Origin of the sequence: Embleya sp. NPDC050493 (genome assembly GCF_044458105.1) — a bacterium.
Lineage (GTDB): Bacteria > Actinomycetota > Actinomycetes > Streptomycetales > Streptomycetaceae > Embleya.
Map to the genome: position 1 here is coordinate 1 of NZ_JBITHP010000029.1, position 57,671 is coordinate 57,671.

The 57,671-nt window shown below is 72.3% G+C and carries 43 protein-coding genes and 1 pseudogene; 21 read left to right on the top strand and 23 right to left on the bottom strand.

Annotated elements, in window-relative coordinates; all coding sequences use genetic code 11:
* The 3 genes from ACIBM5_RS37820 to ACIBM5_RS37830 form a co-directional block, all read right to left on the bottom strand.
* Positions 1-1,067 (bottom strand): M4 family metallopeptidase (locus ACIBM5_RS37820; protein WP_396011259.1); only part of this gene is annotated, 1,067 nt, incomplete at its 3' end.
* A 318-nt stretch (positions 1,068-1,385) separates the two neighbouring features.
* Positions 1,386-3,023, bottom strand: a complete 1,638-nt coding sequence (locus ACIBM5_RS37825; RefSeq protein ID WP_396011260.1) for a CocE/NonD family hydrolase — start codon at positions 3,021-3,023, stop codon at positions 1,386-1,388.
* A gap of 216 nt (positions 3,024-3,239) precedes the next feature.
* Complete coding sequence (locus ACIBM5_RS37830; protein ID WP_396011261.1) at positions 3,240-4,280, bottom strand: P1 family peptidase; 1,041 nt, start codon at positions 4,278-4,280, stop codon at positions 3,240-3,242.
* Positions 4,281-4,640: 360 nt separating this feature from the next.
* Here ACIBM5_RS37830 and ACIBM5_RS37835 point away from each other — a divergent pair, with 360 nt between their 5' ends.
* Complete coding sequence (locus tag ACIBM5_RS37835; protein ID WP_396011262.1) at positions 4,641-5,372, top strand: spermidine synthase; 732 nt, start codon at positions 4,641-4,643, stop codon at positions 5,370-5,372.
* Positions 5,373-5,495: 123 nt separating this feature from the next.
* Here ACIBM5_RS37835 and ACIBM5_RS37840 read toward each other — a convergent pair whose 3' ends face one another.
* Together ACIBM5_RS37840 and ACIBM5_RS37845 are read right to left on the bottom strand one after the other, a co-directional pair.
* Positions 5,496-6,398, bottom strand: a complete 903-nt coding sequence (locus ACIBM5_RS37840) for a serine hydrolase (RefSeq protein ID WP_396011263.1) — start codon at positions 6,396-6,398, stop codon at positions 5,496-5,498.
* A 49-nt stretch (positions 6,399-6,447) separates the two neighbouring features.
* Positions 6,448-7,293, bottom strand: coding sequence for a M55 family metallopeptidase (locus tag ACIBM5_RS37845; protein WP_396011264.1), 846 nt, complete (start codon positions 7,291-7,293; stop codon positions 6,448-6,450).
* Positions 7,294-7,549: 256 nt separating this feature from the next.
* Between ACIBM5_RS37845 and ACIBM5_RS37850 the strand changes: the two genes are divergently transcribed.
* The 8 genes from ACIBM5_RS37850 to ACIBM5_RS37885 all read left to right on the top strand — a co-directional run bounded on the left by ACIBM5_RS37850 (position 7,550) and on the right by ACIBM5_RS37885 (position 17,320).
* A complete protein-coding gene (locus tag ACIBM5_RS37850; RefSeq protein WP_396011265.1) occupies positions 7,550-9,025 on the top strand; it encodes a serine hydrolase domain-containing protein in 1,476 nt (491 codons plus the stop codon).
* Entirely contained in the window at positions 9,022-10,593 is a 1,572-nt protein-coding gene (locus ACIBM5_RS37855; protein WP_396011266.1) for an ABC transporter substrate-binding protein, read from the top strand. Before ACIBM5_RS37850 ends, ACIBM5_RS37855 begins: the two co-directional genes overlap by 4 nt.
* A complete protein-coding gene (locus tag ACIBM5_RS37860; RefSeq protein ID WP_396011267.1) occupies positions 10,590-11,591 on the top strand; it encodes an ABC transporter permease in 1,002 nt (333 codons plus the stop codon). Before ACIBM5_RS37855 ends, ACIBM5_RS37860 begins: the two co-directional genes overlap by 4 nt.
* A gap of 2 nt (positions 11,592-11,593) precedes the next feature.
* The gene (locus ACIBM5_RS37865) at positions 11,594-13,450 is read left to right on the top strand and encodes a dipeptide/oligopeptide/nickel ABC transporter permease/ATP-binding protein (protein ID WP_396011268.1); all 1,857 of its coding nucleotides are present in this window, start codon (positions 11,594-11,596) and stop codon (positions 13,448-13,450) included.
* Positions 13,447-14,319, top strand: a complete 873-nt coding sequence (locus ACIBM5_RS37870; protein WP_396011269.1) for an ABC transporter ATP-binding protein — start codon at positions 13,447-13,449, stop codon at positions 14,317-14,319. The genes ACIBM5_RS37865 and ACIBM5_RS37870 overlap by 4 nt, the downstream gene beginning before the upstream one ends.
* Positions 14,316-15,245 (top strand): GNAT family N-acetyltransferase, encoded by a 930-nt coding sequence (locus tag ACIBM5_RS37875; RefSeq protein ID WP_396011270.1) that lies wholly within the window; start codon positions 14,316-14,318, stop codon positions 15,243-15,245. The genes ACIBM5_RS37870 and ACIBM5_RS37875 overlap by 4 nt, the downstream gene beginning before the upstream one ends.
* 156 nt (positions 15,246-15,401) lie before the next feature.
* Positions 15,402-15,656, top strand: coding sequence for a hypothetical protein (locus ACIBM5_RS37880; protein WP_396011271.1), 255 nt, complete (start codon positions 15,402-15,404; stop codon positions 15,654-15,656).
* Positions 15,653-17,320 carry a PucR family transcriptional regulator gene (locus tag ACIBM5_RS37885; protein WP_396011272.1) on the top strand — a complete coding sequence of 556 codons (1,668 nt, stop codon included), beginning with the start codon at positions 15,653-15,655 and terminating at the stop codon, positions 17,318-17,320. The genes ACIBM5_RS37880 and ACIBM5_RS37885 overlap by 4 nt, the downstream gene beginning before the upstream one ends.
* Positions 17,321-17,447: 127 nt before the next feature.
* On the opposite strand, the gene ACIBM5_RS37890 is transcribed toward ACIBM5_RS37885, so the two are convergent.
* Both ACIBM5_RS37890 and ACIBM5_RS37895 read right to left on the bottom strand, forming a co-directional pair.
* Positions 17,448-17,690: a LapA family protein gene (locus tag ACIBM5_RS37890; RefSeq protein ID WP_396011273.1), complete on the bottom strand. Its 243-nt coding sequence runs from the start codon at positions 17,688-17,690 to the stop codon at positions 17,448-17,450.
* Positions 17,691-17,765: 75 nt separating this feature from the next.
* The gene (locus ACIBM5_RS37895) at positions 17,766-18,578 is read right to left on the bottom strand and encodes a SpoIIE family protein phosphatase (RefSeq protein WP_396011274.1); all 813 of its coding nucleotides are present in this window, start codon (positions 18,576-18,578) and stop codon (positions 17,766-17,768) included.
* Between the two features lie 270 nt (positions 18,579-18,848).
* Between ACIBM5_RS37895 and ACIBM5_RS37900 the strand changes: the two genes are divergently transcribed.
* Positions 18,849-19,751: a hypothetical protein gene (locus ACIBM5_RS37900; protein ID WP_396011275.1), complete on the top strand. Its 903-nt coding sequence runs from the start codon at positions 18,849-18,851 to the stop codon at positions 19,749-19,751.
* Positions 19,752-19,796: 45 nt separating this feature from the next.
* On the opposite strand, the gene ACIBM5_RS37905 is transcribed toward ACIBM5_RS37900, so the two are convergent.
* From ACIBM5_RS37905 to ACIBM5_RS37925, 5 genes are all read right to left on the bottom strand, one after another.
* On the bottom strand, positions 19,797-20,429 hold the full coding sequence (locus ACIBM5_RS37905) for an AAA family ATPase (RefSeq protein ID WP_396011276.1): 633 nt from the start codon (positions 20,427-20,429) through the stop codon (positions 19,797-19,799).
* A gap of 107 nt (positions 20,430-20,536) precedes the next feature.
* Positions 20,537-21,733 (bottom strand): type III PLP-dependent enzyme, encoded by a 1,197-nt coding sequence (locus ACIBM5_RS37910; protein WP_396011277.1) that lies wholly within the window; start codon positions 21,731-21,733, stop codon positions 20,537-20,539.
* Positions 21,730-23,481, bottom strand: coding sequence for an IucA/IucC family protein (locus tag ACIBM5_RS37915; protein WP_396011278.1), 1,752 nt, complete (start codon positions 23,479-23,481; stop codon positions 21,730-21,732). Before ACIBM5_RS37915 ends, ACIBM5_RS37910 begins: the two co-directional genes overlap by 4 nt.
* A gap of 78 nt (positions 23,482-23,559) precedes the next feature.
* Positions 23,560-25,272 carry an IucA/IucC family protein gene (locus tag ACIBM5_RS37920; RefSeq protein ID WP_396011279.1) on the bottom strand — a complete coding sequence of 571 codons (1,713 nt, stop codon included), beginning with the start codon at positions 25,270-25,272 and terminating at the stop codon, positions 23,560-23,562.
* Positions 25,269-26,477, bottom strand: coding sequence for an acetyl-CoA carboxylase biotin carboxylase subunit family protein (locus ACIBM5_RS37925; RefSeq protein ID WP_396011280.1), 1,209 nt, complete (start codon positions 26,475-26,477; stop codon positions 25,269-25,271). The genes ACIBM5_RS37920 and ACIBM5_RS37925 overlap by 4 nt, the downstream gene beginning before the upstream one ends.
* Positions 26,478-26,867: 390 nt before the next feature.
* Between ACIBM5_RS37925 and ACIBM5_RS37930 the strand changes: the two genes are divergently transcribed.
* Positions 26,868-27,686 (top strand): siderophore-interacting protein, encoded by an 819-nt coding sequence (locus ACIBM5_RS37930; RefSeq protein ID WP_396011281.1) that lies wholly within the window; start codon positions 26,868-26,870, stop codon positions 27,684-27,686.
* 84 nt (positions 27,687-27,770) lie between these two features.
* Here the strand turns inward: ACIBM5_RS37930 and ACIBM5_RS37935 are convergent, their stop codons facing one another.
* Entirely contained in the window at positions 27,771-28,064 is a 294-nt protein-coding gene (locus ACIBM5_RS37935) for a hypothetical protein (RefSeq protein ID WP_396011282.1), read from the bottom strand.
* A 316-nt stretch (positions 28,065-28,380) separates the two neighbouring features.
* Here ACIBM5_RS37935 and ACIBM5_RS37940 point away from each other — a divergent pair, with 316 nt between their 5' ends.
* From ACIBM5_RS37940 to ACIBM5_RS37950, 3 genes are all read left to right on the top strand, one after another.
* Positions 28,381-28,668: a hypothetical protein gene (locus ACIBM5_RS37940; RefSeq protein ID WP_391589863.1), complete on the top strand. Its 288-nt coding sequence runs from the start codon at positions 28,381-28,383 to the stop codon at positions 28,666-28,668.
* Positions 28,669-28,743: 75 nt separating this feature from the next.
* Positions 28,744-29,694 carry a D-2-hydroxyacid dehydrogenase family protein gene (locus tag ACIBM5_RS37945; RefSeq protein ID WP_396011283.1) on the top strand — a complete coding sequence of 317 codons (951 nt, stop codon included), beginning with the start codon at positions 28,744-28,746 and terminating at the stop codon, positions 29,692-29,694.
* A 286-nt stretch (positions 29,695-29,980) separates the two neighbouring features.
* Complete coding sequence (locus ACIBM5_RS37950; RefSeq protein WP_396011284.1) at positions 29,981-32,545, top strand: hypothetical protein; 2,565 nt, start codon at positions 29,981-29,983, stop codon at positions 32,543-32,545.
* Between the two features lie 192 nt (positions 32,546-32,737).
* Here the strand turns inward: ACIBM5_RS37950 and ACIBM5_RS37955 are convergent, their stop codons facing one another.
* The 4 genes from ACIBM5_RS37955 to ACIBM5_RS37970 all read right to left on the bottom strand — a co-directional run bounded on the left by ACIBM5_RS37955 (position 32,738) and on the right by ACIBM5_RS37970 (position 37,978).
* Positions 32,738-33,529, bottom strand: coding sequence for a class I SAM-dependent methyltransferase (locus ACIBM5_RS37955; protein ID WP_396011285.1), 792 nt, complete (start codon positions 33,527-33,529; stop codon positions 32,738-32,740).
* A gap of 43 nt (positions 33,530-33,572) precedes the next feature.
* The gene (locus ACIBM5_RS37960; RefSeq protein WP_396011286.1) at positions 33,573-34,805 is read right to left on the bottom strand and encodes an ABC transporter substrate-binding protein; all 1,233 of its coding nucleotides are present in this window, start codon (positions 34,803-34,805) and stop codon (positions 33,573-33,575) included.
* A 243-nt stretch (positions 34,806-35,048) separates the two neighbouring features.
* On the bottom strand, positions 35,049-35,561 hold the full coding sequence (locus ACIBM5_RS37965) for a hypothetical protein (protein ID WP_391589867.1): 513 nt from the start codon (positions 35,559-35,561) through the stop codon (positions 35,049-35,051).
* A complete protein-coding gene (locus tag ACIBM5_RS37970) occupies positions 35,558-37,978 on the bottom strand; it encodes a nitrate- and nitrite sensing domain-containing protein (RefSeq protein ID WP_396011287.1) in 2,421 nt (806 codons plus the stop codon). Before ACIBM5_RS37970 ends, ACIBM5_RS37965 begins: the two co-directional genes overlap by 4 nt.
* 1,428 nt (positions 37,979-39,406) lie before the next feature.
* Here ACIBM5_RS37970 and ACIBM5_RS37975 point away from each other — a divergent pair.
* Positions 39,407-39,901, top strand: a complete 495-nt coding sequence (locus ACIBM5_RS37975; protein ID WP_396011288.1) for a DoxX family protein — start codon at positions 39,407-39,409, stop codon at positions 39,899-39,901.
* 31 nt (positions 39,902-39,932) lie between these two features.
* Here the strand turns inward: ACIBM5_RS37975 and ACIBM5_RS37980 are convergent, their stop codons facing one another.
* A complete protein-coding gene (locus tag ACIBM5_RS37980; protein WP_396011289.1) occupies positions 39,933-41,522 on the bottom strand; it encodes a PucR family transcriptional regulator in 1,590 nt (529 codons plus the stop codon).
* A 338-nt stretch (positions 41,523-41,860) separates the two neighbouring features.
* On the opposite strand from ACIBM5_RS37980, the gene ACIBM5_RS37985 reads away from it, so the two are divergent.
* The 4 genes from ACIBM5_RS37985 to ACIBM5_RS38000 all read left to right on the top strand — a co-directional run bounded on the left by ACIBM5_RS37985 (position 41,861) and on the right by ACIBM5_RS38000 (position 47,004).
* Positions 41,861-43,474 carry a purine-cytosine permease family protein gene (locus ACIBM5_RS37985; protein WP_396011290.1) on the top strand — a complete coding sequence of 538 codons (1,614 nt, stop codon included), beginning with the start codon at positions 41,861-41,863 and terminating at the stop codon, positions 43,472-43,474.
* 1 nt (position 43,475) lies between these two features.
* On the top strand, positions 43,476-44,780 hold the full coding sequence (locus ACIBM5_RS37990; RefSeq protein ID WP_396011291.1) for a nitrilase-related carbon-nitrogen hydrolase: 1,305 nt from the start codon (positions 43,476-43,478) through the stop codon (positions 44,778-44,780).
* The gene (gene speB, locus ACIBM5_RS37995; protein WP_391589873.1) at positions 44,777-45,739 is read left to right on the top strand and encodes an agmatinase; all 963 of its coding nucleotides are present in this window, start codon (positions 44,777-44,779) and stop codon (positions 45,737-45,739) included. Before ACIBM5_RS37990 ends, speB begins: the two co-directional genes overlap by 4 nt.
* A gap of 293 nt (positions 45,740-46,032) precedes the next feature.
* On the top strand, positions 46,033-47,004 hold the full coding sequence (locus ACIBM5_RS38000) for an aldo/keto reductase (RefSeq protein ID WP_396011292.1): 972 nt from the start codon (positions 46,033-46,035) through the stop codon (positions 47,002-47,004).
* A gap of 916 nt (positions 47,005-47,920) precedes the next feature.
* On the opposite strand, the pseudogene ACIBM5_RS38005 reads toward ACIBM5_RS38000, so the two are convergent.
* Both ACIBM5_RS38005 and ACIBM5_RS38010 read right to left on the bottom strand, forming a co-directional pair.
* Positions 47,921-48,946: pseudogene (locus tag ACIBM5_RS38005) on the bottom strand (IS630 family transposase).
* A gap of 160 nt (positions 48,947-49,106) precedes the next feature.
* On the bottom strand, positions 49,107-49,373 hold the full coding sequence (locus ACIBM5_RS38010) for a hypothetical protein (RefSeq protein ID WP_396011293.1): 267 nt from the start codon (positions 49,371-49,373) through the stop codon (positions 49,107-49,109).
* A gap of 960 nt (positions 49,374-50,333) precedes the next feature.
* On the opposite strand from ACIBM5_RS38010, the gene ACIBM5_RS38015 reads away from it, so the two are divergent.
* A complete protein-coding gene (locus ACIBM5_RS38015; RefSeq protein ID WP_396011294.1) occupies positions 50,334-51,173 on the top strand; it encodes an SAM-dependent methyltransferase in 840 nt (279 codons plus the stop codon).
* Between the two features lie 123 nt (positions 51,174-51,296).
* Here the strand turns inward: ACIBM5_RS38015 and ACIBM5_RS38020 are convergent, their stop codons facing one another.
* Together ACIBM5_RS38020 and ACIBM5_RS38025 are read right to left on the bottom strand one after the other, a co-directional pair.
* Entirely contained in the window at positions 51,297-53,615 is a 2,319-nt protein-coding gene (locus ACIBM5_RS38020; RefSeq protein WP_396011295.1) for a glycosyl hydrolase family 18 protein, read from the bottom strand.
* Between the two features lie 364 nt (positions 53,616-53,979).
* Entirely contained in the window at positions 53,980-54,771 is a 792-nt protein-coding gene (locus tag ACIBM5_RS38025) for a dienelactone hydrolase family protein (RefSeq protein WP_396011296.1), read from the bottom strand.
* Between the two features lie 861 nt (positions 54,772-55,632).
* Here ACIBM5_RS38025 and ACIBM5_RS38030 point away from each other — a divergent pair.
* Positions 55,633-56,193, top strand: coding sequence for a hypothetical protein (locus tag ACIBM5_RS38030; RefSeq protein ID WP_396011297.1), 561 nt, complete (start codon positions 55,633-55,635; stop codon positions 56,191-56,193).
* A 142-nt stretch (positions 56,194-56,335) separates the two neighbouring features.
* Here ACIBM5_RS38030 and ACIBM5_RS38035 read toward each other — a convergent pair whose 3' ends face one another.
* The gene (locus ACIBM5_RS38035; protein ID WP_396011298.1) at positions 56,336-57,508 is read right to left on the bottom strand and encodes a MalY/PatB family protein; all 1,173 of its coding nucleotides are present in this window, start codon (positions 57,506-57,508) and stop codon (positions 56,336-56,338) included.
* Positions 57,509-57,671: the final 163 nt, after the last annotated feature.

Genomic DNA, 57,671 nt, shown 5'->3' on the forward strand with positions numbered 1-57,671 from the left:
CCCATGATGTCGCCGGTGGACTCGCCCAGGCCCGGTTCGGTGCCTGCGCCGCCGGGGGTGAACTGGTCGATGCCGTGGCCGAATTCGTGGCCGACGACGTCCATGGACGCGATCCACTGGTTGGACTGGTTGTGCCCGATGGAGACGGAGGAGCCGTCCCAGTAGGCGTTGACGTCGTTGAGGCCGACCTTGACCGGCCAGCTCCCGCCGGTGCCGTTGTGCCCGTTGCGACCGAGCCAGTCGCGGAGCATGTTCCATTCCTTCTGCGCCGCCCACATGACGTCGGCGCAGCCGGTCTCCTTGCTGGACGCCTGGCCGTTGCCCCACGAGTCGCTGGACTTGGAGAACACCTGGCCGGTGCTGTAGTCCGCGCAGGTCAGACCGGGACGGTTCGGGTCGCGCAGCGAGTAGGTGCCGTTGTTGTTGGTGGTGTCGATGGCCAGCGGACTCGGGCCGTTCCATTGGCTGTTCGCGCTGCCGGCCTTGACGTCGTCGACGGTGTCGAGCACCGTGCCCGTGCTCGCATCGACGAAGACGTGCAAATGGCTGGGCGCGGACGTGGTACGACCGGCCAGGACGGTTTCCCAGGCCAGGGTGCTTCGTCCGTCCTTGACCCGGACGACCAGGCGGTGCGATTCGACCTTGTCGACCGCGGCGAGCCTGGTCCTGGAGGTGGCCTCGGCCGCGGCGGCGTCGATCCGCGCCGTGGTGTTCGCCGAGATCCGGGTGCTGGTGGCGGATTGGGTCGCGCGGACGCGGCCCTGGCCGTCGGCGAGTACGACGGCGTCGCCGCCGACCACCGGGATGCCCCGGTAGGTGCGCTCGTAGGCGACGGAGTAGAGGCCGTTGACCCAGGGGGTCACCGCTTGGCGCTGGTACTCCTCGTCGGGACCCTTGGCGAGGGTGTCCAGACCACTGGCAGCGGCCCGGTCGGCGGCGGAGACCGCCAGGGCCTGCGAGCCGGAAGGGGAAGGCGGATCGGCGGAAGCCGACTGCGCGGTCGTGGAGACCGCCAACCCGGCGAGCACGGCCAGGACAGTCCCGGCCGTCACCGTTTTGCGATTCATCGAGGCTCCTTGAGTGGAAGGTAGACCTCGACCACGAATCCGGCTTCGCCATGCGTGTCCGCAAGGAGAGCGAACCGCCGACGAGCGTGGCCGCCGGGTTCGTGCCCGATCGGCAAACGCTCACACGGTCGGCCTGCCCCGTTCAATGCGCGTTCGAGCGGTCGGCAAAATCTGTCAAACTCCGTGTTGTGCACGAGAGTTGCCCAGGACGGAGAATACCGGGACAGGGAACCGCGCGACGGGGCTGCCCGGCGCGGGGCGCGACGACCGGAGAGTCGCACCGGCGCCGGGCAGCAGGCACGATCGACTACCGCATCGTCAACTCACCGGCAGTTCCAGGTAGGACGGGTCCTCCTCGGAGGGGGAGACGGTGATCGTGCTGCCCTCGACCGGCGCCGACCCGTAGAAGGGGTCGAACGTGTCCAACACCAGCATCACCCGGTGGCCGGCTGCGACGTCGTAACCGGTGGCCTGAAGTGCGATGTCCAGGGCGACCGGCTGTCCGGCCGTGCCCTCGACGTCGGTGAACGGCGCGTGCGTGACGATGTGGGCCTTGCCGTCGGCGTCCACGTCGAAGAGGTGCGCGATCAGCGAGGGCGTCGGCCCCTGCGCCGTGTAGGTCAGATGCAGTCGGGGGACGCCGCGCAGCTTCAACGCGACGGGCAATGGTGCCGTGCTCCAGACGCCCGCGTGCGCACGGTCGATCTCGTCGGTCGGGTAGACCTTGGGCAGGCCGGCCATCTCCGCGTAGCCGGAGAAGATGATCTTGTTCGCGACGGTGGCCGGCGTGTCCGCGCCGGACCGGAAGATCACGTCCGTGTCGAGTCCGGGCTTGTCGGCGAGCGTGCCGTCGCCGCCGTTCGAGGGGCCGGACAGGTAGAGCCGTTCGGTCCGTCCGGTGACCGCGCCCCACGTGGGCTGCTCCTCGATCGGGCCCTTCCACATGATCTGCGTGACCACCTGGCCCTCGGTGTCGATGCCGTTGGGAACGTCCTTGAGGTGGTGGTCGAACCACCGGTGCGCGTCCGCCCAGATCCGGTTCGGCAGTCCGATGATGCCCGGCGACTCCGGCCCGGAGTGGTCGCCGATGGACAACAGGAGGCGTTTGGGGCCGGTCAGCGCGTTGAACATCTTCAGCGTCTGGTTGGTGGGGAACAGCGTCTCGTGCCACGCGTTCGCGTACAGGATGGGCACGCCGCGGCGGTTGATCTTGCCGACGTGGTGGTGCGGCGACCGCGGCAGCGCCCACTCCAGGGACGGGCGCACATCCGGGTTGGACAGGACGTCCTCGAACGCCTGCCGCGTGCGTTCGCTCAACCGGGCCTCGGCCGCGGCGCCCAACAGCGTGGAAACCGCGGCGAGATGCCGGGTGCCGTTCTCGTAGAACGCCTCGCCCAGGTCGCCCCACGTGCTCAGCGCCACCACCGCGTCCACCCGGATGTCCTCGGCGGCGACCAGTTGGCTGATGCCGGAGCCGTAGGAGTCGCCCAGGAAGCCGACGGCGCTGATCTCGCCCCGGGCCCGGTCCGTCACGAAGTCGATCGCCGCGCTGCCGTCCGCGACGTCCTCGGTGCCGGCCACCTCGACCTCGCCCTCGGACGCGCCGAACCCCCGTGCGGTGTAAGCCAGTACGTGGTAGCCCTTGAGGGCGAACAGGGTCGCCTGGACCACGTAGACGACCCAGCCCAGATTCACCCACGGCGACGGCATCACGATCAACGGCCTGGACCGGTCGTCCCGGTGCAGCCAGAGTCCGCCGTCCAGTCCGACACCTCGGTCGCCGGGCACGGTGACCCTGCTGAAGTCGGCCCGGGCCCGGGCCTCCTCGATTTCGGCCGCCCTGGCCGGGGCGAGGCGCCCGACCTGCCCGGTCTCCAATGCCTCGACGACCTGCGTCAAGGTCGCCTCGTCCAGTTCGGGGTACAGGCTGATCGGCTGCGGTTGCTGTGAACTCACGTCGGTCCCTTCCCACTTCATCGGATCGCGCGAACGACGCCGACACCCGCCGGTGATAGCGGTAGGTATCGACTCGTGAACACAGTGTCATTACGCGGTACGTTCCGGTGGGGAAATGGCAGGAAAATCCGAAGTGGGAAACACTCGTTCCGGTGCGCCGGCCCTTTCGCTACCCTCGGCCGACCTCGGCGCACCGGGCCGGGCGCGCCGCGTCGCTCATCGGAGGGCGCGGCGGACGGCCGCGTGCGGCAGCGCGTACGCCCGGTGCCCGGCCGGGTCGTGGACCGTGTCCGCGGCCAACAGGGCGTCCAGGACCGCCTCTTCGACGGCGTCCATGGTCGCCGTGAACACCGTGTCGAGCAGTGCCGAGGGCAGCGGCGCGGCCGCGCCCGGCGGTGCGGTGGAAAAGGCCATCCCGTAGTCGCCGCTGCCGTGCGCGAACGCCGCGCCGACCCGGGCCAGGGCGAACACACCGCGGCCGGCGATCCGGGTCAGCTCGCGCGTGGAGCAGGGCAGGTCGGTGCAGACCACGACCACGCACGAACGCTCCTCGCGGGTGGGCCCGGCAGTCGGCAGGCCCAGCGAGGCGGGCCGCATCACCTGGCCGCCCAGGCGCAGTTCACCGGACATATCGGCCCGGACCAGGACGCCCACGGTCGCCTCGCCGCCATCCGTCGGCACCCGGCGCGACGCGGTGCCGATGCCCGCCTGGTAGCCCAGTGCGCAGGCACCGGTGCCGGCACCCACGTTGCCCTGCGGCACCGGGCCGGTCGAGGCGCCGGCGAGCGCGGCGTGCACGTGCGCCGCGGTCAACGGTCGCGGTCCGGCCTGGGACGGCCACATGTCGTCGATCCCGCCGAACACCGGATCGACCCGGATCGGCGCCGGTTCGGCCCGCCCCGGCAGCCGGGTCGCCGGGGGGTCGACCCGGAAGGCGGACGGCGTGGACGTGAGCAACAACGGAGTCTCCAGTTCGCCGGGTTCGACCGGTCGGGTGGCTCCGACGAACCTTCCGTGGCCGCCGCCGGCGAACCGCCCGGCGCGCAGCGGGCCGTGCGTGTGCAGCGCGTCCGGCACGATCGCGGTCACCCCCGAGTACGGCCCCGCCTCGGCGTCGCACAGCGTGGTGTGGCCCACGCGGACGCCCGGCACGTCGGTGATCGCGTTCCACGTCCCGGGATCCAGTGGCCCCAGTGCGTGGCCGAAGTCGCGGATCCGCGGGCGCCCTCCGGGGCGGTCGGTCGCGAGTGCGGTCATCGTCGGGCTCCAGAGGTCGGTTCCGCCGGCATTCGCATGGCGTCACTCTCCGCCGGCCCACACCGGGCCGCACCGTCGCCGCCGACGAAAGATCGGCCTCGACTCCGTGGCCGCCACCAACCCGGTCACGGCGCGCGCCGGACTCCGCCGGGCCGCCCGAACGCCGCCCCCACGCGCCGGACCTCCGGGATCCGCGCGGGTGTCCGGTCGCGAGCCCGGCCGCCCCGCCCGCCGGGAGTCGCGAGCACGACCGCTGCCGGGTCCCACCCCTCGCGCCCGGCGGCGGCGGTGCCGTGCGCTCTATAGGCTGACCACCCACTGGCGCCGGAGAGCGGCACCGACACGGTTGAGGGTGCACGGATGAGCGCGCGTTTCGAGGAACTCGACTGGCGGCCGACGCCGATGGGCGAGATCAGCCTGCGCCGCAGGCGGGACCCGGCCACGGGCGAGGACGTGTACGAGGTCAAGCTCGGCGACGAGTTCCTGATGTCCAGCCTGTTCACCGCGGGCGAGATCGCCCTCACCCGACTCGGCCTGGCCGCGCTGCCCGATGCCGAACTCGACGTCGTGGTGGGCGGGCTCGGGCTCGGGTACACCGCGAAGGCGGCGCTGGACGACCCCCGCCTGCGCAGCCTGATCGTGATCGACGCGCTCGGCGAGGTGATCGACTGGCATCGGCGCGGCCTGGTGCCGCTGGGCGCCGCACTGGCGGGCGATCCCCGCTGTCGGCTGGCCCGGGGCGACTTCTTCGCGTTGGCGGGTGATCCCCGGGGGTTGGATCCACAGGCACCGGGTCGGCGCTTCCACGCGATCCTGCTGGACGTGGACCACTCGCCGCGGCACGTGCTGCACCCCAGCCACGCCGCGCTCTACCGGCCCGCCGGACTGCGCGCGCTGGCCGATCGGCTGCACCCGGACGGCGTCTTCGCGCTCTGGTCGAACGACCCGCCGGACGCCGAGTTCGGCGCGGTGCTCGCCGAGGTGTTCGCGGACTCGGCCGCGCACGTGGTCGACTTCGACAATCCGCTCCAGGGCGGTACGGCGACCAACACCGTGTACGTGGCCCGCAGGGCGGGAGACCCCGCGTCCTGACCCGGCGGGACGGCAAGCCGGGTCGAGGACGCGGGGTCCCGGGCGTGTTCCCGAGCCCCCTCCGGAACACGCGCTGATGCCGTACCCGGCGACAGGGCACGGGTCGCCGGGTACGGCATCGGATCAGGCGCGCAGGTGGTCGATCGCGGCCCGCGCGGCCAGGCCGATCGCGGCGTCGGCGCGCGGGAGGCGGAAGCCCATCGACTCCGAGCGCAGGAACACGCCGACGGCGTAGCGCTTGCCGTCCGGGTATTCCACGACGCCGGCCTCGTTGCGCACACCCCACAGGGTGCCGGTCTTGCCGGAGACCCGGATCTCGTCCCCGAACGTGCAGGACAGTCGGTGCGGCCAGATCTGCCGGCCCATGATCTCGCGCACCTCGGCACACGCCTCGGCGGGGCCGGCCTCGTCGCGCCAGATGGCGGCGAGCAGCTTGGTGATCTCGCGCGGGGTGGTCGAGGCGGTGTGCTCGGGGTCGCGCACCGCCAGCGTGCGGAGCCGGTCGGGGGTGACCTGTGCGAGCTGCTCGTCGGCGTCCGCGGCGTCGCGGTCGATACCCAGGTCGCTCATCACGCTCGCGAACAGTTCCTTGCAGCCGGTCACCGAGGTGGCGTGGCAGCCCAACTCGTCCAGCGTCGCCCGCACGTTCTTGCGGCCGACCAGGCCGAGCACCACGTCGGTGGCCGCGTTGTCGCTCATCGTCATCATCATGTAGGCGAGGTCGCGCGCGCTCATCTCGACGTCGTGCATGCAGCCGTCGGTGCCGATGCCGTCGCCTTCCTTGTCGGCGTCGGTGACCAGGTGCCGCCCGGCCCGATCCAGCCGGCCCGAGGCGGCCTGGCGGGCGTACTCCAGGGCGATCGGGATCTTGAAGACCGAGGCCAGGACGACCGGGGCGTCGGCCCGATAGTCGACCTCGTCGTCGCCGTCGAGGTCGCGTACGTGCAGGTAGCCGTCGACCTCGGCAGCGTCGAAGATGTCCCGGATGGTCTTGGCGGGCTCGATCGGCTCTCGGCCGGTGCTCATGTGCGCTCCGTGAATCGTCGGGTGGGCCCGCAGGGCCCGATGGGGGTGCTCAGCGCTTGCCCGTGTTCGGCAGGTGGTTGGCGGAGGCGTGCGCGGCCACCGAGTACCAGAGGTTGATCACGTCCATCAGCGTGTCCGGGTCCGCCACCGTGCACTGCACCGTCAGCAGATCCAGGCGTTCCGCGCCGGGTACCGAGGTGGCGAACTCGGCGGCCAGGGGGAGTTGGAAGCCCACCTCCAGCACCAGTTCCTCGGGCATCGGCAACGCGTGCAGCGAGGACGCGTTCGCGACCGCCAGTGCGGCCTTCTCCCGGATCAGGTCCCGGGCCAGGGAGGGGTGCATGGTGTCCGCCGCCGCCCACCCCTCGGCGGACTTGACCTGCGCGGTGACCACGCCGGGGAACGCCTCCTCGGCGACCGAGCACACGTGGTTGTCGCCGGTGACCAGCCCGATCGGCACGCTGTGCCGGGCCGCGAGCAGGGCGATGACCTCGGCCTCGGTGACGTGCCGGCCGTTCAGCTTCACCGAGGTGAAGTTGCCGGAGAAGGTGTGCGAGAGCACGCCCGGCTTGCCGGCCGCCGCGTGGTAGCCGACGAACAGGGCCACCGCGTGCTGCGGGCCCAGGCCGTGGGCCATGCACTGGGCCTTGGGCGAGCCGAGGATCATCCGGGCCCGGGGATCCAGGTCCTCGGCGATCAGGTTGTCCATCGTGCCGTGGCTGTCGTTGATCAGTACGCGCTCCGCGCCCGCCGCGAAAGCGCCCTCGATCGCGGCGTTGGCCTCGCCGGTCATCAGGTGCTGGGCCCGGGGATAGCCGGTGCCGCCGCGCCAGATCTGGTCCAGCGTGGCGATGCCCGCCACGCCCTCCATGTCGATCGAGATGTACACGTCCATCGGTTGCTCCCGCCTCGTCGCGTTGCCCGTGGCCGGCCCGATTCGCGTGCGTCCTCGGCAAACCGAGGCGGTCGGTGCGCGGACCGTCGGCGGCCACTGCCGAGGATTGCCGGAAGCGGTGCCGCTCGGCGTCGGTGATTCGGACAGGTTCATCGGCCGTTCTTCGTCCACGACGACGATTCGAGGCCTTCGGGCGCTGCCTACCGTGATCGTCCTCTGCGGCACTCGCCGCCGCCTTCCCAGGAGGTACCCCACGATGGGACGATCCGAGGTGCCCGGGCCCGCTGCCCGGACACTGCCGACGCCCGAGTATCTAGCGACCCGACTCGGCGAGCTGGCCAAGCGTGGCAACATCCCCGGCGCGAGCGTCGCGGTACGGATGGGCGATGAGACGGTCACGGCCGCCACGGGTGTGCTCGACGTGGAGATCGGGTACCCCGCGACGCCGGAGTCGATCTTCCAGATCGGATCGATCACCAAGGTCTGGACGGCGACGCTGATCATGCAGCTCGTCGACGAGGGCGTGCTGGACCTGGACGCCCCGGTGCGCACGTACCTGCCGGACTTCAGGATCGTGGACGAGGCCGCCGCGCAGGTGGTGACGACGCGGCAGCTGTTGTGCCACACCGCCGGGTTCGAGGGCGACCTGTTCGACGACCACGGTCCCGGCGACGACGCGGTGGCCGAGCTGGTCGCGGGACTGGCCCGGGACGCGGGCCAACTCTTCCCGCCCGGCGAGATGTTCTCGTACTGCAACACCGGCTTCGTGGTTCTCGGCCGGCTCGTCGAGGTGCTCACCGGGCAGACCTGGGAGGAGACGCTGCGCGAGCGGATCGCGGTGCCCCTGGGGTTGTCCCGGGTGGCCACCAACCCGAACGAGGCGATCCTGCACCGGGTGGCCATCGGGCACGGGGCCGGGCCGGACGGGACCCCCGTCCGGGTGCCGAAATGGGAAGGGCCGCGCTCCAACGCACCGGCCGGCTCGACCCTGACCACGACCGCGAGCGATCTGGTCGCCTTCGCCGCCGCGCACGTCGCGCGGGGACTGCTCCCGGACGGGACCCGCCTGCTGTCCGAGCAGTCCGCGCTGGCCATGCGCGAGCCGCAGGTCCAGGTGCCCGACATCGGGGCCGTGGGCACCGTGTGGGGACTGGGCTGGAACCTCTTCGACTGGGTCGGCGGCCCGGTGATCGGGCACGACGGCGGCGCCATCGGCCAGAGCGCGATCCTGCGGGTGGCCCCCGAGAGCGGCGTCTCGATCGCCATCCTCACCAACGGCGGCGACCTGACCGTGATGTACGACCTGGTCCGCGACGTGTTCGCGACGAGTGCGGACGTGGTGGTCCCGGAGCCCGCCACGCCCCCCGTCGAGCCGCCGGCGGTGGACTCGCGCTTCTTCGTCGGCCGGTACGCCTCACAGGCGATGGTCTTCGACGTGGCGGAATCCGAGGAGGGATTGGTGCTCACCACGCGCAACATCGGCGCCGCCGCCGAGATGTCCGGCGGCGACCACGTCCGCACCACCGCACTGGTGGTCCGCGACGCCCGTACGCTGATCGAGGTCGAACCGCGCGGCGCGCGACATGCGCAGTACGCCTTCCTCGGGGACGGCGACCGGGCCCGCTTCCTGCACATGACCCGTGCCCTCCCGCGGATCGCGGCCGGCGAGTCGGCCGTCGCATCCGTCGCCGGGCACGACGCGGTCGAGTGTCCGGCCGGGGGGGCGAGATGAGACGCGCTCCGCGCGGGGCCGCCGCAGCCGTCGCGTTGGGCCTGTTCGCCGCCGGCTGCGGCGGCACCACGGCCGATGGCGGCGCGGGCGACGGCGACACCGTCACGATCGCCATCGAGGGCGACCCCGGCAACATGAATCCGTTGACCACGCTGAGCTCGTCGGCCGTCACCATGAACCGGTACTCCTACGACTCGCTGATCAACGTCGCGCCCGACGGGCGGATCGTCTCGGGCGTCGCCGAGAAATGGACCTCCGACGCGACCTCGGCGACCTTCACGATCCGACGCGACGTGATGTGCGACAGCGGCAGGGCACTGACCCCCTCCGACATCGCCGCCGAGTACGCCTACATCGCCGACCCGGCCAACAAGTCGCCGCTGTACGGCCTGATGGTGCCGCCCGGGACCGTTGCCACCGCCGACGACGCGGCCGGCACCCTGACGCTGAAGACCTCGGAGCCGGCCCCGTTCCTGGTCCGCGGCACCGCGATGTTGCGCGTGGTGTGCCCCGACGGCATGCGATCGCCCGACGGCTTGAACCACGCGTCCGACGGCACCGGTCCCTACCGACTGAGCCAGGTCGTCCCGGGCGACCACTTCACCTTCACCAAGCGCGCCGGCTACGCCTGGGGGCCGGACGGCATCGGCAGCGCCGACCTGCCCGACCGGGTGGTCTTCAAGGTCGTCACCAACGAGTCCACCAGAGCGAACCTGCTGCTCGGCGGGCAGATCAACGTCGCACCCATCATGGGCGCCGACCGCACCCGACTGGCCGCGGCCGGCCTCAAGTCCAACATCCAGCGCGACCCCATGGGGATGCTGGTCTTCAACGAGGCCGCCAACCGGGTCACCGCCGATCCCCTGGTGCGCCGGGCGCTGATCCAGGCGCTCGACCTCAAACAGATCGGTGCGGTGGCCACCGGCGGCAAGGGCCAACCCGCCACCCGCGTCGGTGTCACGATGGGGCCGCCCTGCACCGACGACGCGGTCACCCAGTACCTTCCGCCGCACGACGTGGCTCGGGCCGCGGACGCGCTGCGGACGGCGGGCTGGAAGAAGTCCGGCGGGTACTGGACCAAGGACGGCAAACAGCTGTCGATCTCCATGCCCTACCCCGGCGTGTTCGGCAACCAGCTCATCGCCGCCGTCGAGCTGGCGGTCAAGCAATGGAACTCGTTCGGCGTCAAGGTCAGCACCCAGCCGACCACCGCCGCGACGAATGCCACGATCCTCATGGGCGGTCAGTGGGAAGTCGCGTGGGCGCCGCTCTCGGTGACCACACCCGACCAGGCCCTCCCGTTCTTCATGGGACCCCCTCCTCCGCAGGGGCTCAACTTCGGTTCGCTGGACAACCCCGAACACAAGCGTTTCGTGGCCCTCGCCATGGCCAAGCCGGACACCTCCGGCTGCCCCGAGTGGACCGCGGCCGAATCCGAGTTGATCAAACGTCTCGATGTGGTGACCTTCATGGACTCGATGACCCCCTATTTCGCTCGGGGCTACAACTTCCAACTCGACGGTGGCGGTCCCATTCCGACCACCCTGCGCAAGGTCGGTGGCCGATGAGCACCGCAGCCAGTACCGCAACCCCGGCCGGCCGGCTGATCGACTTCCGGCTCGGCCCCTGGACCTCCTTCTTCGTACGCCGCACCGGGCGCCTGTTGGTTTCGCTCGCCGCACTGGTCACCGCGGCCTTCGCGATGATCCACTTCGTCCCCGGCGACCCGGTCCGCGGCGCCCTGGGACTCAACGCCACGCCCGAGGCGGTCGCCGCCCGCAAGGAACAACTGGGCCTGGACGACTCGCTGATCGACCAGTACAAGCACTTCGTGAGCGGGCTCTTCCACGGCGACCTGGGCGAATCGATCACCGCCCGGGTCCCGGTGTCCCGGATGATCGGTGACCGACTGCCGGCGACCATGGAGATCGCGATCTACGCGTTCCTCCTGGTGATGCTGGTGGCCATCCCGCTGGGCATGGCCATGGCCGTGTGGACCCGCAACGGCCGGCGCCGGCGCGGCGAGCTCGCGTTCGCCTCCTCGACCGGGGCGATCGTGGCCATCCCCGAGTTCCTCCTCGCCGTAGGTCTCGCCTCGGTGTTCGGGGTCTCGCTCGGCTGGTTCCCGGTGGCGCTGCGCGAAGGGCCGGACTCCTACGTCCTGCCGGTGCTCGCACTGGCCATCACCCCGATCGCCGCGCTGTCGCGGATCGTTCGGGTCGAGGCGCTGCGCGTCTTCGAGACGGACTACATGCGCACCGCCCGGGCCAAGCGACTGCCCGGTCGACTGGTCTACCTGCGGCACGCGCTGCCCAACCTGCTGACCTCCTCGCTCACCCTCGGCGGCCTGCTGCTCAGCGGCCTGCTGGCGGGCACCGTGCTGATCGAGAACGTCTTCGCGTGGCCCGGCCTGGGCATGACCATCGTCCAGGCGATCCTGCAGAAGGACTACCCGCTCGTCCAAGGCATCGTGCTCGTGTACGGAGCCGCCGCACTCACGATCAACTTCGTGGTCGACCTCGCCGTCGCCGCCGCCGATCCCCAGTCCACGATTCGCGGGAGCTGACGATGTCCAAGGCACCAAGACTCCGCCTCGCCCTGCGCACCCCACTGGGGATCACCGCGGCCGTCGCGAGCACGCTCATCCTCCTGACGGCGATCTTCGGACCCATGCTGCTCGGCGACACCGCCGACCGGATCGACACCGACGCGATCGGCCGACACAGCGGCACCGAGCACCTGTTCGGCACCGACGCGCTCGGTCGCGACATCGCCGCCCGAGTGGTGGTGGCAACCCGGCTCACGCTGGAACTGACCCTGTTCGCCACGCTCATCGCGGTCGTCGGCGGCCTGGTCCTGGGCGTGCTGCCGGCCGTCCTCGGCCGCCGCGCCGGGCGCCTGGTCACCTCCGTGGTCAACCTGCTCGTCGCCTTCCCCAGCCTGCTGTTCGTGCTCTTCCTCGCGGTCATCTTCGGCGTCGGCACCTTCTCCGCCGCCTTCGCCATCGGCCTGGGCGCGGCCCCCAGCACCGCCCGACTCGTGCAGAACCTGACCGCCTCGGTCGCCGGCACCGACTACGTGGCCGCGGCGCGGATTCTCGGCGTCGGCCGCTTCCGGATCGTCGTCCGGCACATCCTGCCCAACATCGCCGAACCCGTCGCGCTGTTCGTCTCGACCGCCGCCGCGGGCATCCTGGTCGCCTTCTCCGGTCTGTCCTTCCTCGGCCTGGGCGTGCAACCGCCGGACTACGACTGGGGACGCCTGCTCAACGAGCAACTCGACCGGGTCATGGTGGACCCGATGTCGGCGGTCGGCCCGGGCGCCGCGATCGTGCTCACCGGCATCACCTTCGGCCTGATCGGCGAGGTGGTCGCCAAGGCGAACGCCGGCCGCACCGCGCCGCAACCCGAGATCAAGACCGCCGAGGCGATCTCCGAGGCGCCCGCCGAGGAGACCACGTCCGGCCTGCTGAACATCGACCGCCTCCAGGTCCGCTTCCCCGGCCACACCGCGGTGCACGACGTCTGCCTCACCGTCGACGAGGGCGAAGCGGTCGGCATCGTCGGCGAATCCGGCTCGGGCAAGAGCCTGACCGCACTCGCCGCGGCCGGACTCGTCCCGCACCCCGGCCGGGTCAGCGCCCGGACGCTGCGCTTCGGCGACCGGGACCTGAACAAGCAGGCGCCCAAGGGCACTTCGATGGCCATGGTGTTCCAGGACCCGATGGCCTCGCTCAACCCCGCGCTCACCGTCGGCCGGCAACTCGCCGAGGTGGCCGAGGTGCACCACAACGCCGGGCGCGCGGCGGCCGTCTCCCGGGCCGTCTCCCGCCTGGACGCGGTCGGCATCATCAACCCCGAACTGCGGGTCCGCAAGCGCCCGCACGAGTTCTCCGGCGGCATGCGCCAACGCGTGATGATCGCGATGGGCCTGATGGGCGAACCCCGCCTGATCATCGCCGACGAGCCGACCACGGCCCTGGACGTGACCGTGCAGGCCCAGGTGCTGGCCCTGCTCCGGGACGTGCGCACCGAATCGGGCGCCGCGCTGCTGCTCATCTCGCACGACATCGCCGTCGTCTCCCAGGTGTGCGACCGCGTCGTGGTCATGTACGCGGGTCGGATCGTGGAGGAACTCCCCGTCGGAGACCTCGCCGACGGTGTCGCCCACCCGTACTCGGCCGCGCTGATCGGCGCGGTGCCCAGCATGACCACCGACCGGGACATCCCGCTGGCGACCATCCCCGGCCGCCCGCCCGAGCCCGGCGAGAAGAGCGTCGGCTGCCCGTTCGCGCCCCGCTGCGCCCGGGCCACCGACCGCTGCCGCACCGAGGAGCCGGTGCTGGAGCGGATCGGCCCCGGACGTCGCGTCGCGTGCTGGGACCCGATCATTACCGCCACCCACGAACTGGAGGAGGCACGATGAAAGCCGTGAGCACGGTGGATTCCGCCACCGCCGAAGCCGCCTCGGGCCCGGCTGCGAGCGCCACGTCCGGTTCGCTCGAACTGCGCAACATCACCGTGCGGTACGGACGCGGCCGCAACGCCTCCACCGCCGTGGACGACGTCTCCCTGGACGTGCCCGCGGGCAGCGTGGTCGGCCTGGTCGGCGGCTCCGGGTCGGGCAAGTCCACCCTGGGCCGGGCCGCGGTCGGGCTGGTGTCGATCGACTCGGGACAGGTCCTGGTGGACGGCGTCGACCAGGGCCGCAAGCCCGGGCGCAGGCCGATCCAGCTGGTCTTCCAGGACCCCTTCGCGTCGCTGAACCCGCGGCTGACCATCGGCGGCTCGGTCGCCGAGGCGCTGCCGCGCAGCGACCGTGCGACGCGGGCGAGTGAGGTGGCCCGCTACCTCGACCTGGTCGGTATCGACCCCGGCGTCGGCACCCGCCTGCCGCACGCGCTCTCCGGCGGCCAGCGCCAGCGCGTCGCACTGGCCCGCGCGCTCGCCGCCCGGCCGGCCGTGCTGGTGGCCGACGAGGTCACCTCCGCCCTGGACGTCTCGGTCCAGGGCGCGGTACTCAACCTGATCCGCGACCTGCAACGCGAACTCGGCTTCGCGATGTTGTTCATCTCGCACAACCTGGCCGTCGTGCGCTACCTGGCGGACCGGATCGCGGTGATGGACCGAGGCGTCCTGGTCGAGTGCGGTCCGGCCGCGCAGGTCCTGGAGAACCCGGAACACGAGTACACCCGGGCCCTGCTGTCCGGTGTGCCCACGATCGGCGAGCCGTTGCCCGAGCGGGCGGCGGTCGAATCCGCGATCGACGCGGAGACGGAGGCAACGGCCCGATGACGCCGACACCGGCGGGGGCGCGTACCGGCGGCGACCTGTACCGCGCCGACCGCGAACCCGAACCCGATTCCGGTGCACTTCGCGACCGCGCGGCCGAGGCGGCCGACCGCGCGGCTCGCGCGGCCCACGTCGAGATTCGCGAACTGCACACCCTGGGCGAGATGGCCGACGCGTGCGACCTGTTCCAACGTGTCTGGCAGCCCGACCCGACCAACCCGATGATCAACTCCGAGCTGATGACCGTGGTGTCACACGCCGGCGGTTTCGTCGCGGGCTCCTACGAGGGCGACCGGTTGATCGGCGCGGGTGTGGGCCTGCTCTCCACCGACGGCCTGCACTCGCACATCGCCGGCGTCGACGAACGCTCACGCGGACGCGAGGTGGGCTACGCGCTCAAGGTGTACCAGCGCGCATGGTGCCTGGAGCGCGGGATCACCCGGGTCACCTGGACGTTCGACCCCCTGGTCGGGCGCAACGCCTACTTCAACCTGGCCAAGCTCGGCGCGACACCCGCCGAGTACCTGGCCGACTTCTACGGGCCGATGTCCGACGCCATCAACGGCGACGACCTCTCCGATCGGCTGCTGGCCCGGTGGGACCTGGGCAGCGACCGGGTCGCGCTCGCCTGCGCCGGCGTACCGCAGCCGGTCGACACCGCGGATCTGGCGGGAGAGGTCGTGATCGGCCTGGACGCGGCCCCCGACGGGCGGCCGATCCAGGGCCGCACCGACGGGGACGTGGTGCTCGTGGCGGTGCCGCGGGACATCGAGGCGCTGCGCCGGACCGACCCGTCGGCGGCGCGGGGATGGCGGCTGGCGGTGCGCGAGGTGCTGGGCGGGCTGATGGCCCAGGGCCGGCAGGTGCGCGGCTTCGGCCGGGACGGACGGTACGTGCTCGACCGCGGACCGGAGGGGCGCCGACCGTGAGACTCGAGATCGTGCGGGATATGCCGTTCTTACCCGCCCATATCCACCCCAAGATCGTTTAGACTCCGCCCACGGGCCGGCCAAGACGACACGGCCGGCCCCCGGGCTCGACAGGCTCGACGGGGGACCTGTGTCGACGGATTGGATGCCCTTGTCGTGAACGTGTCGAGCAACGTGGATGTATCGGGTGGCCTGAACATGCCGAGCAGGACGAGCGTGCCGAGCAGCGCGGATGCGCCGAGCAGCGCGGATGTGCCGGGCGGCACGAACGTGCCCGGTGGCATGGACGTGCCGGGCAGCGTGGACGCACCGAGCGGTGGGCGCGTGCCCGATGGGGTGGACGCGTCGGGCACCGGGCGCATATCCGTCCGGGGCGGCGCCCCCGCCCACGTGCCGGTGGGCAGCCGATGACCGGGCGTCCGCGCGCCGTCCTCGGGCGCATCATCGACGACCTCGGGTCGACCCTGTTCGCGGTGGCGGCCGGCACGCCGGATCCCGACCGCGAGATCACCGGTGTGCTCATCCACGACCCGCACGACGAACCCTCCCACCCGCCGGGCGCGGTGATCCTGGGCGTCGCGGTCTACGGATCCGCCGCCATCGCCACCCTGGTGCACCGCGCCGCCGGACTGGGCGCACCGGCCATCGTGGTCCGCGGCCCGATCGTGGTGGACGCCGAGGTCGAGGCGGCCGTGGCGAGCACCGGCGTGGTGATCCTGTCGCTCACCCCCGGCGCGTCCTGGTCGCAGGTCACCACCCTGCTGCGGGCACTGCTCGCGGTGGACGAGGTGGGCACCGCGCAGAGCGGCGAAACCCTCGACGGGGCGCCGGCCGGCGACCTGTTCGCGTTGGTCAACGCGATCGCCGCGCTGCTGGACGGACCGGTCACGGTGGAGGACCGCAGCGGGCGGGTGCTGGCCTTCTCCAGCCGCCAGGACGAGGCGGACGAGCCCCGGATCGCCACCATCCTGGACCGGCAGGTGCCCGCGGAGATGTTGCGCATCCTCGAGGAACGCGGCGCCTTCCACGCCCTCTACCGCAGCGAGGGACCGCTCTACCTGGTCGGCGTCTCCGACCTGCCCCGGGTGGCCATCGCGGTCCGGGCCGGGGACGAGATCCTCGGTTCGATCTGGGTCGTGGTGCGCGAGCCGCTGTCCGAAGAACTGGCCCGATCGCTGACCGAGGCGGCCAAGGTGGTCGCACTGCACCTGCTGCGCCGCCGCGCCGGCGCGGACGTGGAGCGCAGACTGCGCACCGACCTGCTCGCCACCGTGCTCGAAGGCGGCCCCGCGGCGGTCGATGCGGCCGGCCGACTGGGCCTGGCCCACCAACCCGCGTGCGTGCTCGCACTCGCCGTGGTCGGCGACTCGGCACCGGCGGAGCGCAGCGCGGAGGAACACCGGATCGTCGACGCGCTGGCCCTGCACCTGGCGGCGGTCCACCCGCGCACCGCCACCGCACGACTGGGCGGCTTCACCTACGCGATCCTGCCCACCGAGTCGGATGCCAGGGCGGTCCGGCTCGCGGAGGAGTTCCTGGCCCGGATCGGCGGCCGGATCGACGCGGTGGTGGGCATCGGTCGAGTGGCCGCGCGCGAGGTGGACCTGCCCTCCTCGCGCGCGGACGCGGACCGCGCACTGCGGGTGCTGCGCGCGGGCCGCTCGTCGCTGCGGGTGGCCCGACTGTGCGACGTGTACGTGTCCTCGCTGCTGGTCGACGTCGCCGACCGGGTCGCGGCCACCGACGACGCGCCGGCGGGCCCGGTCACCCGGCTGCGCGCCTACGACGCCGAACACGACACGCATCTCACCGAGACCCTCGCCGCGTGGCTGGACACCTTCGGCGACGTCACCGCGGCCGCGGCGGCCGTGCACGTGCACCCGAACACGTTCCGCTATCGACTGCGCCGACTGTCCGAGGTGGGCGCGATCGACCTCGCCGACGGGGATGCCCGCTTCGACGCGATGTTCCAGCTCCGACTGCACGGCGTGCACCCCAACCGCGCGCACCCCCGATCGAACGCGGCGGCCGGGCGCCTCGCCGCACCGACGGCGCTGCGCGGGCCGGGCGTCTGACGGCGCTGCGCGGGCCGGGGCGTACGGCGCGTTCTGCCGAGCCGCGGGTCGGGCGCGCCGGCCGGCCGGCCCGCCGCAGGTGCCGCTCGGCCGCGGGCGTCGCTCATCGGCCGGCCGCGGGCGTCGCTCAGCGGGGTCGGCGGTTGCGGCCGACCAGCCATCCGATGAGGGCCCCGACCAGGAAGGCGCCGGCCAGCACGAACCACAGCGGCGCCTCCACCTTCGGGATCCAGAAGCGGATCTCGGTGCTCCCGGTGTTGGCCAGGACGAACCAAACGCTCAGTACGATCACAACGACGATCACGATCAGCCGCACGGTGATCCACGAACCGTGCTCCGCCGTGCCGCGCCTGGGTGAGGTTTTCGCCATGTTCGAACGGTAGGACGGGGTGGGCACGGACGCGCTGTGGGCGGGCCGAACGGGTGGGCGGGCGGCGCGGTGTGCTCAGGCCTCGGGCGGCTCCGGTCGGCGTGGCTCGTCGGGCTGCGGTGGTGGCTCGGCTTCCAGCAGGAACAGTGCCGCATCGCCGGTGTAGGACGTGCCGAAATGCGCGTCGACGTCCACCACGAGCCGGTCCAGCGCGCCGGCGAAGTCGCCGTGCAGCCGATCGGGCGCGCGCTCGGTCAGCGGGTAGTTCCCGTCGCCGGTGCCGGACGTCTCGGCCGGGTCGTCGGTGTACAGCAGGACCCGCTCACCGAGACCGACCGCGACCGCCAGCTCCGGCGGGCGCAGGCTGCCGGGGGCCAGCGCACCGATCGGCGGGGTGGCGAACGCCGGTTCGAGGCCGAGCACGCGGCGACCGACCACCAGGAGCGGGGTCGGGTAGCCGCGATTGATCAGGGTGAGCGAGCCGATGCCGGCCGGATCGCCGACGTGTTCGACCAGGAGCACCCGAACCAGGGCCCGATGGCCGCGGCGATGCTCGTCGCGCAGCGACAACGCGACTTGATGCGCGATCTCGGACAGGGTCGGCGTGCTCGGCGCCGCCGCGGCGAAGGCGGTGAGCACGCCCGCCACCCGATCGGGTGCGCACAGTGGGTCGCCGGCCACGTCGCCGAAGATCGCCCGGGTGCCGAGCGGGGTGTCCCGGACCTGGCCGAACCAGGCCCGCGGGCTCGCGGACGGTGGACCGGGGATCCGACGGGTGGCCACGCGCAGACCGGGCGCCTCGGCAAGGGTGGTCACCCTCGGGTCCGGCCCGATGTCGAGGGCCGGCGACACACCGGAGGGGTCGGTCGATCCGGTGCCGGCATTCACGGGAACTCCTCGGCGGTGCTTCATGCCCACCAGCGTTCACCCCACCACCTCTCCTGAAACGAACCGCCACCCCGACACCGCCCCCCACGACCCACCACCCCCGCCCCCTTCCGCCGCCGCGCCGTTCGTGTCCCGCGTCGCACACCCCGCGCGTCCATGGGGTGCCCCGCGCTCCGTGTGTGGGTTGCCGTTTCTGTTGGTGGGGCTCGGTTCAGGGGTTGGTGGGGGTGGGCGGGGGGCAGCGTTTCGGGAGGGAGACAGGAGGCTGCGGTGGGCGAGGGCGAAGGTGTGGGGTCGGCGGAGGCCGGCGAGCAGGCGATGACCCGGTTCGACGACATCTATGACCGGCCGGACCCGCGGGCCTTTTTTCGGGCACTCGGAGCGTTCGAGTACCAGACGCCGCATCATGCCCAGCGGATCTTTCGGCGCATGCTCGCGATGCGAACCGGCAGCGGCGGCCGTGACGGTCGTGTCGCCTCGGCGCCGGTCACCGTGCTCGACATCTGCTGCTCGTATGGGATCAACGCGGCGCTGCTCAACCACGACGTGACGCTGGCCGAGCTCTACGACCGGTACGGCTCCGCGCCGATCGCCGCGCTGGACACCGCCGAGCTGATCGAGGCCGACCGGGCCTTTTTCGCGGCCCGCCGCCGCCCGGATGCGGTGCGCGTGGTCGGTCTCGACGTGGCCGCGAACGCGGTGTCCTACGCCCGGGCGGTCGGCCTCCTCGACGAGGGGTTCGCCGAGAACCTGGAGTCGGCGCCGCCCTCGCCCGCGCTGCTCGCGGCCGCGCGGTCGACCCGGCTGATCACCGTCACCGGCGGCGCCAGCTTCCTGTCCCCGCGGAGCTTCCGGCCGTTCCTGGCCGATGCCCCGGAGCCCGCGTGGGTGGCCGCGTTCGTCCTGCGCACCGGGTCCTACCAGGCCATTGCCGACGGTTTGAGCGCACACGGCCTGGTCACCGAGAAGGCCGCCCCGCACACCTTCCCGCAGCGCCGGTTCACCAGCGAGCGGGAGCAGCGCTACGCCGTCGAGGCGGTGACCGCCGCGGCCGAGGACCCCCGGGGCAAGGAGAGCGCCGGCTACTTCCACACCGCGCTGCACCTGTCCCGCCCGCCGCAGGACGCCACGGCGTTCCCGCTCGCCGGCCTCCTGTCGCCGGCGCAGGACTGACCCGCGTCCGGCGGGCCTTCGCTCCGGCAGGATCCCCCGCGCGGATCAGAAGAACCGGATGTGCCGAACGCCGGTCCAGGCCCGGCGCAGCCGACCGCGCAGCGGACCGTCGGTGTTCGGGGCCAGGGCCAGGCCGGCCGAGTCGGCGATGCGATCGGCGACCCCGGCGACGTCGATGCGGTCGGTGTGGATGTGCTCGGCGAACGCCGGGGCCGCCAGCCGCTCCAGGCACAGGTCCAGCCTGGACACCGCGAAGGTCTCCCCACGCAGCGGCGCCGCTCTGCCGGCCACCACCCGCACCGCGTGCCCGAGGCCGCGCTCGCGCAGCCGCCGCAGGATCGTCTCGCGCTCGGCGAGCAGCGTGAAGTGCCGCACGTCGTGGCCGCGTTCACGCAGGCGTCCGACGGTCTCCCGGAAGTTGCCCGGCTCGATCACCGTCATCGGCGCGATCACCGGGCCGTCCTGCCCGGTCAGCACCCGGTCCAGCACCTCGAACACGCCCTGCCGCCAGGCGGGCAGATCCTGGAAGTCGCCCCGCAGCGCCGGGGGCATCATCCGGTGCATGCCGAAGCCGACCTGTTCCGGATCGCAGATCACGCTGCCGGGCAACCGCCGGGACAACTCGTGTGCGGTCTGGGTCTTGCCGACCCCGAAGGGTCCGTTGATCCACAAAAGCATGCGTCGACCCTACGAGTGCGACGACAATCCCGGAGCCGGGCCGTGATCGCCCTCGCGAGCAACCGCTCCGGCACCCGCCGCCGCCGCCCGTTTCGGGATCGCCGCGATCACAGGTAGTGGAAGGTCGGGTGCGGGTGCATCAGGAAGTCGTGGTGGGAGATGTTCCACGCGTAGGCCCCGGCCAGCGCGAAGACCACCCGGTCGCCGACGCGGAGCCGGGCGACCGGTCGTCGGCGGGCGAACACGTCCTTGGGGGTGCACAGTTGACCGGTCAGGGTGACCTCGGTGTCGTGGATCTCCGGTCGCGGCCACGGGTAGGGCCACGGGCTCGTGATGGGCACGACCACGCACGGCTGGTCGTGGCCCTTGGCCGCGGGGGTGCGCAGGTGGTGGGTCCCGCCGCGCAGCACGGCGAACGTTCGGCCGTGGCTGTGCTTGAGGTCGAGCACCTCGGTGGCGTACCAGCCGCAGTACGCGGTCAGTGCCCGGCCGGGCTCGATCCGCACGGTGAGGTCCGGTCGGCCGGCCAGGAGGCGGCCCAGACCGGCGCCGAAGCGGGGCCAGTCGAAGTGGGCTGCCGGATCCGCGTAGTCGACCGCCATCCCGCCGCCGATGTTCACCTCGGGCAGTGCGATCCGGTGTCGCAACGCAGTTTCCCGCGTCCACAGGAGGATGCGTTCGGCGACCGCGAGCTGGGTGTCCGCGTCCAGGCCGCTGGCCAGGTGCGCGTGGATGCCGCGGATCCGTGCCCGACCTGCCTCCGGCCCGGCGAGCAGCCGCAGACAGGCCTCGACCTCGGGCGGATCCATGCCGAACGGACCGGAGTCGCCGCCCATCGTCAACGCCGCACCGTGCAGCACCTCCGGCCCGAGCGGCAGGTTGACCCGCAGCAGCACGTCGACGTCGCGCTCGGGCCGGAACCGCTCGGCCAATGCGATCAGTTGGTGCAGCTCGTGGCGGCTCTCCACATGGAAGCGCCCGACCCCCGCACGCAGCGCGGCGATCAGTTCGTCCACCGTCTTGCCCGGGCCGCCGAAGGCGAGCGGCACGGTGGGCAGATGGGCCAACACGTGGGCGAGTTCGCCGCCGGAGGAGACCTCGTAGCCGCTCACGTCGGCGGCCAGCGCGGCCAGGATCTCCGGCGCGGGATTGGCCTTGGCCGCGTAGTACAGCTCGACCCGGGCCGGCAACGCGGCGCGCACCGCCGCCACGTGCGCCCGCAGCGAGCCGAGGTCGTGGATGTAGGCGGGGAGTTCGGCGGCATCGAGGTTCGCCACCCGGGTCCGTACGGCAGGGGTGATCATCGGGCGCTCCGGGCGGGTGTGCGGCGGACCCCGTCGGGGCGGACCCCGCCGGGAATCGAGGCGGCCAGGGGTGAGGGGATGCGCAGGTACCGCGCCTCGCGGTCGGCTCGCCGCTCCCAGCGGGCGAGCAGGTTGCCCTTGGCAGGCAGCGGACCGCCTGCGAGCAGCGCCCGCAGCGGTGCCGGTTCGCCGTGCTCGGCCGAGCAGTTCGCCAGCACCGTGCGCACCCGTGCCCACAGCCGGGCCTCCAGCTGCGGATGCAGATCGGTCAGCGCGGCGAGCATCTCGGCGATGTTGTTCACCAGCAGGCAGTAGGCCACCCGATCCCAGCCGCGTCGGGCGGTGTACGTCATGGGTTCGGCGACCGAGGGCGGCAGCGCGGCCAGGGTGGCGGCGTGCGGTCCGGGCAGCAGTTTGGTGCCCTCCATGTCGCGGATCAGCACCTGTCGGGGCCGGCCGCCGTCGTCGACCGCGAGCAGCACGTTCTGCAGGTGCGGCTCCAGCACCACGCCGTGCGCGAAGTAGGCGGCCAGCACCGGCGGCACCAACAGCCGCAGGTAGTCGTCCCACCAGCGCAGCGCCGCGTGCGGTCCGGCACCGGGCGGCAACCGGGAGACGTGGGCGGACCCGGTGGCATACTCGGCGGCCACGGCGCCGGCCAACAGCGCCGTCAGCCCCGGCCGCAACCGGGCGTCCAGGCCGTCCCGGACGATCACCCCGAACCCTTCGAGCAGGTCGGGTGCCACCGCCGCCGACACACTGCGGTACGCGGGCTCGCCGAGCATCGCGAAGTCCGGGTATCGGGCCGCCGATCGGGCCAGGACCGGGGTCAGCGCGCGGGTCAGCGCGACCGCCCCGGACAACTCGTAGGCGGCGTTCCTGCGCACACAGTTGGTGATCCGCACATTCAGCCCGAACTTGAGGAACACCCCCGCGCCGGCGAGCGTGCGCACCGACGCCGTCGCGGTGAACGGGTCGCCGCCCGGACCCAGGTCGAGCACGTCGCCGCGGGCCAACGCGGCTTGCAGGCGCGGGTGTTCGGCGAGGAGTTCGAACTGCCACGGGTGTGCGGGCAGCAGCGTGTATCCGGCCGGGACCGAGCCGAGTCGGTCCAGCACGGCGGTGTCGGCGGCGGAAAGCCGCTCCTGCGCGATCAGTTCGGTGCGGACCGCCAGATGCCGCAGGCGGAACGCGGCCCGGGCCTCGGGCGCGTAGGCCGCCCACGTCGCCGGGTCGGCGCCGCGAGCCTTGGGGGTGGGATGGAAGCGGTGCCCGAACAGCAGGGCCTGCTCCGATTCCAGGTAGCGCGAGGCGGGGCGGGCGGCCTCGCGGGCCAGACCCGCCGCCACGCCGGCATGGCTGGAGGCCAGTTGGCCGAGGAACTCGTCGTTGCCGACGCCGGTGCGCAGACCCAGTTCGGTGTGGATGCGCTCGGCCAGCTCCGACCAGGTCAGCACGCACCAGGCGGACCCGCGCAGTTCGGCCGCCGGCCCGATGAACCGGTGGTCGCCCAGCAGCGAGGTGCGCCGCAGCCGGACCCGCAGCCACGTCCCCGAACGGGCCAGGTGCAGCCGGAGATGGCCGGCGTCGCCGGGCTCCACGAAGCTGCCTGCCTCCGGGCCGCACACCTCGCGGTGCAGGCAGTTGAGCAGGGTGTGCGCGACGGCGTCGTCGGCCGAGGGCAGCCCGGGCGGCGCGGGCGAGGCAGGGGCGGAGGTGGTTCGGGGTTGGGCCGACGGGAACGGCATGGGCGACTCCAGCGGTTCGAGGGCGGTGTCGGGACGTGTGGGGGATGCGCCGGTTCGAGGTGGGCGGGGCGGCGTTCGCTATCTCCGACTCGCCGCCCGGCGCAGATAGTTCGGCCCACTCGTGTAGTGCTTGTTGATGTCCGCCGCGCCCGAGCGTTGCTTGCTGAGCAGGGTGCCGGCGGTGATCATCGCCTTGACCGGCAAGCGCTCCTCGTCCAACACCAGGCGGCGCAACGTCGGCTCCGCCAGCGCATCGAGCCGGTCGTACACCAGCCGCAGCAGCCGGTCGCGTTCCGGCGCGGGCAGCGCGAAGGCGATGGCGCCGGCGCACAGATGCACGGTGATCGTGACGAACACGTCGGCGAGCGGGCCCTTGTGCGTGGTGTACGTGCGTGCGTCGTCGAACCCGTCGTGCGGCAGCGGACAGCCGGCCGGAAACACCCGCGGGCCGTCGTTGTCCTTGAACAACAGGCGGACCGGGCGGCCCTCGGCCAAAACCAGGGAGACGTTCTGCGGGTGTGACTCGAGCGCGATGCCGTACCGGTACAAGGTGGTCTGCCAGTCCAGCAGCAGGGTGAGATACGCGTCGAGCAGTGCGAACCGGTCGCCGCCGTGGAAGCGATCCGCGACCCGGTCCAGCACCAGGACTCCGTCCGGTCCCTTCGCGAGCAGCGCGGCGAGCGGCAGCACGAGGGCGTCGTCCAGGTCGGGCGGGTGGCGGCGCACCAGCACGGCCAGCAACTCGTGCCCCGCGTGCAGGTGGCTCTGTTCGTCGGCGAGCAACACCCGGTCCCGGAAGCGTGGTTCCCGGTGCAGCACCTCGGCCAGAAGCCGCTGCCCGGCGGCGCCGTCGACGAGCGAACCGGGCTTGATCGTGCGCCGGTTGCGCAGGCCGAGGGTGGCGATGGGCAGCGGGAGCTTGAGATGCACGGTGGGATCGTGCGTCACCGCGACGGTACGCATCGACAACGTCGGACGCACGTCCGGGTACTCCAGGGCGGTCCGCACCGCCGGTGCCGGGAGCCGGTCGAACGTCAACGGGTGTACGGGCAGGGCGAGATGGTCGGCGTCCAGGTCGGGGCGGCCGAGCTCGGCGGCGGTCGGCCACCAGGCGGGCAGCGTCCCGGTACGCGTCGTCGCGTCGAGCGGCAGCAGCGCCCAGCGCAGCCGGAAGCTCGGGTGGTGCTCGGGCGCGTATCGGCGCAACGCCGCCGCGGCCAGACCGGAGCGGGCGCGGGCGGTCGGGTAGAGCGGATGATCGACGTGCGCGGCCAGCGTGTCCAGGGCCGGGCCGGTGTCGAGGCCGGTCCACGTGCTCGGGTCGGGGCCGTGGCGCTCGGCGAGCCGCGTGTGTACGGCCGAGCCGGTCCGCGCCAGCAGCCTGCCCGCCCGGGCCGCCTGCCGGCACTCCTCGGCGAAGTCGTCGAAGCCGGACCGGTCCCGCGGGTCGGCCGCCTCGCGCAGCAGCGCGAGCAGATGATCGGTGTCGGTCACCCGGGTGCCGGTGCGCTCGCCCACCAGCAACGGCTCCCGGGCCGCGTACTCGCATTGGAAACCGTCGGCGCGCACCGGCAGCAGCCACGCGCCCGGGCCGGCGCGCAGGGTCAGCCGCAGCCACATGCCGTCCGGGCGGGACAGCGGCACGGCCGTGCTCCGCAGGCTCAGAACGTCCTCGCGCAGCACGGTGTCCAGGACCCGGCACAGCAGTTCGCCCTCGAACGGGTGCGCCGCCACGGGGGCGGGGTTGTCCCGGGCCCGGGGCACGGACGCGTCGCCGGCGCCCCCGGTCACGGTGTGATGCTCCACTGCCGGTCGGTCAGGAATTTCTCGGCCGCGCGGTGCACGGCGTCCCGATCGTCGCCGAAGGTGCGCAGCACCCCGAGGTAGTCCCGGTTGGACCGGTGCAGTTCGTGCCGTTCGCCGATCGCGCGCAGCGGGTGGTACTCGATCCGGACGCCACCGCCCGGGAACGTGTCCTCGCGCCCCGGGGCCGCGGTGAGCACGCCGGCGCGGTCGGCGCACGGGTAGTCCACCCGGGCGTGCCGGCCCGTGCGGGCGCCCAGGTCCGCGGGCAGGTCGATGCCCAGGTGCACGCGCAGGATGTGCTCGAAGAGCGGGAGGCCGAGCACGTCCCGGAGCAGCAGGTCGCATCGGTCGCCGATGGCACGGTAGTTGACCTCGATGATCCGGGGCCGCCCGTCCCGGACCACGAATTCCGTGTGGCACGCGCCGAAGCCCACCCCCAGCGCGTCGAGTCGGCTCAGCACCCCGGCGGTGATCGCGGGCGGCGGTTCGGGTACCAGGTCCATGCGCGTCTCGATGAAGTACGGCGGCGGCGACAACCGGGTGTGGAAGCCGCCCAGGACCCGGACGCCGTGCCGGTCGCCGAGGGTCTCCAGGGTGTACAACTCACCCGGCAGGAACTCCTCCACCAGCAGGGCCGCCGCCGGTCGGCGGGACCTGATCCCGGCGCAACACGCCAGCAGTTCCGCGTCGTTCGCGACCAGCACCACGTCCTCGCCCGCGACGCCCTCGCGAGGTTTGAGCACGCACGGATACGGCGGCGCGAGCGCGAGCAGGTCGGTGGCCGGTTGTTCGGGCGCCAGTTCGGCGGCCCACACCGTCTCCATGCCGGTGTCGGCGAGCCGGCGGCGCATCTGCGCCTTGTTCTTCGCCCGCAGGGCGGCGGTCCAGTCCTTGGCGGGGAGGCCGAAGTAGGCCGCCGCGAGGGCTGCTTGGACCTGGAGGTGGTCGCTGTTGGTGAACACCGCGTCCGGGCGGTGCGCGGCGCCGATCAGGTCGATCACGGAGCGGAAGTCGCGCACGTCGCAGTCCAGCACCTCGACCCGGGGGAGTGCGGCGCACAGTTCGCGGTGGGCTCCCGCGTGGGCGGGGTCGGCGAGCAGGGTGACGTCGAGCCCGAGGCGGCCGGCGGCGGGGAGGAACCCCTCGGTCACCGAGTCGGTGGGGTTGAGCGCGAGCAGGTACAGCCGCATGCGTGATCGGTCCCTCTCGGACACGTCGACCCGGGCACGGCGAACCGGACCATCGACCCGGAGCGTCGATCCGGATCCACGGCCCGGACCCGCAACAACTTAGGGTAGGCATACTTGCCGACCAAATCCGGTCGGCCCCAGGGCTGTTCGGTCCCTCCCGACAGGTCGTCGACGGGCATGGCGGGCGGGTCGTCCGACCGGCACCACGGGTGGGTCGACGAGGTGTACGCCAGGCGTGTCGCCCGATGCGCACCGCAGGCGTGCGGTTAGGCTAACCTAACCCCGACATCGTCTCGGGTCGTCCGTGGTCGACCGTGTCCGAGAGGGCGAGTTCCAATCTCCACCGAACGTGAACGCCGCGCGCAGCTCTACCGGCCCTTCCAGCTCACCGTGGTCCGCAATACGCCGATCACCCGCAACGCCACCCGGATCACCCTCACCGGCCCGCGGTTGGCGGACTTCGTCCCGGGCGGTCCCGACCAACGGGTCAAGCTCTTCGTCCCGCGCGAGGGCCGACCCGCGTGCCGGGTCACCCGGGACGACCTGACCTGGCGCGAGGCGTGGACCCGGATCCCCGAGGCCGACCGGCCGTACCAGCGCACCTACACCGTGCGGGCGCACCGGTCGGACCCGGTCGAGATCGACATCGACTTCGCGCTGCACAAGCCGGGCGGGCCCGCCTGCCGCTGGGCTCGCTCGGCCCGCCCCGGCGACGCCATCGAACTGCTCGGGCCGACCGCCGAGCGCAACGGCGGCTACAGCTTCGAGCCGCCCGCCGGCCGTCGGCTGCTGCTCGCCGGCGACCACGCGGCGCTGCCCGCGATTGGGTCCATCGTCGAGTCGCTGCCCTCCGACGCACGCGGTCACGTCTTCGTCGAGGTGGCCTCGGAGGCGGACCGCCAACACCTGGCGGCGCCGCCCGGGGTGCGCGTCGACTGGATCCATCGCGACGACGCGCCCCACGCGGAGAACCGGCTTCTGGACGCGGTTCGGGAGGCCCACCTGCCGGTCGACCACGGCTACGCCTGGCTGGCCGGCGAGGCCGGTCGGGTGCGGGCGCTGCGCCGTCACCTCAAGGACGAGCGCGGCATGGACCACCGCTCGATCGCCTTCATGGGCTACTGGCGGGTCGGCCACACCGAGGAGACCGCACACACCGAACCGGCTCGCCCGGTCGCATCCGCGCGCCCGCTGCCGATCGCCCACTGATCGGGACGTCGCTTGCCGACCGCGACCACGCCCGACCGCCGGGTGTCGATCGCCGAGGTGCGCGTCCTGCCCGCCGCCGGCCGCTCACCGATCCCGCGTGGGCCCGGTGCGCTCGGCGCGCATCCGGCGGGCGATGACCATCAGGTCGATCCAGGCGATCACCGCGGTCACCGCGCAGACGATCGCCGCGACGATCCACAGGGTGCGTACCGCCTGGGTGACATCGGCGGTGGCCGCCAGCGCGCACAGTGCGCAGCCGATCACGAAGAAGGGCAGTGCGATCCGGGACATGGCCCGGCGGGCGGGGAGGTCACTGCGCGGGTGGGCCGCCTCGCTACCGGGAGGGCGCTTGGTCGGAGCGCGATGTCGCGCACTCATACCTTTCGCATACCCGACTGCGACGCCGGTACGCGGATCCCGCTTCGAGCGGCTTCGCGCGGACCGGTGCGCGGGTTCGCCGGGCGTCCGCGCGCGTTCGGGGTACGCGGTGCGGGGTGTCCGGGCGGGCCGGCGCACAGCCGGTGCACGGGGTCGGTGCACGGCTCGCCGGGTGTTTCCCACGGGCCCTGAAAGGGTTGCGACGGGTTTGCGCGGGCCGGTGCCCGGGAGGAGGGTGGAAGGGTACGCGACCGGGTCCCCACGAGCGCTCCGGGTGAGCGCCGAGCACGGTCCGTACCGGGATCGGGTGAGATCGATGCGCATGTTCCTCCAGGCACGGATGGACACCGAGATCGGCAACAAGGCGGTCGCGGACGGGTCGTTGGCCAAGATCATCCAGGGCGTCGTCGAGCGCCTGCACCCGGAGGCGGCCTACTTCACCGCCTTCGAAGGCGACCGTACGTGCATGCTCGTGTTCGACATGCAGGACTCGTCGCAACTGCCGAGCATCGCCGAGCCGTTCTTCGAACTGGGCGCCAAGCTCACTGTCAAGCCGGTGATGAACCTGGACGACCTGCAGAAGGGCCTGAGCGCCCTCGGCTGACCTGCCGGGTAGGGTCGACCGGACGGTCCGACCGGGTGATCCGCATCCGGCGATCGCCGGATGCGGAGGTCACACGTGTTTCGGGTCGCGGTCATCGACGACTACCAAGGGCCCGGCGCCGCACTCGACTGCTGGCGGAAGCTGCCGGACGACACCGAGATCGCGTTCTTCCCCGACCACGTGAGCGACACCGACGCACTGGTCGAGCGACTGGAGCCGTTCGACGCGGTGATCGCCATGCGCGAACGCACCCCCTTCCCCGCCGAACTGCTCGCCCGACTGCCCGGCCTCCGGCTGCTGATCACCACCGGAACGCACAACGCCGCGATCGACGTCGAGGCGGCCCGGTCCCGAGGCGTCACCGTGTGCGGCACGCGTCTGCTGCCGCATCCGGCCGCCGAGCTGACCTGGGCGCTGATCCTCGAACTGGCCCGGCGGACCGGCGCGGAGGAGGCGAGCCTGCGGGCCGGCGGCTGGCAGGCCGGGGTCGGCCTGGACCTCGCCGGATCCACTCTGGGCCTGATCGGTCTCGGCAAGCTGGGCGCGCGGGTGGCCAAGATCGGCGCCGCGTTCGGGATGCGGGTGCTGGCCTGGAGCCAAAACCTCACCGCCGGGCAGGCCGCGTCGGTCGGCGGCGTGACGGCGGTGGACAAGGAAGAGCTCTTCCGCGAGGCCGACTTCGTCTCCGTGCACGTGCGCTACAGCGAACGGACCAGGTCCCTGGTCGGCGCGCGCGAACTGGCCCTGATGCGCCCCACCGCGTACCTGATCAACACCTCGCGCGCCCCGATCGTGGACCGGGCCGCACTGCTCGCCGCATTGCGCGAGGGCCGGATCGCCGGCGCCGCCCTGGACGTGCACCCGGTGGAGCCGATCCCCGCCGACGACCCGATCCTGACCGCCCCGAACACCATCCTCACGCCGCACATCGGCTACGCGACCCAGGGCAACTACACCCTCGCCTACACCGACGCGGTCGAGGACATCATCGCGTTCCTCGCCGGCGAGCCGATCCGCGAGCTGTAGCGCCGCGCCCGGCAACGTTCGCCCCACCACGGCGCCCGGCACGGCACCTCGCCGCCCCACCGAAGCGTCCGAGTACTCCAGTCGGCGGGCGTTCGCGTTGCGCCACGGCAAATGCGCGTGGAGCCGTCGGGTCCGGACGGTGTGGTACGGCACACACACGACACACCGACACCGCGAACCCGATTCGGTCACCACACCAGCGGCTCGCCTCCGGCAGGTTCCAGGCTCGGGCCCTGGCCCGACGGGCGCACCACGTCGTGTCCCACCCCGCCGTCACACTGTCCCGGTGAACGAATACGAGACGTCGGCGGTGTCCCGGATCGCGTTGTACGCCGCCTACCGGCTGGCACCCGAGGAGACGGCGGCCAAGCTCCCGGAGCGGCTGAAGACCGAGACGCTGCGCGCACTCGACGCCACCTACGAACCGCCGCCGCGGGCCCTGTCCGAAGCCGTGCTCGCGTCGGGCGACCGCGACCTGCTCGCCCGGTACGCGGCCAACGACCACCTCGACGAGGACGTGGCCCGGGAGTTGGCCCGCCGCGGCGATCCCGTCGTGGGCTACGCGCTGTTGACGACGCGCGGCCGCGACGACCGGACGCGGGCCGCGGTATGGGCGTCCGCCGACCCGGCCGACCCTGCCTGGCGTACCGAAGTCGCCGACCGGTTCATCGACGGGCAGATGCCGGAAGACCTCCTGCGGTCCGCGCTGTGGGCGCCGTTCCCCGAGGTCGTCCGCAACGCGGTGTGCCGACTGGCCCCGTACCTGCCGCCGTGGCTGGTGGTGGACTGCGCGCTGCGCATCCTGACCGCGCTGGACCCCGCCGCCGGACGCGACGAACTCGTCTCTCTGGCAGGGGATTTGCCCGAAAGCGACGACGGACCGGGCCACTACGGACCGTCCACCGCCCTGCGTGCGGCCGCCGAGGCCGCCGACCCGGTGTCCGCGCTGCGCGACCTCCGGACCGATCTCGGCGGCCGTCCGCAGCCGCGTCCCGACCACGACGCGTGGCTGGTCGGCCTGCGGTTCGGCGCGAAGAACGGCGCTCCCGGGGATGTCGACTGGGACACGGTGCGCGCCGAGGAAGCACGCGACCCGTACAGCGCACGCGCGAAGATCGAACTCGCGCGGCACCCGGGATGCCCGCCCGAGATCATGGCGGCGGCCGTCCGCGACGGGATCCACACGTCCGGCGCCTGCCGACTGGGGCCCGTGCCGCTCTCCGCAGCACTCCCGCCGGAGACCCCGGGGGACCTGGCGGCGCTCCTGGTCCACGGCATCGGCGCCGGCTGGTACGCCATCGACCACGTCCTGGACATCGCCGCCCCCGCCGGCGAGGTCCTGCACGCCCTGCACCGGCTGTCGCCCCGACGGGCCGGCACCGACACCGACGCGGTGGACGCCGGATCCGGTCCCTACCGAGGGCCGCTGCCGCCCGCCCTCGCCCCGGCGGTGTCGCGGCTCGTGGCCCCCCTGGGCGACGACCCGGAAGCCTGGGTCTGTCTGTACAAACTCGTCGCCCGCTTCCGCGGAACCTGCCGGGAGTTGGTCGCGGCGGCGGTCGAACAGGCCTCCGCGCAGCGGGCAACGGGCAGCCCGGCGACCTGGACCAAGCCCCTGGAGGCGAAGTTCCCCGCCGAGGCCCCCGAGGGAGGACGCACCCGGCTCTACGTCCTCCTCGCCGCCGCCCCCGAGCCCGTGCAGCGGGCCGTGATCCCCGCGCTGGACCCCCGGGCGATCCAGCACCTCACCGTCTACTACCCGCTCTCCGCGGCGGTCCGCGCACACCTGTACACCGTGGGCGGCACCCCGGTCGCGCTCGCCAACGCCGCGCACTGGGAGATGCCCGCGGATGTCGTGCACGGACTGCTCGACCTCGACGACCCCGAAGTCAACGCCCACCTGTACGACTTCGGTGCCATCGCGCAGGAAGAACGCGTCCGCATATGCGCCGGACGGCCCCGCGACGGGAGCGACCGTGTCGTCGCGATCAGCCCCGCGCTCGTCGACCTCCTGGCCAGGACGAGTCCCGCAACGCGCCGCAACTGGCTGCTCGCCGCCCTCGACTCGGGCGACCCGGCGCTCGTGCGGGCGATGCTCGGCCGGACCAGGCTGCACACCGACGCCGGCCGGATCCGCGCCGCCATCGGCCTGTGGCGACGCCACGGGCCCGACGCGGTCGCGGCTCTGCTGATCGAGACCGAATTTCCCGGCCGCCGGCCTGCCGCGAAACACCCGTTCCCGCCCGCGACCCACACTCTGCTGCGCCGAGCGCAGGCCTCACCCGAAACGGGGCAGGCCCTGCTGCGGGACGCCCTCGCCGCCGCCCGCACGCCGGACGCCGTGACCCGCTACCTGCTGCGCGGCGGAGCGGCGGAACGCCTGGAGCACGTCGAAGCCGAATACGGCATCGACCTGCCCTGGGACCACCTCGTCGCCGTGGATCGCGAAACACCCCTGCCGCCGCGGCTGCTGGAAGCACTGGTGGAACGCGCGGATTGCCCGCGCCCGCTCTTGGCCGCCTTCCTCTCCCGCACGCCCCTGCCCTCCCGCATGCTCGACGTCGAGTGGGTGAACGCGGCCCTGGACGACGGGCGCCTGCACACCGAGGACCTGATCCGCGTCGGCACCCCGGCGAGCTCGGTCGTCCCATTCCTGACCAGGCCCATCGCGGCCGGCACCCCGGCCGCCGACGCCGGGCCGTCGGCCCGTACGCAGGTTCTGGCGATCATGGCCGATCTGGGGTTCGACCGCGCCGACCCCGAGCACTGGGCCGTCGCCCTACACCTTCTTCCCGAGTTCACGGCGACCGTTCCCGAATTGTTGTCCGTCACGGTCAGTATCACCGGCTGATCGAGGACGCCGGGGCCGACCGCCGTCTCCGGAGCGGCGCCGGGCGCGGCGTCGGCGGGGCACGACACGTACCTCGCGGCTTCGCAGGAACGACTGCCGACAGCGGTCGATGTGGACCGGCCGGCCCGGTGGTCGGCCGGACCCGGTCCTCGGTGGCCCCGCGGGCGGGGCGGCCGAGGACCGGGCGTCGCGTCAGCGTGTGTCGGGCTTGGTGCCGATCGTGGAGATCAGCCGCCAGCCGGTGGTGACCAGACCCGGTTGGGCGGCGACCTCCTGGAAGCGGTCCAGGAGGTCCTCGTCCATGCCCAGCTCGATCAGTTGCCCGCGGAGCTGACGGGCGTTGCACGCGTAGAGGCGGTGTGCGAGGCCGGGGCCGGCGCAGTCCGCGTCGGTGCGGGTGACCCGCACGTCGGTCAGGCCCGCCTCGACGAAGGCGTCCTTGGTCGCCGCCGCCCACTCCAGGTCGGCGCCGCGGCTGCGCAGGACGGCGAGCACGCCCGCCACGACCTCGGTGAACACCTTCTCGTCCGCGGGGTCGGCGCAGGCCAGCACGCGTGGCGGCTCGGGGCAGTACCAGTCCTCGATCACCAGGACGCCGCCGGGCTCCAGCACGTCGACCAGACGCGCCAGGATGTCCCGGCGCTCGGGTATATGGAGCAGGACCAGCCGCCCGTGGATGCCCCGGTAGGGGCGGCGCGGCAGTTCGTCGGTGCGCAGGTCCAGCGGGAAGGTGCGGATCGGCGCGCCGTCGGCGGGCGCCGGGATCGCACGCGCGTCGAGATCGGTGGCGTGCACGACGCCGGTCGGGCCGATCCGGCGGGACAACTCGCGGGCGATGCTGCCCAGACCGTGGCCGATCTCCAGCCATTCCTGGCCGGTGGGGTCGTCGAGCGAGTCCAGCACCATGCGGGTGCTGGGGTCGAGCAGGTCCTGCAGGGTCTCCAACTGGAAGGTGATGTCGTCGGCTTCGGCGAACGCGTACAAGAGCAACTCCTCGGGTATGGACGATATGTTCGGGGCGGACGAATCAGCCGCCGAGGACGGCGAGTTGCTCGACCGCCACGTTGGCCCGCTTGGGCCCGTCGTTGCGCACCTCGAAGCGGTACCACTGCTGTACCGGCGAGTGGGTGGCCGGGTTCAGCTGCATGACTCCGCGTGGACTGTCGATCTGTCCGACGTTGCCCAGCGCGGCGTTCACCGCCTCGGGGGTGAGCGTCTTCTTCTCGGCGCGGACCGCGGCGATGGCGGTGTCCAGCGAGCGGGCGATGTCCCACGCGGCGACCGCGTAGATGGTCGGGCTGCGGTCCGGGTGGCGCTGCTGCCAGGCGGCCACGAAGGCCCGGTTCGCCGGGTTGTCCAGGTCCGCACCGTAGGTGGCGAACGTGGTGATGCCCGCCGCGGCGTCGGCCTGTGCGTCGAGTTGGCGGCCCTCGGTGAGCGGCCCGCTGCCGTACAGCGGGAGCTTGGCGGCCTCGGAGTTCTTGTACTGCTTGACGAAGTCGACCGCCGCGGTACCCGCGTAGAACGCGTAGACGGCCTTGGCGCCGCTCTGCGCGATCTTGTTCAGGTAGGGCAGGAAGTTCTGGGTGCCCGGGAACGGGGTGAAGGTGGTCTTCCCCTCCGGGTTGGCCAGCGTGCCGCCGGCCTTGGTGAACGACTCGGTGAAGCCCTTGAGTTGGTCCCAGCCGCCCTGGTAGTCCGGGCCGATCGCATAGACCGGGCCGTTGACGTGTTCCTTGACCCAGGGACCGGCGGCGGCGCCGGCCTCGTAGGACTGGGTGTTGAACGACCAGACGTGCGCGGTGAGTTTGGGATCGGGGAACTCGGGCCGACCGGCCACGCCCATCAGCGCCGTGTTGTTGGCGGCCGCCAACGGCAGCACACCGGCCACGCTGCCGCCGCTGACGATGCCGGTGATGGCCAACACGTTCTGCTGCTTGACCAGTTCGGTCGCGGCGGGGACCGCGGTCGGCGGACCCGCGCCCTCGTCGCGCACCACGATGTCCGCCTTGAGCCCGCCGAGCTTGCCGCCGTGTGTGTCGCGGTACAGCTCCAGGCCGGCGCGGGTGTCCTCGCCCACCGCGGCGTACGGGCCGGTCGAGGGGGTGAGCAGGCCGATCTTGGCGACGGCGTCGGATCCCTTGCCCTTGTCGTCGCCGGCCGCACTGCCCGAGCACGCCGACAACACCAGGAGTAAGCCGGTGGCGATGGCCAGGGGGGTGCGGGTGCTGCGGATCCGTCTACGGGTGCTGCTGCGCATGTCCGTCTCTCTCTCGGCAGGTTCGGCGATTCGGGTACGAACTCCGGATGGGACTGCCGGCTGGGTCGCGCGACGACGCGGAGCGCGGTCTCGGGAACGGGGTCTCGGGAACGCGGTCCCGGGGCGCGGGGAAGCCGGGCGGGGCGGATGCGCCGGGGCGGCCGGTGGGCCGGGCGCGCGAATACTCCGGACGACCGGGTCGGATTGCCGGGTCGTCCGGGAGGGACAGCCGGGTGTGTGGGGTCAGAAGACCCGGCTGGGAGCCGGCATGCGGGCGGGCTGCGGCTGGAGACCGCGACCGCGCGCGAGCGGGGTCAGGGAGGGGCCCACGCGCTCCATCAGCGCGTGCATCGCCCGGATCAGGTTGCCGACGTCGGCGTTCCAGGTGGTCGCCACGATCAGCGCCGAGGGGTGTACCTGTCCGTCCGGGCCCGGGCTGGTGTTGCCCATGGTGAGCAGCAGGCCGTGCTCGGCCTGCGACATCAGCACGCTGACCGGACCCAGGCCCATCAGGTCGGCGCTGTAGTCCTGCATCAGCAGAGCTCCGGGCGCGCTGGAGGCGATCTTCTCGGCGTTCGCGATCCACGCCGCCTGCGCGGCCTCGTCGGTGCGGATCCGACCGGGCAGTGCGGCCTGGGCGACCAGCAGCGAGTCACCGCTGGCGGCGACCGCGTGCAGGACGTCGGGGGCGTGGTCGTGCACGAACTGGCGCATGAAGTCGTCGAGCACGCTCTGGTCGACGGCGGGCTCGGTCATGGGGATTCCTTGGGGGTCCGGGTGAAGGGCAGGTCGCGGGCGCCGCGCCCGAACGAGGCGGCGGCGGCGCTGGCCTGCGCGATGTCACGGGTGGGTGGGGCGGTACGACGGAAGTGGGCCGCCTGCGCGGTGCGGCGTTCGCGGCGGGGGAGGCCCTGCGCGGTCAACTCGGGCGCGTAGTCGGCGGGCAGCGGGCCGCCGATGATCGGGCCGGTGGCGCTCGGATCGGCGCCGCCGGCGTACGGGGCGTTGCCGTTGGCGGCGTTGCCGTTCCCGCCCGGGCCGGTTGCGCCGACGCCGTTCGTGCCCGCGCCGCTTGCGCCGACGCCGTTCGCGCCGATGCCGTTCGCGGTGGCGCCGTTCAGGCCGGATCCCAGGGCGATCGGGCGGGCGGGACCGGCCTGTGCCGCGAGCGGCCGGGCGACGTGCTCCACCCGGCGTCGGTGCCGGCCCACCGACGCGATGATCGTGTGCGGCAGCACGATCTCGGCCACCGTGCCGCCGTCCTCGCCCGGTTGCAGTTCCACCTCGATGGCCAGCGGACGAGCCTGGAGGGCGACCACGGTCAGGCCGGTCTGGCGCAGCGAGGGCAGTGCGTCCACGTCGGCGCGGAGCCGCCGGTTGAGCAACTCCGGTTCGCGATGGCCCACTCCCTGGTCCCGCACCCGCACCAGGACGCCCGCCTCGGTGCGTTCGGCGGTGATCTCCACCTCGTGCCGACCGGAGAAGCGAGCCGCGTTGTCGACGATCTCGCCGATGATCTGGGTCACCGCGCCGACCGTGTCGCCCGCGAGCGTGACTGACGTGGGAATGCCCTTGAACGCGATGTCGGGCAGTCGCTCGTAGTTGGTCACCCGCTGGGCGCCGGCGCGGACCACCTCGTACAGCGGGGTGTCCGGCCACAACCGGTTCGGCGGTTGCCCGCTGAGTACCGCGATCGAGTCGGCGAGCCGTTTGGTGCCCTCGTTGCCGTGGTCCACCTCGAACACGGTGCCCAGCTGATCCACCGTCAGGTTGGAGGCCTGGAGCCGGTCCAGGGCGCTGCTGACCCGGCTGGTCTGCACCCGGATCCGCCGGGCGACGTCGCCGAGCGCGTCGTTGTACTCGCGCTGGGCCAGCACCAGCGATGCGCTGTGTTCGACCGTGCTGTAGGCGAGTTGGGTCAGCGCCCGCGCCAGGTCGGCGATCTCGTCGGCACCACGCTCGCGGTCCGGCTCCGTGCCGAGCATCTTGACCGCGTACGCCCGGCCGCTCTCGTGCGGGGCCAGCGCGTCGCGGCGGCGCAGGTCGGCCTCGACCGCGGGCAGCGTCTTCTGGGTCATCACGGTGACCCGCTCGGCCAGGGTCTGCAACCGGCGGTGCAGCAGTCGGCCGAGCCAGGCCGCAGCCGCCGCGGCGGCGAGCACCGCGCCGATGAGCACCGCACCCTGGACGCCGGCCAGCCACCACCGGTCGCCGGTCAGGTCGGCCACCTCGCGGGCGACGTCGGCGTCCGCCCGCTGCTCCACCGACCACAGCCGGTCGGCGCGTTCGGCCAGGGCGGCCCGCCAGACGTCGGCTTCGAGCGTGGCGCGGCCGAGTGCGTCCTCGGTCTGGGCGACCCGGATCATCTCGGGACCGGCCAGCGCCCGGGCGAGCCGGTCCCGCCAACTCGTGGGCGCGGTCACCGCGAAGGCCTCCAGGGCCTGATCGTGTGCGGCGCGGGCGGTGGAGGCCGCCTTGAGCACCGGGCCGCCCAGCGGGCCGGCACCCAACGAGCGCAGTACGGTGACCTGTTCCTGGCCCAGCGCGGCACGGGCCTGGGCCAGTGCGGTGATCGCGCGCAGTCGGCCGGCGGTGCCGGTGGACACGCCCGGGTCCAGCGCGACCCGGGCGCGCAGGTCCACGGTGGTGCCGATCCAGGCCCAGTAGCGCACCGCCGCCGCCGAGGTGGCCACGCCCCGCTGGTCGACCTGGGTGCGCAGGCCCGGGAGGCCGCGCAGCGCGGTGTCCACGGCGGCCAGCGCGTCGCGTTCGCCGGTGGAGACGGGTTCCAGGTCGCGGCGGCGGTCCTGGTAGCGGCGTACGGCGGCCTCGCTCGCGTCGATCGCGGTGCGGTAGTCGGCGCTGGTGATCGGCCCGGGACCACGGGAGAGCAGGGTCACCGCGGCGGCACTCTCCGCCTGGAGCCGGCGACCCACCTCGCCTGCTTCGGCCGAGACACCGACCAGATCGTGCGCGTGGTCGGCGGCCTGGGCCTGCTCGACCAAGGTCAGGATCGCGGATCCGGCGAAGAACACCATGCCCGCGGAGGGCACCACGACCATGAGGGTGATCAGGCCGCGCACCCGGGGGCGGATCCGGGCGGCGAGCCGGATGCGAAACGGCGGACGCGGCACGGAGGTCGCGGCTGTGGGGCCTGGGCTCGGGGTGTCCATGGCGGGGTGGGTCGGGCCCGGGTGCGTGGGGCCGGGGTTTGGGTTCGTGCGGCCCGGGTCGGTGGGGCCCGGGTTGGTGGGGCCTGCGCCGTCGGGGCCGGGGGCGGTGCTCGTGTGGCGGGTGCCCGTCGGACCGGGGCCGAGGTTCGGGTCGGGGCCGGCGCCGGGGCCGATGTCCGCGGAGCCGGTGATTCGGGAGCGGAAGGGACGTATCTTCATCCGCGTTCGCTCCCGGGACCGGGGCGGCGGGTTCGGGCGCAGGCGAACGGGCGCCGCCCGGACGCGAGTTGCGCGCAGGTGCCCACCGGGGGGTGCGGGCGGGTGCTCGCAGCGGTCCGCGCGGGCCGGCCGGCGCGCGCGGGGAGGTGCCGCCCGCGGCGACCGGATCGGGCCGCGTCGGCGACGTGAGGGTGACGGCGAAGTAATCGCAACACGGGCTGGGATCCCTGAACGATGGTCGGTGGGAGGGGAGATGCGACGGCGGTGGACCCGAGGGGCGGTCCACTACGCGGGGCGGACGCGGTCGATCGGGCGCGTGGTCGGAGGTCGGTCTCCGTGCCGGCCTCGGCCCGGGGCGATGCCGGCCGCGCCCGGGTCGGGCGGTCCGAACGCGATCGGAGCGGCCGGTAGCGGCACTTCCGCTTCCGTTTGGGAGACGGTCCGATCGCCTTGCGCCGGTTGCCGAGGCGAACCGGTTCGGGGTCTCGACCGGCGGCCGTCCGCCCGCGCGTCAAGGCCGACCGGGGGCGGAGCGAATCGGCTAGCCCGTGTGCGGGAACCGGCTCATTCGGGGTGAACTCCCGCCCGAGCCAACGGTGTGCGCGTCCCGAAACGGCGTCCTCGGACAGCGCGCCGACCGTTCCGGGATCGTTCGGCCGCGAGCCTTCGACGCAAAAACGCCCATGAACGGATCACTCCTCGCAAGGGGGTGCGGGGTCGACCAGGAAACGCCCGATCGCGGGTAGGGCAACTGTTCGCATCGGTGCGCACACACACTGTCCCTGCGAATCCACCGAACGTCAAACGAAACTTGGCTGTCGTTGCGACCCTGTTGCAACTCTCACTTCGAGCGTCGGCACCACGATCGGCACTTGATCGGCGCCCGATCGGCGCACGGTCGGCGCCCGGTCGGCACCGCGGCCGCACTCGGTCGCCACCGCGCGCGGCACTCGGCCGGTGCCCGATCGGTACTCGGTCGTCAGTCGGTCGTCGGTCGGTCGTCGGTCGGTCGGTCGTCGGTCAGTCGGCGTTTGGTCGCCACTCGTCGTCGGTCGGTCGGCGAAGGGTGCTCGGTTCGCCCGATGGTGTCCACTCGGGCCGCTTGCCACTTTGTGCCGGTTGCGGAGCGCGCCATTGTCCGTTCGCGGAAGGGCTGTCGAAACTGGTCTGGACCAATCTCCCGCACTCCGTCCCCCCAGGAGCCGTCCGATGTCACCCGTTCCGCACGCCGTCATCGAATCCGCCAAGCCCCATGTACTGGGCCTGTTCCGTATCGTCGTCGGGCTGCTCTTCACCTGCCACGGCACCGCCTCGTTGTTCGGCTTCCCGGACAGCGGACGGGGCACCCTCTCCGCCGGCACCTGGCCCGGCTGGTACGCGGCCGTCATTCAACTCGTGGGTGGCGGCCTGGTGTTGCTCGGCCTGGGCACCCGGGCCGCCGCGTTCGTGTCGTCCGGTTCGATGGCCTACGCCTACTTCACCGAGCACCAGAAGCTCGACCTGTGGCCGATCCAGAACGGCGGTGAGGCATCCGTGATGTTCTGCTGGTCGCTGCTGCTGATCGTGGTGTTCGGCTCGGGCAGCTTCGCGCTGGAGCGGCTGTTGGTACGTGGCGGCGCCGACACCTCGGCCGCACCGACGCCGTCGACCCCGTCGTCCGAGTCCAGGCCGGCCTCGCACAGGGTGCGCAGGGTCGTCGGGTAGCGATGGGACGGCGCCCGAGGACGGCGCACGATCAGCTCGGACTGTCGCGGCGGATGCGGGCCGCCAGCCACAGATCGAAGCGATCGTCGCCGTCCTCCGGGCGCCGGCCGGTCAGGCGCATCGCCTTGTCCACGCGATTGCGCACGGTATGCCGATGCACGTCCAGGCGGCGACTCGTCTCGTCCCAGGAGCCACCGGTCTCCAACCACGTGGCCAGCGTCGCGGCCAACTCGCCGCCCGGATCGGCCGCGTCGATCGGTCCCAGCACGGCGTCCGCGTAGCCGGCGAGCGTGCGGGCGTCGGCCAGGCCCAGCAACAGTCTGCTCGCGGCACCGTGCCGGGCCTCCACCGGTTGCCCGGCGGCCCGGCTCACCGCGAGCAGGCCGCGTGCCTGGCGGATCGAGGACCCGGCCGCCTCCGGGCCGGTCGCCGGACCGATGCCCGCCGGCCGACCGGGCGCGAACCGGCCCAGCACGGCCCGTACGTCCAGCTCCGCACCCGACACCGCCTCCACCGCACCGCCCGCCACCCGGACCAGACCGCCGGGCAGGGCCAGGGCAAGGTCGGCGGCGAGTTCGGCGAGGTCGGCCTGCGCGGTGTCCGCGCCCGCCGGGTCCACCCGCGCCGGATCGGCGGCCGGGCCCACCACCACTCCCCGCACCTCGTCCGCCGCCAGTCCCGCGGCGGCCAGCACGTCACGCGCCTGCTCGGCGGTGGTGGACGGGGCGAGCAACCGGCCGAGCAGCGCGGCCCGCCGTCGCCGGCCCGGCTCGTCGGCCAGGTGCCGGCGCTCCAACTCCAGGGACAACAGCGACACCAGCCCGGACACCAGCAGCCGGGCGGCCGACTCGACCGGACCGGCCAGTACCAGCAGCCCGCGCAGCCGTCGGGCACCCAGGGGCTGCACCTCCAGCCGCACCCCCTCCGCGTCGCTGCTGCTCCCGCTGCCGTGCAGACCCCGCGCGGCCACCCGGCGGATCAGGTCGGCGCTCGCCGCCAACAGCGCCACCGCGTCCGCCGAGCCGTCGGCTCCCGGCGCCTCGGGCGGGCCGGCCAGACTGTCCGCGACCAACCGGCCCACCGGGTCCGCGACGATCGCATCCACCCCGGTCGCCGCCCGCCAGGCGCGCAGCGTGGCCAGCACCCCGTTGCCGGAGGCGGCGGCGCTGGTCAACCGGCGCTGCGCCTCGAACGCGTGCTCCAGGGCCAACCGCTGCCGGGCGGCCCTGGCCTCGAACACGGCCTTGGTGACCGCGATGAAGGGCACCTCGTCGGGAACGGTGAGCAGGGGCAGGCCGGCCGCCCGGGCGGCCCGGATCAGCGGCCGCGGCGCCCGCTGGTGCGGCAGCTCCCGGCCCAGGCCCAGCACCAGGGCACATGCGCCCGCGCCCGCGACGTCGCGCACGTACGCGGCGCAATCCGCATCGGTCATCGGCAGCAGCAGGCCGATCGTCATCAGCAGCTCGCCACCCTGGAGCCAGTGGCCCGGGGTGAGCAGCTCGGACACGTGCGCGGCCTCGACCCGCCGATCCAGAAGCTCGGCCCCGGAAACGACCGCCAGGTGCAGGTCGGGCAGGGCGACCAGGTCGGCGATCCGCAACACGCCGGAGAAATCGGGCATCGTGGATCGAGCGGGGGACGCGGTGGCGGGGGGAGTGGTCGGCGGGGGTGTGGGCGAAGCGGGTGTGGGCGAAGCGGGTGCGGGCGAAGCGGGTGTTGACGACGACGGTGGCGTGGGCGACGGGGGCATGGACATAGTGTCCACCCATCCGGATCAGATTCGACATGATATCGATCGTTTACGGTTGTTAACCGGGCGTACCTTCAAGCGTCACACCACCGACCACGCGTCGTCCTACCGACCACGCGTCGTCCCACCGACCGTCGTCCCCGGCGCGTCGACCGCGCCGCGCAGGACACCGGGCCGGCCGCGTGGGACACCGGACCGCAGGAGAGCCCATGGACGCCACCAGGCCACCGCGCGCCGCCCCCGCCACCGGCGGCTCCGCCGCCCGCTCCACCGTCGGCGCCGCGGCGCCCGGCCCGGTCACCGCCGGTCTGCGACCCGACGCCGCCGAGCGCGGGGATGCCGCCGGTCGCGCCGATGCCGCCGGCCGTGCCGACGCCGGGCGTGCCGACGCCGCCGGGCGCGCGGGCGGCGTGGCCATCGAGACCCGGTCGATCGACTACGTCCCGGCTCGGGAGCGGCACGGCAAGGTGTGGCACCAGGGGCCCTTCTGGTTCACCGGCAACTTCGTGCTCACCACGATGGTCACCGGCTTCATCGGCCCCGCCCTCGGCCTGGGCCTGGGCTGGTCGGTGCTGGCCGTGGTGCTCGGCGCGTGCTTCGGCACGTTCTTCATGGCGTTCCATGCCAACCAGGGCCCGCGGATGGGCCTGCCGCAGATGATCCAGTCCCGCGCCCAGTTCGGCATCCGCGGCGCGATCGTCCCGTTCGTCGCGGTCGTGTTCGTCTACGTCGGCTTCAACGTCTTCAACGTGGTGCTGGCCACCGAGGGCCTCCAGACCGTGCTGCCCGGCGGCTCGACGCTGTGGTACGCGGTGCTGATCTCGATCGCCATCGTGCTCGCGGTGGTCGGCCACGACCTGCTGCACCTGGTCCAGCGCTGGCTGACGTACGCGCTGATCGCCGTTTTCGGCGTGCTCAGCATCGGCGCGATGGTCAACCTCGACGTGGCCACGCCCGCGGGCGGCGGCGGCATGTCCTGGACCGCGTTCCTGGTGGTCTTCTCCGGCGCGGCCGGCTACCAGATCAGCTACGCCGTCTACGTCTCCGACTACTCCCGCTACCTGCCCGCCGACGTACCCGCCCGCAAGGTGATCTGGTGGACGTACGCGGGCGCCGCCGGCTCCGCCGCCTGGCTCATGTCGCTGGGCGCACTGCTCGCATCGGCGCTGCCGGACCCGGACGCGATCGGCGCGGTTCGTCGGGTGGGCAACGACATCGTGCCCGGCTTCGGCACGTTCGCCGTGCTGGTCTCCTCGCTCGCGCTGATCAGCATCATGGCGGTGAACGCGTACGGCGCGATGCTCACCACGACCAGCGCGATCGACGCCTTCCGCCCGGTGCGGCCGACGGTGCGGGTCCGGGTGGCCGGGATCGTGGCGATCGAGGCGATCGTCTTCGTGGTCGCGATCGTGCTCCCGGACGACTACCTGGGCAGCTTCAACGACTTCGTGCTCATGATGCTGTACTTCCTCATTCCGTGGACCGCGGTCAATCTGGTCGACTTCTACCTGGTTCGTCGCGGCCACTACGCGGTGACCGCGATCTTCGACCCGCGCGGCATCTACGGCCGCTGGTCCTGGCGCGGTCTGACCGCCTACACGGTCGGCTTCGCGGCGATGATCCCGTTCTTCAAGACGAGCTTCTTCACCGGCCCGGTGGCCGACGCGCTCGACGGCGCGGACCTGTCCTTCGCGGTCGGCCTGCTGGTCGGCGGCGCGCTGTACGCGTGGCTGTGCCGTGACCTGGACCTGACCGCCGAACGCGCCGCGGAACGCGCGAGCGAGGCCGAACTCGAAGGCGCGGACGCGCCGTTGGGGGTGTGACGTGACGGAGACCCTGGTCGCCTGCGCGCAACTCGCGCTGTCCGTGGGCGACGTGGCGGGTAATCGCCGAGCCGCGCTGGCCGCGATCGAACGCGCCGCGGCGGCCGGTGCGGACGTGCTGGTGCTGCCCGAACTGGTCAACAGCGGCTACGTGTTGCGCGACGCAGCCGAGGCGGCGGCGCTCGCCGAGCCGGTGGACGGGCCGACCGTGACCGGCTGGGTCGAGGCGGCCCGGCGGCACGACCTGATCGTGGTCGGCGGCTTCGCCGAGCGGGACGCCGACGGGGCGATTCGCAACTCGGCGGTGCTGGTCGACCCGAGCGGGGTACGCGCCTGCTACCGCAAGGTGCACCTGTGGGGCCGGGAGGCGGAGCTGTTCGTCCCGGGACACGAGTTGCCGCCCGTGGTGGAGACCGCCGTGGGTCGGATCGCGGTGTTGGTCTGCTACGACGTGGAGTTCCCCGAATGGGTGCGCACCGCGACGCTGCGCGACGCGGACCTGCTGTGCGCGCCGGTGAACTGGCCGTACGCCCCCAGGCCCGCCGGCGAGCGGCCCGCGGAGGACATCCGGGTGCAGGCCGACGCCGCGGTGAACCGGGTCTTCATCGCCGCGTGCGACCGGGCCGGCCCCGAACGCGGCACCTCGTGGGTCGGCGGCTCGATCATCGTCGACCCGGACGGCTTCCCGCTCGCCGGCCCGCCCGCCGAGGACGCCGAACACCTGCTGCTCGCCCGCTGCCGGCTCACCGACGCCCGGGACAAGCGAATCGGCGCACACAACGACGTGTTCGCCGACCGCAGACCCGAGCTGTACGGGTCGATCCTGACTCCCACGTCCGACCGGGGTGCGGCCTCGGGCGATCGCATGGGCGGGGCTTCGGGCGGTCGCATGGGCGGGGTTTCGGGGGATCGCACGGGTGTGCCTTCGGGCGGTCGCATGGGCGTGGCTTCGGGCGGTCGCGCGGGCGGGGCTTCGGGCGATCGGGCTGCCGTCGCCGCCTCGGATGGCCGCGCCGGTGTCCTCTCGGACGGCGCCGTGGACGCGGACGCGCGTACGGCCGAGGGTTCGAACGACGCCGGGGGCTCACAGGACGTCGCGGGCTCGAATGACCTTGCCACCGCTGCCCTGAACGACCGTGCCGTCGCTGCCTCGGAGGGCCGCGGCACCACTGCCTCGGACGACTGCGGCACCACAGTCTCGGATGAGCGCACCGCCACAGTCTCGGACGACCGCGGCACTACTGCCTCGGATGAGCGCACCGCCACAGTCTCGAACGACCGCACCACCGAAAGGACCGAGCGATGACCGGCGCTCCTCAGGGCCCCATCGACGCCACGCGCGTACCGCGCTTCGCGGGACCCGCGACCTTCGCGCGCCTGCCGCGCGCCGACGAGGTCGAGCACGTGGACGTCGCGGTGGTCGGAGTCCCGTTCGACAGCGGCGTCAGCTACCGACCCGGCGCTCGATTCGGCCCCGCGCACGTACGCGCCTCCTCCAAGCTGCTGCGGCCCTACAACCCGGCCCTGGACGTCTCGCCGTTCGCCGAGCAACAGGTCGCCGACGCGGGCGACATCGCGGTCAACCCGTTCGACATCGGCGCCGCCATCGCGGACCTGGAGCAGGCCGCGCGCGCGTTCTCGGCGCGCGGCACCCGGCTGTTGACCATCGGCGGCGACCACACCATCGCGCTGCCGTTGCTGCGCGCGGTGGCCGCCGAGCACGGCCCGGTCGCGGTGGTGCACTTCGACGCGCACCTGGACACGTGGGACACCTACTTCGGCGAGCCGTACACCCACGGCACGCCGTTCCGCCGGGCGTCGGAGGAGGGTCTGCTCGACCCGACCCGCTGCCTGCACGTGGGCATCCGCGGACCCCTGTACGGCCCCGACGACCTGCGCGAGGACGGCGTGTTGGGCTTCCAGGTCGTGCACAGCGACGACTACCAGGACGCCACGGTGGCCTCCGTCGTGGAACGCATGCGCCGCCGACTGGGCACCGGACCGGTGTACGTCTCGGTCGACATCGACGTGCTCGACCCGGCCCACGCACCCGGCACCGGCACCCCGGAGGCGGGCGGCCTGACCAGCCGCGAACTGCTCAACACGCTACGCGGACTGGTCGGCCTGGACGTCGTCGGCGCGGACATCGTCGAGGTCGCGCCCGCCTACGACCACGCCGAACTGACCGGCATCGCCGCCGCGCACGTGGGCTACGAATTGTTGTCCGTCCTCGCCCGCAACCGCCGCGACGGCCTGCCGGCCTGACCGGGCGCACCCTCGGGCCGGCCCCTGCGCGAAATGCGCGGACGGCCCATGCGCGGCGACCGTTCACGGGGGCGGTCGCCGCGCGGGATATCTTCGTGATCGTCGCTGCGCGGAGCGGCGGGCGCGGCGGGCGGGTGCCGTTGCCTGGGCGGTCGGGCGGTCGGGCGGCTGGACGGCCGGGCGGTCGCGCGGTTCGCACGATTCGCGCGGCCGGTGTACGGCGAACTGCCGGTGCCCGGCGGGGCGGCACGAAGGTTCGAGGCTTGCAAGGGTGCGGAAAGGGACGGCACGGGATGAAGTACGTAAAGCTCGGCAACACGGGGTTGGACGTCTCGCGGATCAGTCTCGGCTGCATGAGCTACGGCGTGCCGGAGCGCGGCACGCACCCCTGGACGTTGCCCGAGGAGGCGGCCCGGCCGCTGATCCGGCAGGCCGTCGAGGCCGGGATCAACTTCTTCGACACGGCGAACGTCTACTCGGACGGCACCAGCGAGGAGATCGTCGGCCGCGCGCTGGGCGAATTCGCCCGACGCGACGAGATCGTGATCGCCACCAAGCTCAACGGCCGGATGCGGCCCGGACCCAACGCGGCCGGCCTGTCCCGCAAGGCCGTGCTGACCGAGATCGACAACTCGCTGCGCCGGCTCGGCACCGACTACGTGGACCTGTACCAGATCCACCGCTGGGACACCGCGACCCCGATCGAGGAGACACTCGAAGCGCTGCACGACGTGGTCAAGGCGGGCAAGGCCCGCTACATCGGGGCTTCGTCGATGTACGCATGGCAGTTCGCCAAGGCCCAGTACACCGCCGAGCGCCACGGCTGGACGAAATTCGTCTCGATGCAGAACCACCTCAACCTGCTCTACCGCGAGGAGGAGCGGGAGATGTTGCCCCTGTGCGCCGACCAGGGGGTGGGCGTCATCCCGTGGAGCCCGCTGGCCCGAGGCCGGCTCACCCGCGACTGGGGCGCGGACAGCGCGCGCAGCGAGACCGACGAGTTCGGGAAGACCCTGTACGGCGAGGCGGACCGGCCGATCGTCGAGGCGGTCGCCACGATCGCCGAGGAACGCGGCGTATCGCGCGCCCAGGTGGCCCTCGCCTGGCTCGCGACGCGCCCCGGCGTGACCGCGCCGATCATCGGTGCCGGCAAGCCGACCCACATCGAGGACGCGGTGGCGGCATTGTCACTGACCCTGACCGAAGCCGAGATCGACCAACTCGAACGCCCCTACACCCCCCGCCCGGTCGCAGGCTTCGCCTGACCGAAGCGACGGCGCCGCGGGCAGGCACAACCCCTGCGGCCCGGCCGCTCTGGGACGTGTGCGGTGCTCTCATCCGCGTCCGCCGCTCGCGGGTGCGTGCGCTGCTCGCGTCCGCGTTCGCTGCTCTCGGGTGTGAGCGGTGCTCGTGTCGGTGTCCGCTGCTCTGGGGCGCGTGCCGTGCTCGCGGTGCGTTGCGCTGCTCGCGTCGGTGTCGGCCGCTCTCGGCTGTGTGCGGTGCTCTCGTCCGTGTCTGCCGCTCTCGGGTGCGTGCGCTGCTCGCGTCCGTATTGGCTGCTCTGGGGCGCATTGCCCTGCCCGCGTGCGTGTCGGCTGCTCTCGGGGGTGAGCGGTGCTCTCAGGTGTGTCCAGCCGCTCTGAGCTGCGTGCGACGCTCTCGTCCGCCTCCGCCGCTCTCGGGTGCGTGCGGTGCTCTCGTCGGTGTCGGCTGCTCTCGGGTGCGTGCGCTGCTCGCGTCCGTATTGGCTGCTCTGGGGCGCATTGCCCTGCCCGCGTGCGTGTCGGCTGCCCTCGGGTGTGAGCGGTGCTCTCGTCCGCGTCCGCCGCTCTGGGGCGCGTGCGGCGCTCTCGTCCGCGTCCGCCGCGGGGCGCGTGCGGTGCTCTCGTCCGCGTCCGCCGCTCTGGGGCGCGTGCGGTGCTCTCATCCGTATCGGTTGCTCTGAGGTGTGTTGCGCTGCTTGCGTGCGCATCGGCCGCTGCCGGGTGTGTCCGCCACTCTGAGCCGCGTGCGGTGCTCTCGTCCGCGTCCGCTGCTCTGGGACGTGTGCGGTGCTCTCGTCCGCGTCCGCCACTCTGATGCCTCGCGCGGCGCTCTCGTCCGCGTCCGCCGCTCTGGGGCGCGTGCGGTGCTCTCGTCCGCGTCCGCCGCTCTGGGCGCGCTGCGCTAACTAGTGCCGCATCAGGCAACGTTTGCCCTGTCGACGAGGATGCGTAGGTGCCGGTCGTAGGCGTGGCGGTTTCGCCAGATGATGTAACGGCGGATCATGCTGCCCTGCTCCTTGTGGTCAGCATGATCCGTGCCGTCAAGGGTGAAGTAGCGCATGGCCGTGAACTGGGCTTCGATCCGGTTGAGCCAAGAGCTGTTGGTCGGCGTGTAGGCGATCTCGATGTTGTTGGCCGCCGCCCAGGTGCCGACCCGCCGGCACTTCTTCGTGGTCAGGTGCGGTGAGAAGTTGTCGGCCACGATCGCAATCCGCACTTCTGGCGGGTAGAGCGTCCGCAGGTAGCGGCAGAACTCCAGGAACTGGGTGCGTCTCTTGACCGGTTTGATGTGGCCGTAGAGCTTGTCCTTGGCCAGGTCGAGTGCGGCGAACAGGTGTCGCACTCCGCCGTAGGGTTGTAGGTCGCCCGCCTCCGTCGGCGTGGTTCGCGGTCGGGGTCCTTGTGCTTGCCCCGTGCTCGGCCCACTGCCGGCCCCGGGTGGGGCATCAGGTTGAGCGGGCCGAACTCGTCCGTGCAGAAAATGATTTCGGGTTCGTCGTCCTCGGGTACGACCTCGCCGTGGGCGATCGCGTAGAGGTGCTCGACTCGGGCCTTCTTGGCCGCGTAGTGCGGATCGTGGGAGGTCTTCCAGGTCTTCAGGCGTTGAAAGGAGACGCCCTCCTCGCGGAGCAGGGTGCGCAGGCCCTCGTGGCTGATGTCGTCGACCACCCCCTCGGCCGCCAGGAAGTCCGCCGGCTTGGACAGGCTCCAGGTCGAGAACGGCAGATCGTGCTCGGTCGGCTTGGACTTCGCGATCTTCTTGATCTCGCGCCGCTCGGGGCAGTGTGAACGTTTTCGGCCGGCCACCCTTGTACTTCGGATACAGCGACTCGAAGCCGTCGGCGTTGAAGTTGTGGATCACATCCCGGACCCGGTCATCGCTGGTGAACGACACCTCGGTGATCTTCCCCACCGGCATGCCCTGCGCGGACAGCAGCACCATCCGGGCCCGCCGTCACGTCACCACCGATCCGACGCCTCTGCGGATCATCCGCAGCAGCCGTCCACCCTCGTCGTCATCGATCTCACGCACGCGTACTCGTTCTGCCACCGGCCCCAGACTCCCGTATTCACGCCTGGCTGCAGGGATTTCGGCCGGCACGTCACCCGGCGCGTCGGTCACGCAGCTTCACCAGCCACTCCCGCACCTGAACATCGTCATGGAGGTAGTCCTCGCCAGGCCCATGACGCAGATCGATCCCATAGAGCAGCCCCAGAGCCCACCAGCTCAACTCGTCCCACTCAAGACCGACATCCGTAATCCAGCGACCGGCCCATCGATCGACGGCGTCACGGGTCAGCCGCCCTTCAAGAAGCGCGACGAAGCACGCCTCGATCTCATCCAGATCCGGCTGACCACCACTGTTCATCCGCCGAAAGTACCCGCCCACACCGAACAAGAGGGCCGCTACAAGCTTCCGAACGCCGCAATCGTTGCCTGCTACGGCACTAGCGTCTGTGTCCGCCGCTCTGGGGCGTGTGCGGTGCTCTCGTCCGCGTCGGCCGTTCTGGGGCGTGTGCGGTGCTCTCGTCCGCGTCCGCCACTCTGGCCGCGCCTTGCGCTAACTAGCGTCCGCGTCCGCCGCTCTGGGGCGCGTGCGGTGCTCTCGGGTGTGAGCGGTGCTCTCGTCCGCGTCCGCTGCTCTGGCCGCGCCTTGCGCTAACTAGCGTCCGCGTTCGCCGCTCTGGGGCGCGTGCGGTGCTCTCGTCCGCGTCCGCTGCTCTGGGCGCGCCTTGCGCTAACTAGCGTCCGTGTCTGCTGCTCTCGGGTGTGTGCGGTGCTCTCGGATATGTGCGCTGCTCTTGTGGGCGACCCTGCGCCCCGTGTCGACGGTCGCCGACCGACTATGCCAACGCGCGTCGCCCGCCCGGGTGTGCATCCGGCCAACGCGGAGGACGGCTCCACGCTCCTGGCCGAAGCGGCTGGGCTCGGACGGCAAGGCCGCTACACACCAGGCGGCGAGCGGAACGGACCTACCCGGCCCAACGGACCGCAGAAGTGCACGCATACGCCGCCGAGCGCAGACACGCGCGAGGAAATGATCGTGGTCTGCATCCGAGCCCGTCCCACCGGCTCGGGGCCGCCTGCGGCTTCGGCCGCGGTGTCCGCGCCGTGGGGCTTCGCGGGTCGGTCCGGTGTTGAGCTGTGAGTGGAACTGCGTTGTGTGGCAACGGATATGGAGGCGACGGGCTCGGGTTGCGGCCGGTGTTGTAACAGTCGCGGTACGGAGTCGGTGGTGGGGCGGATGTCGGCGGGTGCGGCGGATACTCTCCTGTGCGCGGGCCGTCCCGTGGGGGTGACGTAGCGTCGGATCCGGTCGGGGGGAAGCGTGTCGGACGAGTGGCAGGTGCCGTCGAATGCCGAGGGCGACGACTGGTCGGAGGGCCCCCGGATCGACGTGGGGGTGCCCAGTGTCGCGCGGGTCTACGACGCGATCCTGGGTGGCAAGGACCACTTCGCGGTGGATCGGGCGATCGCCGACAAGGCGATGACGGCGATGCCCAATGCCCGGGTCGGTGCCGGTCTGAACCGGGCGGTCCTGGAGCGCGGTGTGCGGTACATGGCCGAGTGCGGCATCGATCAGTTTCTCGACCTGGGTTCGGGGCTGCCGACCGTACGCAACACCCACGAGGTGGCCCAGGAAAGCAATCCCGAGGCGCGGGTCGTCTACGTCGACAACGATCCGATCGTGCTCGCGCACGGGCGTGCGCTGCTCGCCGAGAATGACCGTACTTGCGTGGTGACCGCCGACGTGCGGGACGCCCGGGACGTGCTGTCCCGGCCGGAAGTCGTCGAACTCCTGGACCTGAAGCGGCCCGTGGGCCTGCTCCTGGTCGCCGTGCTGCACCACCTCGCGGACGAGGACGACCCGGCGGGGGTGGTCCGGGCCTACCGCGAGGCGTTGGCCCCCGGGAGCTTCGTGTTCATCACGCACTTCAGCGATGCCACGCCCGAGGGACGCGAGTTGGAGCGGTTGTTCCTGTCCACCCTGGGCAGCGGGCGGTTTCGCAGCAGGGAAACGATCGAGAGCTTCTTCGAGGGCACCGAACCGGTGGAGCCGGGCGTGGTCTTCCTGCCGCACTGGCGCCCGGATGCGCCGGTTGCGGACGACTCGACGTACGCGGGCCTGACCATGATCGGTGGGCTGGGCCGCGTGCCGGACGCCTGACCGGTCGCGCCCCCGGCGAGGTCGAGACGGCCGTACCGCCGTCCGGTGTGGACCGGGCGGCGGTACGGGGAGTACGGGGGTGCGGTGGGCGGTCTCCTTCCTGTGGTTGCGGAGACCGTCGGGCTATTTGAGTCCGTTGTCGAGTGCGGTGATCAGGGCTCCGTTCGAGGTGTCGCCGGACATCTCCCAGATCATTGCGCCGAGTAGGTTCTTGGATTTGAGGTAGGCCGTCTTGCGGGCGATCGACCAGGCGTCGTCGAAGGTCCACCACTGGCCGCCGGCCCCGGTGTATCCGTAGGTCGACACGGATTGTTCGTCGTGGTAGACGGTCAGGTTGGGCACACTGGCGAGCAGGTTCGAATAGCCCCTGGTTCCGGCCTCCTCGGGGAACTGGCCGGGCGCCGCCCCGCCTGCGGCCTGCCATTCGCCGTGTGCGCCGCCGTCGGCGACGGCCTGCCAACCTCGGCCGTAGAACGGGAAGCCGATGGTGAGCTTGCGCGGATTGACGCCGGCGTCGGTGTAGATCTTCACCGCGTCGTCGATGCTGAAGTGGGTCGGATACGGGTCCTGGGCGTCGGTGTACAGGTTGGCCTGGTCACCGGTGCGGTTGGGCTCCCACGAGTTGTCGCTGCCCGCGCCGTGGAAGTCGTAGCCCTGGACGTTGGCCACGTCCAGGTAGTCGAAGATCTTCGAGGTGTCCCAGCCCTGGTTCACCTTGACCGGGTCGGCCGGGGTGAACGCGGTGAGCAGCTTGCGCGGCCCGGGAGTTGCGTCGAGCTGCTTGCGGAACTCGGCGAGCAGCAGGGTCAGGTTCTGCTTGTCGTTGACGTTGTAGTGGTTGCCGGCGTGGCCGTCGGGCGAGCCGGGCCACTCCCAGTCCACGTCGATGCCGTCGAAGATGCCGGCGCCGGTGCCCGGTCCGCCCGCGCCGTTGTAGGCGGGCAGGTCGCCCTTGATCCAGATGTCGATGCAGGACTTGACCAGCTTCTGCCGGGACGCCTCGGTGGCCGCCGCGTCCGAGAAGAACTTGGAGTAGGTCCAGCCGCCGAGCGAGACGACCACCTTCAAGTGCGGGTACTTCGCCTTGAGTTGCTTGAGCTGGTTGAAGTTGCCGCGGAGCTTGGCCCAGCCGTCGTCGGCCACCCCGTTCACCGACTGCGCGGCGGACATGGGCCTGGCGTAATCGGCGTCCGCGTCGCCCGCGCCGGTGCCCTGGTCGGGGTCCTGCGGGTTGGCGGTGGTGCCCTTGGTGACGCCGGCCATGCAGGTCAGGTTGACCGGATCGATGTTCTCGAACGCGTAGTTGATCACGTCGAGCTTGGCCGCCGAGCCGGAGGTGTCCAGGTTCTTGACGAAGTACTGCCTGCCGTAGATGCCCCACTGCACGAAGTAGCCGACCCGCAGGTTCTTGCCGGTGCCGGCGATGTCGTCGGTGGTGACGTCGAGCGCGGTGGAGGCGGGCGAGGCGTTGTCCGCCGCGTCCCGAGCCTTCACGGTGAAGGTGTACTTGGTGACGGGGGACAGGGCCTCGATCGTGGCCGCGGTGGTGCCCGCGGGGACGGTCTTGGCCAGGGTGCCGTTGCGATAGACGTCGTACGCGGCCACGCCGACGTTGTCGGTCGAGGCGGTCCAGGCCAGCGCGACGGTGGAGGAGGTCTTGCCGGTGCTGCGCAGGCCGCCCGGCGCGGTCGGCGGGGTCGGATCGCTCGCCGGGTCCACGGTGGTCACCGTGGCGGGTGGGCCGAGCGGGCCGAGGTTGCCCCGGGTGTCCTTGGCCCGGACCGCGTAGGTGTACGCGGTGGCCGGGGTGAGGCCGGTGAGGGTGGCCGAGGCGGTCGGTACGCTGGCGACGGTGGCGCCGCCCGAGACCACCTCGTAGCCGGCCACCGGGTAGTCGCCGCCGGTCGCGGCGGTCCAGCCGAGCGCGATCGAGTGGGCGGTCACGGTGGTGGCGTGCGGGGCGCCGGGTGCGGAGGGCGGTACGTCGGGCGAGCCGTCGCACTTGTCGCCGTTGACGGTGCAGTGCGTGGGCGGCCCGGCCGGGCCGTTGCCGACGAACCAGTAGCTGAACGGGTCGGTGCTGCCGCCCGCCGCGACGGTCCCGTTGTAGTAGGCGTTCTTGACCGAGACATGGCTGCCGGTCACCGTGGCGTCGCCGTAGTAGTTGCCGGTCACGGTGACGCCGGCAGGCAGGTCGAACTCCAGTTGCCAGCCGGTCACCGCGGCGGTGCCGCCGTTGTGGACGACGTAAGTGCCCTTCCACCACGAGCCGTTGTCCTGGATGGAGAACGTCGCGGTGAGCTTCCCGGCGGCCTGTGCGGCGCCGGCGTTCAGGCCGGTGAGTACGGCCAGGGGCAGGACGAGGACGGCGAGCAGGGCGAGGGCCCGGCTCCGGAATCCGTGGTGGAATCTGCTGCGGAATCTGCGCTTGTGAGGGGACATGGCTCTCTCCCTGTGTGCGTGGAACAGGGCGGTACGGAACCGTGCACGCGCGCGCCTCACCGGGGTGATCGCGGTCGGCGAATGGGGACATCGACCGCGACCAGGAAGCAGTCGCTTGGCGAATTGGTCTGGACCAAAACGCCTATTGGAAGGTAATTGGTCTGGACCAAAACGTCAACAGTTCGATGTTCGCCGGCCCGCCGGGCACACCCGGAACGTGCCGGCGGACTCGGAGCGCGGACTCGGAGCGCGGACTCCGAGCGCGGACTCCGAGCGCGGACTCGGAGCGCGGACCGATTCGCGTGTGGAACCGGGACGTTCGGCCCGCGCCCCGGTGCCTCTCGCGGGGATACCTCCCGCAGGCTCAGGCGGCGGGTCGATTCGCGTGTGGGGCCAGGAAGTTCAGCACCCGATGCCAGGCATCGGCGCAGGCCGCCGCGAACCGCGACTCGTCGGCGCCGAGTTCGAAGAAGCCGTGCGGCGCGTCCGGGTAAGTGACGAACTCGTGCGGGCAGTCGGCGTCGGTCAGCGCCGCGTCGAACTCGGCGACGGCCTCGGCCGGGATGTACGGGTCCGCCCCGCCCCACAATCCGAGTACGGGAGCGGTGAGTTCGGCGGCGAGGCGGGTCGGTCCCGGTGTGCCTTCGAGGGTGCCGGGGAATCCGTAGAAACCGATCGCTCCGGCGGTGCCGAATCGCGGCGCGGCGGTACGGAACGCCTGGCGTCCGCCGAAGCAGAACCCGAGTGTGACGATTGCCCGCGCGCCCTCGGTGCGAAGTCGATCCGCTGCCGCGAGGATGTCCGCGTCGAGGCCGGCCGGGGTCAGTCGGGCCAGGTGCGGCATGAGGTTCTCGATTGTGGCGAAATCCGCGGTGCGGTCGCCGTATTCGGCGCCCGCCGTACGGCCGAAATAGTCCGGGGCGAGTGCGGTATGGCCCTGTTCGGCGAGTCGGCCGCACACCGCCGCATAGAAGCCGGACAGGCCCCGGTTGTCGGGAAGCACCACGACCCCGACCCCCGACGGCCGTTCCGGGACGGCCCGGAAGGCGCCGAACTCGGTGCCGTCGGCCGAGGTCAGCGTCAGCGGGCCGGCCGTGGCCGGCTCGGTCGCCGTGCGTCCGTGGGCGGGTGGGACGGCGTCGAATTCATGGCACACGGGATTCCTCGCAGATCTCGTCGGGAGTGGGAACGCCGGCGGTTCGCGTGCGGTCGGCACGGTCCGCGATCGAAAGGCGTTCGTCCGGAGGATATTAGCGAGAAATCAAATTGCTTTTCGCCATCATATCGGATCCGGGTTAATTCCAAAAGATATCCCGCGCAAAATCGCAGTCAATTCATATCGGGCAACGATGGTCGGATGCGGCGGAGTTCGCCCCGAATCGGATGCGGAGGAGTTTGCCCGGAATCGGATGCGGCTGTGCGGCTCGGATGCGCGGCCTCTTCGGCCCGGTGGGCCCGGTGGGCCCGATGAGGTGCGCGGTGAGGTGCGTGGATGAGGTGCGAGGGAAGTGCGCGGTGAAACGAGCGCTCGACGTATCCTCCGTGCGTATGGACGCCGCCCTGATGCTGGACCGCGACGCACAGGGCTACCTCGACGCACAACGCGCCTCGCACATACGGCGGATGCACGGTGGCCCGCGGCACCCCGGGGGTCGAGGTCCATCCCTCGGTGACGTCGGCACCACGATCGACACCGGTGGCTCGCGGCCGATCGTGGGGGCGCTGATGTCGTGCCGCGACGCCGCCGCGACAGCGGGCTTCGGCCACTGCGCGGCCGGCGCCGACGTGGCGCAGTTACCGTCCCACTTCGCCCTCGACCACAGCGGGCCCGACCCGGACATGGCCGCCGGCCGGCCGCGCCGCAGGCCACCGAGCAACTGCGAGACGTACCCGTGCAGGTGCTCACCCAACCGGGCCGCACCGGGCCACACCCCGCGCCCGCCCCCCGCGAGCCGGGTGGTTGGACTACCGTGCTGTCCTGCGGGGTGGGCGGATCATCGAGAACGGAAGCGGATCGTTGAGCGAGGAAGAACCGAATCGACCGGCGGACTCCGACACGCCGGATGCGCGGATCCGGGCCGCACACGAACTGCGCACCGAACCGCATCCCGACCGGGCCGGACACCCCGACCGGGCCGGGCATCCCGACCGGGCCGGCGGCCCCGACCCCGACGCCGGACCGGACACCGCGCCGGTGCTCGCGTGGTGTACGTGCCTGCTGTGGCGCTCCCGCCTGCCGTGGCCCGCGCACGAGCACCGGCGCGCGTTCGACGAGCACCTCGCGCAGGTCCGGCACGCCGCGTCGATCCTGCCCGCCGGCCTGCTCGACGGCCGCTTCGCGTGTCTGCCGTGCGCGGACGAGGATGCCGCGCTCGCGGTCGCGGAGACCTGGATAGACCTGGGCAGCGCACGCAGCCGGCTGTTCCTGGACGGCAGCGTCGTGGTCATCGCCTTCGCCGACGTGCAGTTCCCCACCGAGGTCGCACTGTGGGCGCTGCGCCACGATTACGCCGACGCGTCCGCCGTCCACCTCCTGCATGCCCTGGAGCACGCGGCACGGCCACGCCCACCACAGTGACCGCGCCCCCCGCCGCGGTGAAGCACCCTCCGCAGCCCGGCAGGGCCACCGCACCGACCGCGCGCCCACCGCACCGCCGGCCGAGCACCCCGCCGCACCCCGCCGCACCTCGCCGCACCCCGCGACGACGATCGCCTGCGGATCAGATCGAGGCGGCCATCCGCCGGACCGCCTCGGTGACGATGTCCGGGTGGGTGGCCAGATTGAATCGGGCGTGTCCCGCACCGCCGGTGCCGAAGCCGGTGCCGCAGGTCAGCGCGACCCGGCCCCGGTCGAGGAAGTGTGTCGCCGGGCTGTCGCCCAGGCCCAGTTCGCGGCAGTCCAGCCAGGCCAGATAGGTGCTCTCGGCCGGGGTGTAGCGCACGCTCGGCAACTGCTCGGCGAGCAGTCGGGCCAGCAGCCGCCGGTTCTCGGCGAGCCCGGCCAGGAGCGCGTCCAGCCAGGCCGCGCCGTCGCGCAGGGCCGCGGTGTGCGCGATCACCCCGACGTGGCTGGGGCCGTCCGCCACCTCCACGGGCAGCCGGGCCAGGTCGTCGGCGGCGCTCGGGCCGGCCACGGCGAGGGCGGCCTTGAGGCCGGCCAGGTTCCAGCCCTTGGACGCGGACATCAGCGACAGGCCGTTCGCGGCGCCGGGTACGCGCAGGTAGGGCACGAACACGTCCGGCGGGGCGAGCGGCGCGTGGATCTCGTCCACCACCACGCGCACCCCGTATTCGGCGGCCAGCGCGGCCACGGCGGCCAGTTCCGCCTCGGTGTGCACGGTGCCGGTCGGGTTGTGCGGGCTGCACAGCAGGTAGGCGACCCGCTCGCCGGTCGCGGTCGCGGTGCGGAACGCGGTCTCCAGGACGTCGAGGTCGATCCGGTGATCCGCGCCGAGCGGGGCCTCGACGATCTGCCGGTCCATGTGCGTGACGAACATGAAGAACGGCGGGTACACCGGAGAGTTGACGATCACCCGGCCGCCGGGGTCGGTGACCAGCTTGAGCATCTCCACCACGCCGAGCATCACGTCCGGCACGATCGCGGTGCGCTCCACCGCGAGGGTGTGCCAGTTCCAGCGCTTGGCCGCGAAGTCGGCCAGGGCCCGGGCGTAGCCGGTGCCCGAGGCGTAGCCGGTGTCGCCCAGGCGGACCGCGTCGATGATCGCCCGGGCGATCGGCTCGGCCAGCGGGACGTCCATCTCGGCCACCCACACCGGGAGCACGTCCTCCGGGTAGGCCCGCCACTTCTCGCTGGTGCGTTGCCGCAGCGCGTCGAGCGAAAGCGCGCGCAACGGGTTGACGTTCTCGGATATGTGCTCCGGCAGACTCTCCATGGCTCCCACCATAGGCGACGGATCCGGCGGGTTCGGGGGACGCCGCAGCGGGTCCTGGGAGAGCTCGCGCCGGGCGGATTCGCCCGGTTCGCCCGGCTGCCACGCCCCGGCGCAGGCACGGGCGCGGATCGCATCCGCGCGGTCGGATCGGGGGATATGCCGG

Coding starts and splice junctions, on each gene's coding strand:
- ACIBM5_RS37905 (WP_396011276.1), bottom strand. CDS start 20,429: ATGCTTTTGTGGATCAACGGACCCTTCGGGGTCGGCAAGACCCAGACC.
- ACIBM5_RS37965 (WP_391589867.1), bottom strand. CDS start 35,561: ATGACCGAGCCCGCCGTCGACCAGAGCGTGCTCGACGACTTCATGCGC.
- ACIBM5_RS37855 (WP_396011266.1), top strand. CDS start 9,022: ATGAGACGCGCTCCGCGCGGGGCCGCCGCAGCCGTCGCGTTGGGCCTG.
- ACIBM5_RS37985 (WP_396011290.1), top strand. CDS start 41,861: ATGGACGCCACCAGGCCACCGCGCGCCGCCCCCGCCACCGGCGGCTCC.
- ACIBM5_RS37860 (WP_396011267.1), top strand. CDS start 10,590: ATGAGCACCGCAGCCAGTACCGCAACCCCGGCCGGCCGGCTGATCGAC.
- ACIBM5_RS37830 (WP_396011261.1), bottom strand. CDS start 4,280: ATGACCGCACTCGCGACCGACCGCCCCGGAGGGCGCCCGCGGATCCGC.
- ACIBM5_RS38000 (WP_396011292.1), top strand. CDS start 46,033: ATGAAGTACGTAAAGCTCGGCAACACGGGGTTGGACGTCTCGCGGATC.
- ACIBM5_RS37850 (WP_396011265.1), top strand. CDS start 7,550: ATGGGACGATCCGAGGTGCCCGGGCCCGCTGCCCGGACACTGCCGACG.
- ACIBM5_RS37960 (WP_396011286.1), bottom strand. CDS start 34,805: ATGCGCAGCAGCACCCGTAGACGGATCCGCAGCACCCGCACCCCCCTG.
- ACIBM5_RS37925 (WP_396011280.1), bottom strand. CDS start 26,477: ATGCGGCTGTACCTGCTCGCGCTCAACCCCACCGACTCGGTGACCGAG.
- ACIBM5_RS37875 (WP_396011270.1), top strand. CDS start 14,316: ATGACGCCGACACCGGCGGGGGCGCGTACCGGCGGCGACCTGTACCGC.
- ACIBM5_RS37940 (WP_391589863.1), top strand. CDS start 28,381: ATGCGCATGTTCCTCCAGGCACGGATGGACACCGAGATCGGCAACAAG.
- ACIBM5_RS38020 (WP_396011295.1), bottom strand. CDS start 53,615: ATGTCCCCTCACAAGCGCAGATTCCGCAGCAGATTCCACCACGGATTC.
- ACIBM5_RS37890 (WP_396011273.1), bottom strand. CDS start 17,690: ATGGCGAAAACCTCACCCAGGCGCGGCACGGCGGAGCACGGTTCGTGG.
- ACIBM5_RS37910 (WP_396011277.1), bottom strand. CDS start 21,733: ATGATCACCCCTGCCGTACGGACCCGGGTGGCGAACCTCGATGCCGCC.
- ACIBM5_RS37845 (WP_396011264.1), bottom strand. CDS start 7,293: ATGGACGTGTACATCTCGATCGACATGGAGGGCGTGGCGGGCATCGCC.
- ACIBM5_RS37935 (WP_396011282.1), bottom strand. CDS start 28,064: ATGAGTGCGCGACATCGCGCTCCGACCAAGCGCCCTCCCGGTAGCGAG.
- ACIBM5_RS37835 (WP_396011262.1), top strand. CDS start 4,641: ATGAGCGCGCGTTTCGAGGAACTCGACTGGCGGCCGACGCCGATGGGC.
- ACIBM5_RS37870 (WP_396011269.1), top strand. CDS start 13,447: ATGAAAGCCGTGAGCACGGTGGATTCCGCCACCGCCGAAGCCGCCTCG.
- ACIBM5_RS37970 (WP_396011287.1), bottom strand. CDS start 37,978: ATGGACACCCCGAGCCCAGGCCCCACAGCCGCGACCTCCGTGCCGCGT.
- ACIBM5_RS37915 (WP_396011278.1), bottom strand. CDS start 23,481: ATGCCGTTCCCGTCGGCCCAACCCCGAACCACCTCCGCCCCTGCCTCG.
- ACIBM5_RS37980 (WP_396011289.1), bottom strand. CDS start 41,522: ATGCCCGATTTCTCCGGCGTGTTGCGGATCGCCGACCTGGTCGCCCTG.
- ACIBM5_RS37840 (WP_396011263.1), bottom strand. CDS start 6,398: ATGAGCACCGGCCGAGAGCCGATCGAGCCCGCCAAGACCATCCGGGAC.
- ACIBM5_RS37885 (WP_396011272.1), top strand. CDS start 15,653: ATGACCGGGCGTCCGCGCGCCGTCCTCGGGCGCATCATCGACGACCTC.
- ACIBM5_RS37975 (WP_396011288.1), top strand. CDS start 39,407: ATGTCACCCGTTCCGCACGCCGTCATCGAATCCGCCAAGCCCCATGTA.
- speB (WP_391589873.1), top strand. CDS start 44,777: ATGACCGGCGCTCCTCAGGGCCCCATCGACGCCACGCGCGTACCGCGC.
- ACIBM5_RS37865 (WP_396011268.1), top strand. CDS start 11,594: ATGTCCAAGGCACCAAGACTCCGCCTCGCCCTGCGCACCCCACTGGGG.
- ACIBM5_RS38035 (WP_396011298.1), bottom strand. CDS start 57,508: ATGGAGAGTCTGCCGGAGCACATATCCGAGAACGTCAACCCGTTGCGC.
- ACIBM5_RS38010 (WP_396011293.1), bottom strand. CDS start 49,373: ATGAACAGTGGTGGTCAGCCGGATCTGGATGAGATCGAGGCGTGCTTC.